The sequence below is a fragment of the Streptomyces sp. NPDC048825 genome (assembly GCF_043198355.1).
GTDB lineage: Bacteria > Actinomycetota > Actinomycetes > Streptomycetales > Streptomycetaceae > Streptomyces > Streptomyces xiangluensis.
Genome location: NZ_JBICUR010000013.1, coordinates 1 through 55,486 on the forward strand (window position 1 = coordinate 1; position 55,486 = coordinate 55,486).

General features: G+C 69.4%; 53 protein-coding genes and 1 rRNA gene (1 of these 54 cut by a window edge). 29 read left to right on the plus strand and 25 right to left on the minus strand.

The window, feature by feature from the left end:
• Nucleotides 1-85: ribosomal RNA gene (gene rrf / locus ACGFNK_RS28575) — 5S ribosomal RNA — on the plus strand; the annotation flags it as partial.
• 65 nt (nucleotides 86-150) lie between these two features.
• Here rrf and ACGFNK_RS28580 read toward each other — a convergent pair.
• Genes ACGFNK_RS28580 through ACGFNK_RS28595 form a run of 4 tightly spaced genes read right to left on the minus strand, consistent with a single transcriptional unit; the run spans nucleotide 151 to nucleotide 3,878 of the window.
• Nucleotides 151-816, minus strand: coding sequence for a response regulator (locus ACGFNK_RS28580; protein ID WP_393420427.1), 666 nt, complete (start codon nucleotides 814-816; stop codon nucleotides 151-153).
• A complete protein-coding gene (locus ACGFNK_RS28585; protein WP_393420429.1) occupies nucleotides 813-2,120 on the minus strand; it encodes a sensor histidine kinase in 1,308 nt (435 codons plus the stop codon). Before ACGFNK_RS28585 ends, ACGFNK_RS28580 begins: the two co-directional genes overlap by 4 nt.
• Nucleotides 2,121-2,130: 10 nt before the next feature.
• Nucleotides 2,131-2,904: an ABC transporter permease gene (locus tag ACGFNK_RS28590; protein ID WP_393420431.1), complete on the minus strand. Its 774-nt coding sequence runs from the start codon at nucleotides 2,902-2,904 to the stop codon at nucleotides 2,131-2,133.
• Complete coding sequence (locus ACGFNK_RS28595; RefSeq protein ID WP_393420433.1) at nucleotides 2,901-3,878, minus strand: ATP-binding cassette domain-containing protein; 978 nt, start codon at nucleotides 3,876-3,878, stop codon at nucleotides 2,901-2,903. The genes ACGFNK_RS28590 and ACGFNK_RS28595 overlap by 4 nt, the downstream gene beginning before the upstream one ends.
• A 94-nt stretch (nucleotides 3,879-3,972) precedes the next feature.
• On the opposite strand from ACGFNK_RS28595, the gene ACGFNK_RS28600 reads away from it, so the two are divergent.
• Nucleotides 3,973-4,521 carry a GNAT family N-acetyltransferase gene (locus ACGFNK_RS28600; RefSeq protein ID WP_393420435.1) on the plus strand — a complete coding sequence of 183 codons (549 nt, stop codon included), beginning with the start codon at nucleotides 3,973-3,975 and terminating at the stop codon, nucleotides 4,519-4,521.
• Nucleotides 4,522-4,534: 13 nt separating this feature from the next.
• Here the strand turns inward: ACGFNK_RS28600 and ACGFNK_RS28605 are convergent, their stop codons facing one another.
• The 7 genes from ACGFNK_RS28605 to ACGFNK_RS28635 form a co-directional block, all read right to left on the minus strand.
• On the minus strand, nucleotides 4,535-6,355 hold the full coding sequence (locus ACGFNK_RS28605) for a TraM recognition domain-containing protein (RefSeq protein ID WP_393420437.1): 1,821 nt from the start codon (nucleotides 6,353-6,355) through the stop codon (nucleotides 4,535-4,537).
• Between the two features lie 16 nt (nucleotides 6,356-6,371).
• Entirely contained in the window at nucleotides 6,372-7,796 is a 1,425-nt protein-coding gene (locus ACGFNK_RS28610) for an ATP-binding protein (RefSeq protein WP_386353927.1), read from the minus strand.
• A 6-nt stretch (nucleotides 7,797-7,802) separates the two neighbouring features.
• Complete coding sequence (locus ACGFNK_RS28615; protein WP_393420439.1) at nucleotides 7,803-9,362, minus strand: SCO6880 family protein; 1,560 nt, start codon at nucleotides 9,360-9,362, stop codon at nucleotides 7,803-7,805.
• Nucleotides 9,359-10,708, minus strand: a complete 1,350-nt coding sequence (locus ACGFNK_RS28620; protein ID WP_393420441.1) for a hypothetical protein — start codon at nucleotides 10,706-10,708, stop codon at nucleotides 9,359-9,361. The genes ACGFNK_RS28615 and ACGFNK_RS28620 overlap by 4 nt, the downstream gene beginning before the upstream one ends.
• On the minus strand, nucleotides 10,698-11,537 hold the full coding sequence (locus ACGFNK_RS28625; RefSeq protein WP_393420443.1) for a hypothetical protein: 840 nt from the start codon (nucleotides 11,535-11,537) through the stop codon (nucleotides 10,698-10,700). The genes ACGFNK_RS28620 and ACGFNK_RS28625 overlap by 11 nt, the downstream gene beginning before the upstream one ends.
• Before the next feature lie 195 nt (nucleotides 11,538-11,732).
• On the minus strand, nucleotides 11,733-12,041 hold the full coding sequence (locus ACGFNK_RS28630; RefSeq protein WP_033328619.1) for a hypothetical protein: 309 nt from the start codon (nucleotides 12,039-12,041) through the stop codon (nucleotides 11,733-11,735).
• 448 nt (nucleotides 12,042-12,489) lie between these two features.
• On the minus strand, nucleotides 12,490-13,284 hold the full coding sequence (locus ACGFNK_RS28635) for an SGNH/GDSL hydrolase family protein (protein WP_393420445.1): 795 nt from the start codon (nucleotides 13,282-13,284) through the stop codon (nucleotides 12,490-12,492).
• 263 nt (nucleotides 13,285-13,547) lie between these two features.
• Between ACGFNK_RS28635 and ACGFNK_RS28640 the strand changes: the two genes are divergently transcribed.
• From ACGFNK_RS28640 to ACGFNK_RS28660, 5 genes are all read left to right on the plus strand, one after another.
• Nucleotides 13,548-13,949, plus strand: coding sequence for an ArsR/SmtB family transcription factor (locus ACGFNK_RS28640; RefSeq protein ID WP_393420447.1), 402 nt, complete (start codon nucleotides 13,548-13,550; stop codon nucleotides 13,947-13,949).
• Entirely contained in the window at nucleotides 13,946-14,596 is a 651-nt protein-coding gene (locus ACGFNK_RS28645; protein ID WP_393420449.1) for an SRPBCC family protein, read from the plus strand. The genes ACGFNK_RS28640 and ACGFNK_RS28645 overlap by 4 nt, the downstream gene beginning before the upstream one ends.
• A gap of 241 nt (nucleotides 14,597-14,837) precedes the next feature.
• A complete protein-coding gene (locus tag ACGFNK_RS28650; RefSeq protein WP_393420451.1) occupies nucleotides 14,838-16,085 on the plus strand; it encodes a PQQ-binding-like beta-propeller repeat protein in 1,248 nt (415 codons plus the stop codon).
• 118 nt (nucleotides 16,086-16,203) lie between these two features.
• Nucleotides 16,204-17,409, plus strand: coding sequence for an NAD(P)/FAD-dependent oxidoreductase (locus ACGFNK_RS28655; RefSeq protein WP_393420453.1), 1,206 nt, complete (start codon nucleotides 16,204-16,206; stop codon nucleotides 17,407-17,409).
• Complete coding sequence (locus tag ACGFNK_RS28660; protein ID WP_393420455.1) at nucleotides 17,406-18,341, plus strand: RNA polymerase sigma-70 factor; 936 nt, start codon at nucleotides 17,406-17,408, stop codon at nucleotides 18,339-18,341. Before ACGFNK_RS28655 ends, ACGFNK_RS28660 begins: the two co-directional genes overlap by 4 nt.
• Before the next feature lie 141 nt (nucleotides 18,342-18,482).
• On the opposite strand, the gene ACGFNK_RS28665 is transcribed toward ACGFNK_RS28660, so the two are convergent.
• The 3 genes from ACGFNK_RS28665 to ACGFNK_RS28675 are packed head-to-tail and all read right to left on the minus strand — an operon-like array spanning nucleotide 18,483 to nucleotide 19,805.
• Nucleotides 18,483-18,764, minus strand: coding sequence for a DUF397 domain-containing protein (locus ACGFNK_RS28665; RefSeq protein WP_393420457.1), 282 nt, complete (start codon nucleotides 18,762-18,764; stop codon nucleotides 18,483-18,485).
• On the minus strand, nucleotides 18,757-18,951 hold the full coding sequence (locus tag ACGFNK_RS28670; RefSeq protein ID WP_393420459.1) for a DUF397 domain-containing protein: 195 nt from the start codon (nucleotides 18,949-18,951) through the stop codon (nucleotides 18,757-18,759). The genes ACGFNK_RS28665 and ACGFNK_RS28670 overlap by 8 nt, the downstream gene beginning before the upstream one ends.
• An 8-nt stretch (nucleotides 18,952-18,959) precedes the next feature.
• Nucleotides 18,960-19,805, minus strand: coding sequence for a helix-turn-helix domain-containing protein (locus ACGFNK_RS28675; RefSeq protein WP_393420461.1), 846 nt, complete (start codon nucleotides 19,803-19,805; stop codon nucleotides 18,960-18,962).
• A 215-nt stretch (nucleotides 19,806-20,020) separates the two neighbouring features.
• On the opposite strand from ACGFNK_RS28675, the gene ACGFNK_RS28680 reads away from it, so the two are divergent.
• From ACGFNK_RS28680 to ACGFNK_RS28700, 5 genes are all read left to right on the plus strand, one after another.
• The gene (locus tag ACGFNK_RS28680; RefSeq protein WP_393420463.1) at nucleotides 20,021-20,464 is read left to right on the plus strand and encodes an ATP-binding protein; all 444 of its coding nucleotides are present in this window, start codon (nucleotides 20,021-20,023) and stop codon (nucleotides 20,462-20,464) included.
• Nucleotides 20,465-20,671: 207 nt separating this feature from the next.
• On the plus strand, nucleotides 20,672-21,289 hold the full coding sequence (locus tag ACGFNK_RS28685; RefSeq protein WP_393420465.1) for a Uma2 family endonuclease: 618 nt from the start codon (nucleotides 20,672-20,674) through the stop codon (nucleotides 21,287-21,289).
• A gap of 184 nt (nucleotides 21,290-21,473) precedes the next feature.
• Nucleotides 21,474-23,180, plus strand: coding sequence for a serine/threonine-protein kinase (locus ACGFNK_RS28690; RefSeq protein ID WP_393420467.1), 1,707 nt, complete (start codon nucleotides 21,474-21,476; stop codon nucleotides 23,178-23,180).
• A gap of 113 nt (nucleotides 23,181-23,293) precedes the next feature.
• Entirely contained in the window at nucleotides 23,294-24,238 is a 945-nt protein-coding gene (locus ACGFNK_RS28695; protein ID WP_393420849.1) for an NlpC/P60 family protein, read from the plus strand.
• Nucleotides 24,239-24,502: 264 nt separating this feature from the next.
• Nucleotides 24,503-25,225 (plus strand): phosphatase PAP2 family protein, encoded by a 723-nt coding sequence (locus ACGFNK_RS28700; protein ID WP_393420469.1) that lies wholly within the window; start codon nucleotides 24,503-24,505, stop codon nucleotides 25,223-25,225.
• A 15-nt stretch (nucleotides 25,226-25,240) separates the two neighbouring features.
• Here ACGFNK_RS28700 and ACGFNK_RS28705 read toward each other — a convergent pair whose 3' ends face one another.
• The gene (locus ACGFNK_RS28705) at nucleotides 25,241-26,794 is read right to left on the minus strand and encodes an FAD-binding oxidoreductase (protein ID WP_393420471.1); all 1,554 of its coding nucleotides are present in this window, start codon (nucleotides 26,792-26,794) and stop codon (nucleotides 25,241-25,243) included.
• A 462-nt stretch (nucleotides 26,795-27,256) separates the two neighbouring features.
• Here ACGFNK_RS28705 and pstS point away from each other — a divergent pair, with 462 nt between their 5' ends.
• From pstS to ACGFNK_RS28735, 6 genes are all read left to right on the plus strand, one after another.
• Nucleotides 27,257-28,387, plus strand: a complete 1,131-nt coding sequence (gene pstS / locus ACGFNK_RS28710) for a phosphate ABC transporter substrate-binding protein PstS (RefSeq protein ID WP_393420473.1) — start codon at nucleotides 27,257-27,259, stop codon at nucleotides 28,385-28,387.
• Nucleotides 28,388-28,492: 105 nt separating this feature from the next.
• Nucleotides 28,493-29,497, plus strand: coding sequence for a phosphate ABC transporter permease subunit PstC (gene pstC / locus ACGFNK_RS28715; RefSeq protein WP_386353894.1), 1,005 nt, complete (start codon nucleotides 28,493-28,495; stop codon nucleotides 29,495-29,497).
• The gene (gene pstA / locus ACGFNK_RS28720) at nucleotides 29,494-30,549 is read left to right on the plus strand and encodes a phosphate ABC transporter permease PstA (protein WP_393420476.1); all 1,056 of its coding nucleotides are present in this window, start codon (nucleotides 29,494-29,496) and stop codon (nucleotides 30,547-30,549) included. The genes pstC and pstA overlap by 4 nt, the downstream gene beginning before the upstream one ends.
• A gap of 47 nt (nucleotides 30,550-30,596) precedes the next feature.
• On the plus strand, nucleotides 30,597-31,373 hold the full coding sequence (gene pstB, locus ACGFNK_RS28725; RefSeq protein ID WP_386353890.1) for a phosphate ABC transporter ATP-binding protein PstB: 777 nt from the start codon (nucleotides 30,597-30,599) through the stop codon (nucleotides 31,371-31,373).
• A 692-nt stretch (nucleotides 31,374-32,065) separates the two neighbouring features.
• The gene (locus ACGFNK_RS28730; RefSeq protein WP_393420478.1) at nucleotides 32,066-32,905 is read left to right on the plus strand and encodes a hypothetical protein; all 840 of its coding nucleotides are present in this window, start codon (nucleotides 32,066-32,068) and stop codon (nucleotides 32,903-32,905) included.
• Nucleotides 32,906-33,028: 123 nt separating this feature from the next.
• Nucleotides 33,029-33,223, plus strand: coding sequence for a hypothetical protein (locus ACGFNK_RS28735; RefSeq protein WP_393420480.1), 195 nt, complete (start codon nucleotides 33,029-33,031; stop codon nucleotides 33,221-33,223).
• A 95-nt stretch (nucleotides 33,224-33,318) separates the two neighbouring features.
• Here the strand turns inward: ACGFNK_RS28735 and ACGFNK_RS28740 are convergent, their stop codons facing one another.
• Nucleotides 33,319-33,675, minus strand: coding sequence for a metal-sensitive transcriptional regulator (locus tag ACGFNK_RS28740; RefSeq protein WP_388687347.1), 357 nt, complete (start codon nucleotides 33,673-33,675; stop codon nucleotides 33,319-33,321).
• Nucleotides 33,676-33,931: 256 nt separating this feature from the next.
• Here ACGFNK_RS28740 and ACGFNK_RS28745 point away from each other — a divergent pair, with 256 nt between their 5' ends.
• Nucleotides 33,932-34,552 (plus strand): DUF47 domain-containing protein, encoded by a 621-nt coding sequence (locus tag ACGFNK_RS28745; protein ID WP_386353884.1) that lies wholly within the window; start codon nucleotides 33,932-33,934, stop codon nucleotides 34,550-34,552.
• Between the two features lie 7 nt (nucleotides 34,553-34,559).
• The gene (locus ACGFNK_RS28750) at nucleotides 34,560-35,558 is read left to right on the plus strand and encodes an anion permease (RefSeq protein ID WP_386353882.1); all 999 of its coding nucleotides are present in this window, start codon (nucleotides 34,560-34,562) and stop codon (nucleotides 35,556-35,558) included.
• Nucleotides 35,559-36,012: 454 nt separating this feature from the next.
• Here ACGFNK_RS28750 and ACGFNK_RS28755 read toward each other — a convergent pair whose 3' ends face one another.
• The 6 genes from ACGFNK_RS28755 to ACGFNK_RS28780 form a co-directional block, all read right to left on the minus strand.
• Complete coding sequence (locus ACGFNK_RS28755) at nucleotides 36,013-36,435, minus strand: NUDIX hydrolase (protein ID WP_393420482.1); 423 nt, start codon at nucleotides 36,433-36,435, stop codon at nucleotides 36,013-36,015.
• A gap of 14 nt (nucleotides 36,436-36,449) precedes the next feature.
• Nucleotides 36,450-37,481: a CHAD domain-containing protein gene (locus ACGFNK_RS28760; protein WP_393420483.1), complete on the minus strand. Its 1,032-nt coding sequence runs from the start codon at nucleotides 37,479-37,481 to the stop codon at nucleotides 36,450-36,452.
• Complete coding sequence (locus ACGFNK_RS28765; protein WP_393420485.1) at nucleotides 37,462-39,840, minus strand: RNA degradosome polyphosphate kinase; 2,379 nt, start codon at nucleotides 39,838-39,840, stop codon at nucleotides 37,462-37,464. The genes ACGFNK_RS28760 and ACGFNK_RS28765 overlap by 20 nt, the downstream gene beginning before the upstream one ends.
• Nucleotides 39,841-40,002: 162 nt before the next feature.
• Nucleotides 40,003-40,995 (minus strand): hypothetical protein, encoded by a 993-nt coding sequence (locus ACGFNK_RS28770; protein ID WP_393420487.1) that lies wholly within the window; start codon nucleotides 40,993-40,995, stop codon nucleotides 40,003-40,005.
• A complete protein-coding gene (locus ACGFNK_RS28775) occupies nucleotides 40,992-41,903 on the minus strand; it encodes an ABC transporter ATP-binding protein (protein WP_393420489.1) in 912 nt (303 codons plus the stop codon). The genes ACGFNK_RS28770 and ACGFNK_RS28775 overlap by 4 nt, the downstream gene beginning before the upstream one ends.
• Nucleotides 41,900-42,304 carry a GntR family transcriptional regulator gene (locus tag ACGFNK_RS28780; RefSeq protein WP_393420491.1) on the minus strand — a complete coding sequence of 135 codons (405 nt, stop codon included), beginning with the start codon at nucleotides 42,302-42,304 and terminating at the stop codon, nucleotides 41,900-41,902. The genes ACGFNK_RS28775 and ACGFNK_RS28780 overlap by 4 nt, the downstream gene beginning before the upstream one ends.
• Nucleotides 42,305-42,447: 143 nt before the next feature.
• Here ACGFNK_RS28780 and ACGFNK_RS28785 point away from each other — a divergent pair, with 143 nt between their 5' ends.
• From ACGFNK_RS28785 to ACGFNK_RS28810, 6 genes are all read left to right on the plus strand, one after another.
• Nucleotides 42,448-42,990 (plus strand): RNA polymerase sigma factor, encoded by a 543-nt coding sequence (locus ACGFNK_RS28785; protein ID WP_393420493.1) that lies wholly within the window; start codon nucleotides 42,448-42,450, stop codon nucleotides 42,988-42,990.
• 44 nt (nucleotides 42,991-43,034) lie between these two features.
• Entirely contained in the window at nucleotides 43,035-43,892 is an 858-nt protein-coding gene (locus tag ACGFNK_RS28790; RefSeq protein WP_393420851.1) for a zf-HC2 domain-containing protein, read from the plus strand.
• Nucleotides 43,892-44,062 carry a hypothetical protein gene (locus tag ACGFNK_RS28795; protein WP_393420495.1) on the plus strand — a complete coding sequence of 57 codons (171 nt, stop codon included), beginning with the start codon at nucleotides 43,892-43,894 and terminating at the stop codon, nucleotides 44,060-44,062. The genes ACGFNK_RS28790 and ACGFNK_RS28795 overlap by 1 nt, the downstream gene beginning before the upstream one ends.
• A gap of 97 nt (nucleotides 44,063-44,159) precedes the next feature.
• Nucleotides 44,160-45,038 carry an ABC transporter ATP-binding protein gene (locus ACGFNK_RS28800; protein ID WP_393420853.1) on the plus strand — a complete coding sequence of 293 codons (879 nt, stop codon included), beginning with the start codon at nucleotides 44,160-44,162 and terminating at the stop codon, nucleotides 45,036-45,038.
• Nucleotides 45,035-46,576, plus strand: a complete 1,542-nt coding sequence (locus tag ACGFNK_RS28805) for an ABC transporter permease (RefSeq protein ID WP_393420497.1) — start codon at nucleotides 45,035-45,037, stop codon at nucleotides 46,574-46,576. The genes ACGFNK_RS28800 and ACGFNK_RS28805 overlap by 4 nt, the downstream gene beginning before the upstream one ends.
• Entirely contained in the window at nucleotides 46,564-47,343 is a 780-nt protein-coding gene (locus ACGFNK_RS28810) for an ABC transporter (protein WP_393420499.1), read from the plus strand. Before ACGFNK_RS28805 ends, ACGFNK_RS28810 begins: the two co-directional genes overlap by 13 nt.
• 37 nt (nucleotides 47,344-47,380) lie before the next feature.
• Here the strand turns inward: ACGFNK_RS28810 and mshD are convergent, their stop codons facing one another.
• Complete coding sequence (gene mshD, locus ACGFNK_RS28815) at nucleotides 47,381-48,307, minus strand: mycothiol synthase (RefSeq protein ID WP_393420501.1); 927 nt, start codon at nucleotides 48,305-48,307, stop codon at nucleotides 47,381-47,383.
• A gap of 379 nt (nucleotides 48,308-48,686) precedes the next feature.
• Between mshD and ACGFNK_RS28820 the strand changes: the two genes are divergently transcribed.
• Both ACGFNK_RS28820 and ACGFNK_RS28825 read left to right on the plus strand, forming a co-directional pair.
• On the plus strand, nucleotides 48,687-50,501 hold the full coding sequence (locus tag ACGFNK_RS28820) for a bifunctional metallophosphatase/5'-nucleotidase (protein WP_393420503.1): 1,815 nt from the start codon (nucleotides 48,687-48,689) through the stop codon (nucleotides 50,499-50,501).
• Nucleotides 50,502-50,573: 72 nt separating this feature from the next.
• Complete coding sequence (locus ACGFNK_RS28825; RefSeq protein ID WP_393420505.1) at nucleotides 50,574-51,818, plus strand: DUF2993 domain-containing protein; 1,245 nt, start codon at nucleotides 50,574-50,576, stop codon at nucleotides 51,816-51,818.
• 81 nt (nucleotides 51,819-51,899) lie between these two features.
• Here ACGFNK_RS28825 and ACGFNK_RS28830 read toward each other — a convergent pair whose 3' ends face one another.
• Entirely contained in the window at nucleotides 51,900-52,787 is an 888-nt protein-coding gene (locus tag ACGFNK_RS28830; RefSeq protein ID WP_393420507.1) for a hypothetical protein, read from the minus strand.
• Nucleotides 52,788-53,176: 389 nt separating this feature from the next.
• On the opposite strand from ACGFNK_RS28830, the gene ACGFNK_RS28835 reads away from it, so the two are divergent.
• On the plus strand, nucleotides 53,177-55,153 hold the full coding sequence (locus tag ACGFNK_RS28835; RefSeq protein WP_393420509.1) for a helix-turn-helix domain-containing protein: 1,977 nt from the start codon (nucleotides 53,177-53,179) through the stop codon (nucleotides 55,151-55,153).
• A gap of 261 nt (nucleotides 55,154-55,414) precedes the next feature.
• Here the strand turns inward: ACGFNK_RS28835 and ACGFNK_RS28840 are convergent, their stop codons facing one another.
• Nucleotides 55,415-55,486, minus strand: the end of a protein-coding gene (locus ACGFNK_RS28840) for a hypothetical protein (protein WP_393420511.1). 168 nt of this gene lie beyond the right edge of the window; the window shows 72 of its 240 coding nt (coding positions 169-240); its start codon lies beyond the right edge, outside the window; the stop codon is at nucleotides 55,415-55,417.

Below are 55,486 nucleotides of genomic sequence, written 5' to 3' on the forward strand. Positions count from 1 at the left end.
TTACATTCCGAACCCGGAAGCTAAGCCTTACAGCGCCGATGGTACTGCAGGGGGGACCCTGTGGGAGAGTAGGACACCGCCGAACTAAATGTAAAGAAAGCCCCACACCTTTTGGTGTGGGGCTTTCTGCATTTCAGGCCCTCGTGCGTTTCAGGCCGGCCGCACCAGCCTTGTGTCGTATGCCAGGATCACTGCCTGAACCCGGTCCCTCGCCCCCGTCTTGGCGAGAATTCGGCTGACGTGCGTCTTTACCGTCGACTCTGCGAGATGTAAGCGGGAGGAGATCTCGGCGTTCGTCCAGCCCTGGCCGATGACCGTGAGGATTTCTCGTTCGCGTTCCGTCAGTACAGCCAGTCGGGGGTCCAGTGAGGAGTCGTCCGGTGCCGAGGACGGCAAGTGCTGGGCGTATGCATCGAGGAGCCGCCGCGTCAGGCTTGGGGCTACCACCGCGTCCCCTGTCGCTACGGCCCTGATTCCCGCGAGCAGCTCTTCCGGGAGTGCGTCCTTGATGAGGAAGCCGCTGGCGCCTGCGCGCAGGCCGGCGTACGCGTACTCGTCGAGGTCGAAGGTGGTGAGGATGAGGATGCGGGTGCGGTTGCCGGAGGAGACGATGCGGCGCGTGGCCTCGATGCCGTCGAGGCCTGGCATGCGGATGTCCATGAGGACGACGTCGGGATGGAGTTCGGCCGTCATGCGGACCGCCTCCGTGCCGTTGCCCGCCTCTCCCAGCACCGTCATGTCGTCCTGGCTCTCCAGGAGCATGCGGAAGCCTAGGCGCTGGAGGGGTTGGTCGTCGGTGATGAGGACGGTCGTCACGGAGTGGCTTCCTTCGGTTCAGGGAGGGCCGGGACGGCCGGGAGACGGAGGTGGACCTGCCAGCCACCGGTCGGTAGCGGGCCTGCCTCAAGTGTTCCTTCGTACAGGGCAGTTCGCTCGCGCATTCCTGTGAGGCCGCGGCCCGAGCCGCCGTCCGGGGCGGTGCCTCCGCGGCCGGTGTCGGTGACTGTCACCGTGACGGCGCCCTCGTCCTCGTACGAGATGGAGACCTGTGAAGTGGCGTCCGGGCCTGCGTGTTTGAGGGTATTCGTGAGGGCCTCCTGGATGACGCGGTAAACCGTGAGCTGGGTGCCGGCGGGGATGCGGGCCGCGCGGCCCTGGGTCTTCACGCGTACGGGGAGGCCGGCCGAGCGTACGCCGTCGATGAGGTGGTCGAGGTCGGTGAGGGACGGCTGGGGGGCCAGTTCGGCGGTGGGGGCCTGCTCGCGGAGGACGTCGAGGAGACGGCGGAGTTCCGCGAGGGCCTGGCGACTGGTGGTGCCGATGGCCGTCAGGGCTTGGGCGGCTCGCTCCGGGGACTTGGCTGCCGCGTAGGAGCCGCCGTCGGCCAGGCCCGTGATGACGGAGAGGTTGTGGCCGATGATGTCGTGCATCTCGCGGGCGATGCGGGTGCGTTCCGCGGCAGCGGCGAGCTGGGCCTGTTGGTCGCGTTCGACCTCTAGCTGCTGGGCGCGCTCCATGAGCGAGGAGGTGTAGTCGCGGCGGGTGCGGACGGCGATGCCGAGGAGGGCGACGAGGGCGATGGACCAGAAGGCAGGGACGAGGTCACGGTCCCAGGCGCCGTCCGGGTAGCGGATGGAGCCCGCAGCGAAGGGCAGGAGCACCAGCGCCGAGGCCCACCACAGTGTCTTGAGGGGTTTGTGCAGGGCGACGTTGAACAGCACGAACAGCATGAGCAGCGCAGCCTGCAGCATCGCGCCGGTCAGGCAGTTGACCAAGGCGACCGCCGACATGAAGGAGAGAACGGCCATGGGGGCCCGGCGCCGCCACAGCAGTGGCAGGGACAGGCCGAGGGTCATGCTCAGCATCAAGGCGGCCGGCACTTTCGAGTTCTTCGCGATCGTGGTCCAGCCTCCCGACCCGTAGTCGATGAGTGCCGCGATGACGAAGAAGGCCGTGAAGAGCAGGTCCCACACCAGCGGGTGCCGTCGGTCGAAGTCCCTGATCCGTTGCAGGATGCGCTGGATGTGCTGGGTGAGCGGCGGGGCGCCCGCGGACCACTCCTGAGCGGAGTGGTCCGGGGCGTTCGTGCTCGTGCTGCCTGGTTGTGGTTCGGTCGTCACCTGTACATCCTCATGCGTCGCGACGCTTGAGGAGCAGCGAGGCCCCGCCCAGGGCCGCCCCGGCCCACAGTGCCAGCGCCAGGAGCGCGGCCCAGGCGGACGGGTAGGCGTCCGGTGTCGGGTGGAGCATGGTCAGGGACTCCAGGGCCTTGCCCGGAAAGTACTTCAGGACGTCCTGCATCGTGTCGTACGGCAGCATGTCCAGGATCACCGGCACGATCAGCACGAGCCCGAAGAAGGCGCCGATGCCGCCCGGTACCGAGCGCACGACTGCGCCCAGGCCGAGGGCGATCAGGCCGAGCAGGGCGAGCCCCGCGGAGGCGCAGACCAGGGTGGTCAGGACGCCCGGAGCGGTGAGGGCCAGCTCCTTGTCCGTGCCGGAGAGCAGCGCCTGGGCGGCTGGGAAGGTCACCAGGACCGAGATCAGGGTGATGCCGAACGAGACCGTGCCGAAGACCGCGGCCTTTCCCCACAGGACCGGAAGCCTGCGCGGTACGGCGGTGAGCGTGGAGCGGATCATGCCCGTCGAGTACTCGCCCGCGGTGAACAGGACGCCGAGCACCGCGATCATGATCTGGGCGATCTGGAAGCCGAAGAGGAGCATCAGGACGGTGTCCACATCTCCGTCGCCGCCACCGGTCTCGTACGTGGCGCCCATGGTCAGGCCGACACCGAGGATCGCGACGGACACGGCGAGCAGCGTGATCCAGGTGGAGCGGACGGTCCACAGCTTGTGCCATTCGGAGCGCAGGACGCGGCTCGGGGTGACGGCGAAGGTGGTCATGCGGACTCCAGGTGAGTGGTTTCCAAAGTGGCGTTGAACTCGACCGAGTCGCGGGTCAGGTCCATGAAGGCCTGCTCCAGCGAGGCCGCCTGCGGGGTGAGTTCGAAGAGCGGGATGCTGTGGGCGGCGGCCGTGCGGCCGATGTGTTCGGCGTCCGTGCCGCGGACTTCCAGGGTTCCGGGGGCCGAGCTGGTGACATCGACGTCCGGGGCGGCGAGCAGCTCGGTGAGCAGGCCCGCTTCGGGGGTGACGACCTTGACGGTTCCGGCTCCTGATGCGCGTACGAAGGCGTCGACGGTCGTGTCGGCCAGCAGCCGGCCCTTGCCGATGATGATCAGGTGCTCGGCCGTGAGGGCCATTTCGCTCATCAGGTGCGAGGAGATGAAGACCGTACGGCCTTCCGCGGCGAGGGACTTGAGGAGGTTGCGGATCCACAGGACGCCCTCGGGGTCGAGGCCGTTGACCGGTTCGTCGAGGATGACGGTGGCCGGGTCGCCGAGGAGGGCGGCCGCGATGCCGAGGCGTTGGCCCATGCCGAGGGAGAAACCCTTGACGCGGCGGTGGGCCACGTCGGTGAGTCCGGTGATGTCCAGGACGTGCTCGACGCGGCCTTTGGCGATGCCGTGAGTGAGGGCCAGGGCCGTCAGGTGGTGGTACGCCGTGCGGCCCGGGTGGACCGAACGGGCCTCCAGGAGGGCGCCGACCTCGTTGAGGGGTGCGCGGTGGGCGGCGTACGGGCGGCCGCCGATCGTTGCGTGGCCGTGGGTCGGGGTGTCCAGGCCGAGGATCATTCGCATGGTGGTGGACTTGCCGGCGCCGTTGGGGCCGAGGAAGCCGGTGACGGTGCCTGGCCGGACGGCGAAGGTCAGGTCGGATACGACGGTCTTGTCGCCGTAGCGTTTGGTCAGGCCGTGGGCGGTGATTCCCTGTGCGCTCGTTCCGCCGGTTCCGGTCGTTCCGTGTGTGCTCGTCATGCCTCTGATGCTCGGGCGGGCAGGGCGCGGGGGCGTCGGACGGCGGCGGGATATCGGGTGAGGGGCGTAGTACCCCGGTATTACGGTGACCCTCATGAAGCCCCTCATCCGTTCGATACGTGCCGACGAGTGGCCCGCGGTGAAGGAGCTTCGGCTGGCCGGGCTGCAGGACCCGGTGGCGCATCTCGCCTTTCTCGAGACGTATGAGGAGGCCGTGGCGAAGCCCGACAGTTTCTGGCGGGAGCGGGCGGCGGGGGCTGCAGAGGGGGTGCTCGAGCGGCAGCAGTTCGTGGCCGTGGAGAGCGACGGGCGGTGGGTCGGGTCGGTGGTTGTGCTCGTCGAGGAGGCGGGGGCGGAAGGGGCGCTCGGGGGTGTGAGCGAGGTGCGGCAGGGGCATCTCGTGGGGGTTTTCGTACGGCCCGAGTGGCGGGGGCGGGGGCTGACCGAGCGGCTTTTCGCGTACGCGCTGGAGTGGGCGTGGGAGGCGGCCGCGGTCGAGCGGGTGCGGTTGTTCGTGCATGAGCGGAACGCGCGGGCCGAGGGCTTCTACCGGAAGATCGGGTTCGTGCCGTCGGGGGCGAGCGTTCCGGTGCCGGGGGATCCTGGGGCACGGGAGCTGGAGTTTGTGATGAAGCGGCCCTGAGGGAAGGCCCGTCTCAGGCGGGGAGTTCCTGGTTGGGCCAGCGGGTGCGGGCCTGTTCTCGGGAGCGGAGGAGGGCCAGGGTGGGCATGCCTCGGTCGGCTCCGGTGCTGAGCAGGTCCGGGAGTTGGGGGAGAGGGGCTACCGCGGCCACGTCGTCCAGGACGAGGGTGAGTGGTGGGTCGAGGCGACCGGAGGATGACCGTTCGGCCATGCGCCGGCCGCGCTCGACCACGCTTGAGGCGAGGGCCGTCAGAAGTGGCATCGCGCCCGGGTTCGCCTTGGGGTCTTCGATGGGTTCACCCACCACATAAAGCGTGCCCCCTTCGTTGACGAAGGAATCCAAGGTGAGGGCGTCAGTTCGGTTGGGGGTGCAGGCCTCGCGGACGTTCACTGTGAAGAGGGAGGAGAGGGCGCGAGCCGTCAACTCCTGGGCGATGTCGCGGCGTTCGGGGTACGAGGTGAGGGCGGCCTCGAGTTCGCCTGCGGAGCCGGCGGCGGCCTTGGGGTTCGTACGGAGGATGCGTACGGCTTCTTGTACGCCTGTGCCCTGGGCCCAGCGGTGGAGGTGGCGGATGGCGCGGCCGTCTGTTGCGGCGGCGTGGAGGTAGCTGCGGAGGAGGGTTTCCGCGACGTCTGCGACTGCCTGGTCCATTTTGGCGGTGGGGCGGACCGGGGCGAGCAGGGCTGCCGCCCTGGCCCTCGCGGTGTCCTTGTCCTGGCAGCCGGTTGAGGGGGACCAGTGGAGGCGGGCCGGGGTGTCGCAAAGGTGGGAGGGGTCGTAGAGGAGGACGGGGCCGAGTTTTGCTCGGGCATCCTTGGTGTCCGACCAGAGGGCGGGGCTGGAGGTGATGACGAGGGCGGGGCCCTCGGCGTCTCGTACGGCCTCTGTGGCCAGGGGATGGCGGGTTTGTGGGGGGCCGAGGACGAGGGGGGTGCGGGGGGCTGGGACGGGGGGCTTTTCCCCGGCACCCGCCCGTTTACCGTCGGCTGCATAGGGAGCCGTCCCGGACGGCGGCTCCGCCGCCGGGCCCGCCGCGGAGAGGGAAGCTGTGGGGGGAGTGGGCGCGTAGGCGCCCGAGGGTCGAAGGTCTGCGTCGGAGCCTGCCGCGTGCGACAGCCCAGAGCCTGCCGAGCCTTCGGCGGGAAAACCCGAGCCGGAGTCGGCCGAAGACGGATGGCCGGAGCCAGCGGCGCCCGCAGACGGAACTTCCATACCGGCGGTAGGCGGGAACCCTGGAGTGGTCGCGCCCCCGGCTGGGAAGCCGGTGCCGGTGCCGACGCCCGGCGCTCCTCCCGAACCGACCCCATGCCGACCACCCGAACCAGCCCCGCCCTCAGGCAGAACCCCCGAGCCGTACTCCCCGCCCGCCGGGAGCCCCGAATCCCCAGGTACGGCGCCCGAACCAGCTGCACCCCCAGCCAGACCTCCCGCACCGTACGCGGCGGCCTTGCGTCGGCGAGCCCTTCCCGCCCGCCACCTGGCCACCGTGCCCATCACGAACACCGTCAGCACCACCAGCACCATCAGCTGGCCGATCAACAGCCCCCAGAACAGCCCGTACCCCGACAGCTGGCTCTCCGGAGTCTCCGGCCAGGCGCCCGTGATGTCGTGTGGGTGCTGGATCAGGTGGCGCATTGCCAGGGGCGTACGGGCGAAGGTGACTTTGGAGGGCCAGGAGCCGTGGTCGAACAGGCCTGCCAGGCCTGTTGCCGACCACACCAGCAGGGCCATGCCGAGCAGGAACGCGAGTACCCCGATCAACAGGCCGTCTGGGATGCCTCCCTCCGCCCGTTCGCCCCGTTCGTGGTCCCGGTGTCGGTCGTACGGTCTCATCTCGCCCCTGCCGCTCTTACGCCACCGTGGACTCGGACGAGTCGTCGAGATCGCTCAGGTGTTGCTCCATGAACGCCGCTGCTCGCTCCTCCGCCTCCAGTTCGGCGGCGCGTAGCGCGTCGTCCGAGAGGTCGGGGGCGGACGACTCGGTCATGGCGCGGTCGGTGAAGACCAGGGGGCGTTCGGTCTCGGTGATGAGGTGTTTGACGACCTGGACGTTGCCGTTGACGTCCCAGACCGCGATACCGGGGGTCAGGGACGGGATGATCTCCACCGCCCAGCGTGGGAGGCCCAGGACGCGGCCCGTCGCTCTCGCCTCGTCCGCCTTCTGGGCGTAGATCGTCCGTGTCGACGCCATCTTCAGGATGGCCGCCGCCTCCTTCGCCGCGGCTCCGTCCACCACGTCGGACAGATGGTGGACGACCGCCACGAAGGACAGGCCGAGCCGCCGCCCGAACTTCAGCAGCCGCTGGAACAGCTGGGCCACGAACGGGCTGTTGATGATATGCCAGGCCTCCTCGACGAGGAAGATGCGCTTCTTCCGGTCGGGGCGGATCCAGGTGTGCTCCAGCCAGACGCCGACGATGGCCATCAGGATCGGCATGGCGATGGAGTTGCGGTCGATGTGGGACAGGTCGAAGACGATGAGCGGGGCGTCGAGATCGATGCCGACCGTTGTCGGGCCGTCGAACATGCCGCGCAGGTCACCGTCGACCAGGCGGTCCAGGACCAGGGCCACGTCCAGACCCCAGGCCCGTACGTCGTCCAGGGCGACGTTCATCGCTTCGGCCGACTCCGGCTCGGGGTGGCGCAGCTGCTCGACGATGTCGGTCAGGACCGGCTGGCGGGTGGTGATCGCCTCGTTCACATACGCGTGCGCGACCTTCAGCGCGAAGCCCGAGCGCTCGTCGAGGCCGTGGCCCATCGCGACCTCGATGATCGTGCGGAGCAGGGCCAGCTGGCCCGTCGTGGTGATCGCGGGGTCGAGCGGGTTGAGGCGGATTCCCATGTCCAGGGCCGCCGTCGGGTCGAGCCGGATGGGAGTTATACCCAGCTCCTGGGCGATGAGGTTCCATTCGCCCACCCCGTCCTCGCCCTGTGCGTCGAGTACGACGACCTGGCGGTCGCGGAACCTCAACTGCCGTAGTACGTACGTCTTCTCCAGGGCCGACTTGCCGTTGCCGGACTCGCCGAGCACCAGCCAGTGCGGGGCCGGGAGCTGCTGCCCGTACAGCTGGAAGGGGTCGTAGATGTAGCCCTTCCCGGAGTACACCTCGCGGCCGATGATGACGCCGGAGTCGCCGAGGCCGGGCGCGGCGGTCGGGAGGTAGACCGCCTGGGCCTGGCCCGTCGAGGTGCGCACCGGCAGCCGGGTCGTCTCGACCTTGCCGAACAGGAAGGACGTGAAGGTTTCCGTGAGGGCGGACAGCGGGTCCCGCATAGAGTCCTACCTCCGGATGCCGGTCGCGAACGGGAGTGTGTTGACGAAGGCGCGGTGGTGCTCGCGGTCGCACCACTCGATTTTCAGATACGACTTGCCGGCCGAGGCGCGGATCGTCCGTTTGTCGCGGGCGAGTGCCTCGGGGTTACGGGACGAGACGGTGATGTAGCCGACGAGGTTGACGCCGGCCGCGCCGCTCGCGAGGTCCTCGCCGCGCTGGTCGAGGCGGTTGTGCGAGGCGATGTCGCGAGGGTCGACGGTCCGGTTCATCTTGGCCTGGCGGCTGGCCTCCGCCTCGTCGTTCGTCTTCTCGGTCAGCATCCGCTCGATGGCGATCTCGGTGGGTTCGAGGTCCATTGTGACGGCCACGGTCCGGATGACGTCCGGGGTGTGGACGAGCAGCGGGGCAAGGAAGTTGACGCCCACCGGGGTCATCGGCCACTCCTTCACCCAGGCCGTGGCGTGGCACCAGGGCGCACGGGTGGAGGACTCGCGGGTCTTCGCCTGGAGGTACGTCGGCTCCATGGCGTCGAGCTCGGCCGGCCAGGCGTTGCGCTTCGTCATCGCCTGGATGTGGTCGATGGGGTGGTCGGGGTCGTACATGGAGTGGACGAGGGAGGCCAAGCGCCCCTGCCCGAGCGGTTGCCGCACCCGGATGTCGGCCTCCTGCAGCCGCGAGCAGATGTCCGTCAGCTCACGCGCCATCACAACCGCGAGCCCCGCGTCCTTGTCCAGCTTCTTGCCACCCTGGCCGCGTGCCGCGCGGGCCATCGCGTGTGCCTCGGCGGCGAGTTCGCGCGAGTAGTGCATGCAGGCGACCAGGTAGGCGCGGTGCTGCTCGCTGCTGGTGGACACCATGGACTGGAGCTGGTCGTACGACCGCTGCAGCCAGCCGGGGGCGCGCTCGTCTCCTCGTACGGCGACGTCCTTGGCGTGGGCGTCCGGGTCGGCGGGGAGGGTGCGGGCGAGCATCTGGAGGCGGGTGACGAAGCCGTCGCCGTTCGCTACGTGCTTGAGCAGCACTCCGAAGCGGTCGACGAGGGCCTCCTGGTCCTCGGAGTCACGCAGGCCGACGCCCGGGCCCTCGATCTCGATCGCGGCCGTGACGGTCTTCCGGTCGGCGTGCAGGAGGACGGCGATCTCGTCCGGGCCGAAGGGTGCCGCCAGCCACGTAATGCGTCCGATGCCCGGTGGCGGGCCGACCTCGATCTCACGGCCGTCGATGCGCGTTCCGGCTTCCATGACGTTGCTGCGGTACGTCGTGCCCCTGCGGAGCGTCCGCTTGTAACTGCGGTTGATCTCGAACCACTTGTAGAACGTACGGCGCTTGTACGGCACGTACACCGCGGCCAGCGCCACCATCGGGAAGCCCACGAGCAGGACGATGCGCAGGGAGAGGACGGGGACGAGCAGGCCGCACATCATGCCGAGGAACGCGCCCACGATGATCAGCGCGATCTCGCCGGTTTCCCGGTTCTTGCCGACGATCGCGTTCGGCCGGGCGCGGCCGATCAGATATGTACGGCGGGGCGTGACCGGATGGGCCACATGGGACTCGGTCGTCAACGCCCTTCACCTCCCGAGCGGTTGGTAGTGCTGCTGTTGCGGGTGTTGCTGGCGTGGGGGGTGTTCGTCGGGCTGTTGCGCGGCGGGGGTGCGGCGGCCGGGACCGATCCGCCGCCTCCGTTGGAGGACGGGCGGGTGCTGTGGGCGGCTACGCCGGCGGAGGCCGCGTTGGCGGGGCGGGCACTGCCGCCGCTGTTGCCTCCGCCACCGCCGCCGTTGTTGTCTGCGCGGGTGCTGTGCGTCTTGATGCCCTGGGCGACGAGGGTCGCCGGGGAGCTGATGACGGCCGCGGCCTTGCCTTCGGCGCCCTGCATGATGCGGTTGTTGCGGGAGTTGGCGATCTCGTCGCCGAAGCCCGGTACGAAGCGGTAGATCATCGCGCTCGCGAAGATGGCCAGCAGGATGATGGCGAGGCCGGAGACGACGGCGGAGAAGGCGTCCGGTCCGTCCTCGGCGGACAGTGCGCCCGCAAGGCCGAGCACTATCACGATCACCGGCTTGACCAGGATCACCGCGATCATGATGCCCGCCCAGCGGCGGACGTGGCCCCACAGGTTCTTGTCGACCAGGCCCGCGTACACGACGGTCCCGAGCAGCGCACCCACGTACAGCAGGGCGGCTCGGATGACCAGCTCCAGCCACAGGACGCCCGCGGCGAGGATGGACACGAGGGAGACGACGATCAGCATGATCGGGCCGCCGCCGATGTCCTCGCCCTTCTCCAGGGCGCCGGAGAAGTTGCCGAAGAAGGTGTCCGTCTGGTTGCCGGTGCTCTGGGCGAGGACTTCTGATACGCCGTCGGTTGCCGAGACGACCGTGTAGAGGATCAGCGGCGTGAAGGCCGAGGCCAGGACGGTCAGCCAGAGGAAGCCGATTGCCTCGGAGAGGGCCGTGGTGAGGGGCACGCCTCGGACGGCCCGCTTGGCGACCGCGAGCAGCCAGAGGAGGAGGGTGAGGATCGTGGAGGCCGCGAAGACGACTGCGTACTGCTGGAGGAACTTGGGGTTCGTGAAGTCGACGTTCGCTGTTTCTTTGACGGCCTCGCTGAGCTTGTCGATGGTCCAGGAGGCGGCGTCGGCGCAGCCCTTGGCCAGGGAGGAGAGGGGGTCGAGGGTGGAGGTGGGGTCGGTTAGGGAGCCGCCGCCTCCTCCGCCTCCTCCTCCGGAGCCGCCCTCTTCTTCGCAGTACTCCCTGGCGGGCCCGGCGATGAGCTCGCAGGGGTCGTCGGACGGTGTTGGCGTCGGGGTTGGCGCGGCGTAGGCGTGCGAGGCCAGCAGCACGGCTGCGGTTTGTACGGCAGCTACGACGCCGGTGAGCTTTAGTACGCGGTGCGGGCTACCTGGCATACGTGAACCCTCCGAACTCCTCGACTGCCTTGCCGATCTCGCCGGCCCCGGAGATGGGGTTGTCGCCGTTGACAGGAGTCGGACCGGTCTTCTGACTGGTCTCCAGGACCTTCCAGTCGTCGCCGCTCCAGTTCAGCTTCATGGTCACGGTGAACCAGCTGCTGCTCACCGGGTTGGTGGTGGTCTCCCCGGTGAGCCCGAACAAGCCGTTGCACCAGACCTCGACGGTGGCCGAGTCGGCACTGGAGGACGTGACCTTGGTGCCCGCGGGAAGCGTGCGGTTGACGAAGGTGCTTCCGGAGGGCGCGTTGCCGTCCTCGTTCAGGCCGATCCTCTTGAGGAGGGCCGCTGAGTAGTCGGCGTCGAATCCGGACTGGAGCTGATCCAGGGCGCTGGGATCTGCGATGGTCTTCACGATCTCGCGCCGCTTGGAGGCGTTGAACATGCCGTCGGAGCCCAGCGCGGCCGCATAGTTCGCCGCAGCACTCTGTGCTCCCTGCTCGTCATGCGCGTAACCGGTGGGAATCCCCCCGGCCTTCGTCTCAACGGGCTGCTCGCCGGACGCGGCCGTAGGGGCCGCATCGGCTCTCTCCTCGCCCCCGTCCGACGATCCGGAATCACCGCCACCACGGTTCGCGAAGGCGATGGCCGCGATCAGGAGTACCACCACGCCCACGACCGTGATGAGGCTGCGGGAGGACGAACGGCCGCCGCGGCGTGCGCCGCCGTAGACGTCGCCGGCGCTGTCGGGGTACCGGGTGCGGGTCTGGCCGGAGCCTCCGTACCCGCCGTCGTCGCCGCGCGAACCGTGCTCGTCGCCGAGACTCATGCCGCGTACGCCCCCTCAACCTCGTGCTGGACCGCGTAGTCGTAGTACGACGGTAGCCGCGCTGCTTCCTTCGCGGGCGCGGTGTGGTGACTCGACATCAGGGAAACGCAACCTCAGCCGGTGGGCACGTCGGACGGGTGGGTTAGAGGGAACCGGGCGTGCCCGGCCGGGTCTGGAGGGCGGGCCGGCGCCGGCCTACACGGCCATTCCGTACACGATGGTGAACAGCGTGCCCAGGGAGCCGATGATGAAGACCCCGGTGAGGCCCGCGATGATGAGGCCCTTGCCCTGTTCGGCGCTGAAGGTGTCGCGGAGGGCCGTTGCGCCGATACGCTGCTTCGCCGCGCCCCAGATCGCGATGCCGAGGCAGAGCAGGATGGCGACCGCCATCACAACTTCGATCATCACCCGTGCTTCGTTGCCCAAGTCGCCGAAGGGGCCCCAGTCCGGGGCGATTCCGCCGATGATCGTGGTGATGTCGCCTTCTTCGGCTGCAAAGAACATGTAAGTCACCGCCCCTTGTCGGTAGTTCCGCATCCCCTGCCGCTCTGCGCAGAGGTCAGGCCTCATTGTCGCCGACAAAGACGCTGTCGTATGTCGACTTGGCGTCATTGATTGGCGGGTTTCGTACGTACCGCTTGCCGTCGGCCCTCGGGAACCCCTGCGGGGCGTGGGGCAGTATGCAAGTAGACGTACAGTCACTCTGTGTATCACGGCAGGTCACGCCGGGCAATGAAGTAGTACCGGAACCTGTGGTGTGGTTCCGTCGTTGACCCCTTCTACGCGACGGCCGCCCACTCCGCCCCGCCACCGTGAGCCCGCTCACGTCCCATGTGCGCCGGTCCGTCGAGGCGATGCCCTCCGGGTCGTTCCGTCTCCTGGTGTGTAGACGCCGCCCGTTCGGCCTTCGCGAAGGCTATCTCGGGGTGGAGGCGGGGGAGCTGTCGGGGTGTCAGGGGCGGGGGTTCGTGGCCTGGTCCGTCCATGGGGTCAGTTCGGGGCGTTTGGCCGTACGTCCGTCTCCCGAGGAGCGGCCCCTCAGTCGCCGCCAGAGCCACGGGCCGAGGAAGCCCATCGCCCAGACGGCGTCTGCGCTCAGGGTGCGCAGCGTGGGGACGGGGGCGAGTGGAGGCAGCGGGGCGGACCAGTTCTCGTGACCCGGCAGGCCGAGGGTGTGGGCCATGCCCGAGGCGATCCGGGCGTGGCCCAGCGGTCCGGCGTGGATGCGGTCCTGGCTCCAGAGGCGTGGGTCGGTCGTGACCGGGTGCGGGAACACGTCCAGTACGGCGACGCCATGGCGTTCCGCGGCGGCGCGCAGGCGGGTGTTGAGGTCGACGATGCGGGGGAGTGCGCGGCGTGCGAGTGGCGAGAGCTTGCCCAGGTCGGGGTAGGTGACGGTGGCTACCTGGGCGCCCGACTCGGTGAGGCGCGCGAACATCTCCTCGATGTCTGTCATGACGCGGTCGGCGTCGAAGCCGGGGCGGAGCAGGTCGTTCATGCCTGCCACGACCGTCACCAGGTCCGGCTTCAGGGCGAGGGCCGGGGCGAGCTGCTCCGCCTTGATCTGGGCGGTCACCTTGCCGCGTACGGCGAGATTGGCGTACGTGAGGTCTGGTTGACCTTCCGTCAGGAGCTCCGCGAGGCGGTCTGCCCAGCCTCGGTACCCGCGTGCCTCGTCGCCGTCGCCGATGCCCTCGGTTTGGCTGTCGCCTATGGCTACGTAGCGGGTGTAGGGGTGCGGGGTCATGGGGTTGAGCCTGGGGCTCGGGCGAGTCTGGCGTCAATGTGACGTTCTCTGTGCGGTCTGCTGGTGGGGGGTCTCTTTCCCTGACCCCGCCCCTTCCCGAAACGGGGGCTGCCGCCTCCGGGCTCCGCTAGGGGGTGGGGGTGACATGCGTGTCGCGGCTGCGGGTTCGTTGTGGCTTGTCGCGCGGTTCCCCGCGCCCCTGGAGGGGCGCCCTCTTCTGTCAGCCCGCGCTTATATAAGTGGATGGTGATACATTGCTGCGTATGCATGCGTTCGATGTGCTCGGAGATCCCGTGCGGCGGCGGATTCTCGAGCTTCTCGCCGATGGGGAGATGAGCTCGGGGGAAGTCAGCGAGGTCATCCGGCGGGAGTTCGGGATATCGCAGCCCGGTGTCTCGCAGCATCTCAAGGTGTTGCGGGAGAACGGGTTCGCCACCGTGCGGCCGGAAGGCACCCGGCGGCTCTACGCGGTGGACTCGGAGCCGCTTCGCGACATCGACGCGTGGCTGGACCGTTTCCGGCGGTTCTGGACTCCGCCGCTCGAGGCCCTGGCCACCGAACTCGCCCGGGGCAAGCGCGAGCGGCGTCTCCGCCTGGACGCCGGCGGATCCAGCGATACCGACGATTCCAGTGAACACGTACCCCCTCCCAGGAGCGAGCCATGATCGACGTCACCCAGCAGATCAATGCCGTACGGCGCCAGGTCGGCAAGCGCATCTTCAAGGCCGGCGAGGCACGCGTCGTGACCATCAGTCAGACGTACGACTCGGACATCGAGGACGTCTGGGACGCGTGTACCAACGCCGAGCGCATCCCGCGCTGGCTCATGCCCGTCTCCGGTGACCTGACCCTGGGCGGCCAGTACCAGCTGCACGGCAACGCGCACGGCACGATCGAGCGCTGTGACCCGCCCAAGGGTTTCGCCGCCACGTGGGAGTGGGAGCAGAGCGTCAGCTGGATCGAGCTGCGGCTCACGCCGGAGACGGACGGCCGGACGCGCTTCGAGGTCGACCACATCGCGCACGTCGACGACGACACGAAGTGGCCGGAGTACGGGCCCGGCGCGGTCGGCGTCGGCTGGGACCTGATGGTCATGGGCCTGTATCTGCATCTGTCCTCTGGTCGGCCTGTGGATCACGAGGAGGCTGAAGCCTGGGTCATGTCCGATGAGGGCAAGCGCTTCGTCGAGCTGAGCAGCGAGGGCTGGTACGAGGCGAATGTGGCCTCCGGCGAGGACCCGGCTACGGCTCGGGCGGCGGCTGACGCGACGACTGCCGCGTACACCGGGGCGGAGATGCCGCCGGAGGCCTGAAGCGGGGCGGGCCGGTAGATGAGAGCAACCTCGTCCAAGCCGCGGTGACGATTCGTCAATGCCGGGCAGCGCTTACGCGAGTGCCATGAGTCGCTGATCTTGTGTGACAGGAGTTTCACGGACGCGTCCCGGTTGCGTACCGCCCGACGACTGGCCGAAAAGTGACGGCTAGCCTGACCGGGCTCGAGACGTCCGAGGGGGCGTCAGCAACATCCGGGCACAACGGGGACGGGGAACCGACATGGGTATACGTGACGAGCACGCGGTGTCGCGCAGGCAGGCGCTCAGGCTGGCCGGGACGGGGCTAGGGCTGGCCGTGCTGGGGGCAGGCGCATGGGGGTGCACCCCCGAGGAGGACACGAGCGCGTCGGGCGGCGGCACAACTCCTGGCGGAGACAAGGGCGGTGCCACCGACAAGGGCGGTGACACCTTCACCACCCCGCCCCCGGGCACCGCGCCCAAGCCGCTGTGGCAGCAGAAGACAACCAACGAGAACCTGGCCGGGATCCACGCGCTCGCGGTGTTCGGCGACACAGTCGTGGTGTCGGGTGACCCGCTGGTGGGGCGCGATGTCGTCAGCGGCAAGGAGAAGTGGTCACGGCCGGGCGTCGCCATTCCCGGCGCCAAGCTGATCACCGGCGGCGGGACGCTCTATCTCGCCAGCGCCGAGTACGACGGCGACGTCGTGGGCCTCGATCCGGCCACGGGCAAGGAGACCTGGCGCAGCCGCCTGGGCAAGGAGTACGAGCAGCCGCGCCCCATCGCGGCCGACGACCGACACGTCTACGTCCTCGCCGGGATCCTGGAGGAGGACCTCACGTCGCCGACCAACGTGATCGCCGCGATCGACACCACCTCCGGCAAGATCGCCTGGCGTGAAAAGCGGGACACGGGGACCGAGGAGTTCGGCATCACCGCCACGGTCGTCGGCAGGCGCCTCGCGTACACGGATTTCCGGAAGAACGTGACCGTCCGCGACACGACGACGGGCCGGCAGCTCTGGACGAAGAAGATCGGCAGGTCCAACTACTACCGTTTCGCCGTGCACGAGGACCTGTTGATCGTGCCGGACGGGCAGCGGCTGCGGGCGTTCGCGCTGGCCACGGGCACGGAACGCTGGTCGCTGGCCAATGAGAAGGCCACCTGGTTCAACGATCCGCAGGTCCTGGACGGGGTGCTCTACGCCTCCGACAGCGCGTTCGGCATGTGGGCGGTGAACCCCGGTACGGGCAAGCAGATCTGGCACAACAAGGACCTGGTGGGCAAGGCTGCGGAGGCGTGGCAGTTCGCCAAGGCGGGCGGCACGCTGTACGGCGCGACCGAGCACGACAAGAACGGCGGCGTGCACGCCTTCGACGCGACGACCGGGAAGTTGCGCTGGACGTACAACGACAACACCGGTGAGAGCCAGAAGTGGTACGTGGTCCCGGCGGGCAAGCGGCTGGCTGCGATGCACGCCAAGCGGCTGTACGCGCTGCCGGCCGTCTGAAACAGGGAGGCGGGACCGCCACCGAGCAGACTGTGTCGCGCATCACATCGACCTCATGTCACGGACGGGCCGACTGCTTGCATCCAGTGGTCGTCAGTGAGCGGAGAAGGGCGGAACGATGAGCGCACAGAAGGAAGCCGGCAGGACGACCACACACCGTGTTCTGATCCTGGGGGCGGGTTACGCGGGCATGTCCGCGGCCATCCAGCTCGCGGCTCGGGTCGAGCGGTGCGAGGACGTGCAGGTGACCCTGGTGAATGCCCAGGATCGGTTCACCGAGCGGCTGCGGCTGCACATGACGGCGACTGGGCAGCAGCTCGCCGAGTTGAACATCCCGGAGTTGCTTCAGGGCACGGGTGCGCAGTTCGTGCGGGGCTGGGTGACGGCGGTGGACGCGGACGCGAAGACGGTGCGGGTCGACGACGACCGGGTCCTGCACTACGACACGCTCGTGTACGGATTGGGCAGCGTGGCCGACACGGCGGCGGTGCCGGGCGCCGAGGACCACGCGTACACCCTCGGCAGTGCGCAGGACGCCGACGTGCTGGCCGACCGGCTGGCCCGGCTCGGCAGCGGCACGGCGGTGATCGCCGGCAGCGGACTGACCGGCGTCGAGGCGGCCGCGGAGATCGCCGAGCGGCACCCGGAGCTGAACGTCGTACTGCTGGGCCGGGCCGAGCCCGGTTCGGCCCTGACCTCGAAGGCGAAGGCGTACCTGCAGTCCGCCCTCGACCGGCTGGGCGTGGCGGTGCGCAGCGGGGTCGAGGTGGTGAAGGTGCTGCCCGGTTCGGTCGAGCTGGCGGGCGGGGAGAGCGTCGCCGCCGACGCCGTCCTGTGGACGAGTGGTACGAGGGTGTCACCGCTGGCGGCCGCCGCCGGTCTGGCCGTCGACGAGCGCGGCCGCATCATCACCGACACCGCGCTGCGGTCGGTGTCACACCCCGATGTGTACGCCGTCGGTGACGCGGCCGCGATCCGCCAGGGCTACGGCGTCATGCACGGCACCTGCCAGGGCGGGATGCCGACCGGTGTGCACGCCGCGGTGTCGATCGTCCGCACGCTGAAGGGCAAGCAGCCCAAGCCGTTCCGCTTCGGCTACTACCACACGCCGGTGAGCCTGGGCCGGCATGACGCGGTCGTGCAGTTCACCCGCCCCGACGACAGTCCCCGGAAAATTCATCTGACGGGCCGTAAGGCTGCCTGGTACAAGGAGACGGTGAGTGCCGCGCCCTGGCCGACCTTCGGCCGTATGAAGAAGATGCCCGCCTCGGGCGCGTTCTGGCCGCGTGGCGGCCGCTTCACCCGGATCCGGAGCGCCCGGTGACCCATCCCTACCGCGACTCCGACCCCGACCAGCAGGTGTTCCACGAGCACCGCAACCTGCTGTTCTCGGTGGCCTACCGCGTCCTCGGCACCGCGGCCGATGCCGAGGACGTGGTCCAGGACGCCTGGATCAAGTGGTCGGCCGCCGAGCGCTCGCAGGTGGCCGACCCCAAGGCATACCTGACGCGGATCGTGTCGAACCTGGCCCTGGCACGGCTGCGCTCCACCCGGCACAAGCGCGAGACCTACGTGGGCCCCTGGCTTCCGGAGCCCATCCTCACCAGCGGCGACACCGCCGACACCGTCATGGACGCCGAGTCGGTGTCGATGGCGATGCTGGTGGTGCTGGAGACGCTGAGCCCGCTCGAGCGCGCGGTGTTCGTGCTGAAGGAGGTCTTCGGCTTCAGCCATGCCGAAATCGCCGAGGCGGTGGAGCGTTCCGAGCCCGCGGTGCGGCAGGCGGCACACCGCGCTCGTGAGCACGTACGGGCCCGGCGGCCGCGTTTCACCGCGGACCGCTCACGGCAGCGCGAGGTCACCGAACGGTTCTTCGCCGCCGCGACCGGCGGTGACGTCAACGCCCTGATGGAGCTGCTGTCCCCGGACGTCACCCTGTGGACCGACGGCGGCGGCAAGGTCCGCCAGGCCCTGCGTCCGGTTGTGGGCGCCCAGACGGTGGCTGCCTGGTTCGCGGCCATCGGCACCGTCACCTACCAGGGCATCGAGCCCGCCGACATGAACGCCGAACTGGTCGAGATCAACGGCGGCCCGGGCATGGTGTTCAGCGGGCCGGGCCGACCGGGCCGCGTGATCGCCACAGTCACCTTCGACTTCGACGCCGACGGCCGTATCACCACCATCCACAACGTCGCCAATCCCGACAAACTCCAGGCCATCGCCGACGGCACCACTCACGGCGTCGGCACGCACTGAGCCCCGGAAGCGGGATCCGCCCTCGGCCTGGCAGCCGAAGGCCGGCCCGCAAGGGTGTCCGCGGTCCATCGCGAACCGACGCTCCCGAGCCGAGCAGTCGGCTGGCTTGCCCTCCCAGTCGCAATCGCTGAGGTTGATCCGTCACTGCTGTGACGGAGCCCCAGGCGGCGATGTGATGTCCTCCGCGTCTTGGATGCCCTCCACGAAGTGGTCGAACTCGCCTGCCTGTACGCCCAGTACGAAGGCGTCCCACTTGCGGCGGTTGGTTGTGACGACGTTGTCCGGGTCGTTCGTTTCGCGGATGTAGACGGGGGCTTCGCCGTCGTCTCCCTCGCCGAAGGCGATCTCGATCCAGGGGCCGGGGCCCTCGGCGTCCTCGGGTGCGGCGCGGACCCAGTCGAGGTTCGAGGGGATGTCAGCCACGGTGGGTTTCTTCCTTGTGCTTGAGGCTGTGGAGGAGGGCGGAGAAGGCGGTTGGGGTAGTTCCGAGTATCGCTTCGGTGGGGTCGCTGCTTTCGGTGAGATGGACCGTTCCTGCCCGTGCGGCGACGTGGACGCAGGAGTCGCCCTCGGAGCAGTAGGTCGACTTCTGCCAGGCGTACGCACTCATGGGAGCTCCTATAGGTCATGGATGACGGCGAGGATCAGGTCTCGGGTCTTGTCGGGTGCGAGAGCGACGGCATGGAGTCGCTCGAAGAGGGTCCGGTACTTGCGCAGTTGGGACTCGGCATCCAGGAACTTGAGGCCGTGGGACTGGTCCAGGTGGACTGTGTCGAGTTCTGGTACTGGGCCGTGTGCGTAGAAGATGGACTGGCCTGACCCGGGGTAGGCGCCGGCGTCGAACGTGATGGCACGCAAGGTGATGTGCTCCCGCTCGCTTGCGTCGAGCAGATGCTTGAGCTGCTGTCGGGAAACCGACGAACCGCCGACCTTCATCCTCAGGGCTGCCTCGTGGATGATCGCCTCGTACGGGGTGGGGTCATCCCTGTACAGCACGGCCTGGCGCTTGACGCGGAACGAGATGCGGTGCTCGATGTCCGGCGGGGAGAGCTCCGTGACACCTTGGCGGAAGATCTCGCGGGCGTGGTCGACGGTCTGGAGCAGGCCGGGGATGCGTGCCGTGACAGTGGTGCGCAACGACTGGGCGTGGTGCTCCAGTTCGGCGAGGTCGAGTAGCGGGCTCGGCAGGATTTCACGGTACTGCTCCCACCATCCGCGCTTGCGGTCGCTGATCATCCCGACGATGGCTTCGATCAGTGCCTTGTCCGAGCATTCGTACTGGCAGGCCATGGTGCGTACCCGCTCAGGGCTCACGCCCGCGCGTCCGGCCTCCATGTTGCTGATCTGGTTTTGCTTGACGCCGAGCAGTTGACCGGCCTCGGTGGCATTCAGCCCCGCGCGCTCTCGAAGCTTGCGCAGCTCCACGCCCAAGCGGAGTTGACGACCCGTCGGATTGCTTCTCACGGGCTTGTCCGCCTCCTCGTTGCGGGTCACCCACACGGGTGGTGTCTCATGGATTTAAGAGGAATCGTGTAATGCGTTACATGGATGCCGCTAGCTTATAACTCGGCGCCTCCACCCAGAAGCACCCCGCTCGACGGAGCGGCCGCGGTCACTGGGCAACGTAACGAACCCTCACCCCAAACCACCCAACTTCCCTCCGAACCAGGAGACTTCCGATGGCAACCGTATCCTCGCCCTGGTCCTACACCCTCCAACTCCCGCACGATCCACGCGCACCGGGTGTCGCCCGCGCAACTCTCCGTACGGTCCTCGCCGCGCACGACCTCACCGAACTCACCTCCACCGCCGAGCTGCTGGCCTCCGAACTCCTCACCAACGCCCACCTTCACACCAAGGGCCCGTACGCCCTCCGTATCCGCTCCTCCGAACCCGACCGGCTCTACGTAGCCGTATGGGACTCCGACCCGAGACTCCCACCCGGCTTCGGCGACACAACCGACGCACCTACGCAAGCCGCCGCAGACGCGGAGAACGGCCGCGGCCTGCAACTGGTACGGGCCTGCGCCGACGCGTGGGGAGCCTCCGCGCCACCCGAATTGGGCGGCACCGAGGGCGGCAAGCTGCTGTGGGCCGAGTGTCAGTGCGATGCCCTACGGTGATGGCGTGTACTCGGAGAGTGAAAGGAAGGTGGCGTGACACAGCTTGGGGATCGGCTCAGGAGGGCCGCGTGCACGCGTGTGGGCGGTGAAGCCGAGGCGGTGGAAGGGGCCGCACAGTACGGTGGATTCGACGCCGAGCGGGACGTCGGACCTCCCATCGACCCCGCTCGCGCAGCCGCAGACGTGGAGAGACGGAGGCAGCGAGCCATGTCGGTATCGCCGGGCGCCTGGATGTACCCGCGCCCCCGCCCGGGGAATCTGCGTGAGATCGCCGAGAAGATCGAGGGCGCTACGGGTCTGCGTGTGCAGATTGTGGGAGGAAAGCTCGTGATGTCCCCTACTCCGCGTGGGAAGCACGCGGGTGTTGTGTGGCAGCTGCGTCAGCAGCTCGACGGGGTTCTTCCCGAGGGGCTCGGAGCGTTCGAGATGTCCTCGATCGCCCTACCGGAAGACCCGGACGACTACGTCACGCCAGACCTGATCGTCCTGCCTCTGGACTGGATGGACGACGACGACTGGCTGGCCGTCCCCGAGGACGCGGCGCTCGCTGTCGAGGTCATCTCCAGTTCCGAGAAGTCCCGCGAGATCAGGGACAAGGCCGACTGGTACGCGGTCTCGCGCGTGCCTGTTCTCCTCGTCATCGACCCCCGCAAGGGCACCTGGGCTCTGCACACTCGCCCGGACAACGGCGCCTATCAGGACGTGCGGCCGGGTAAGTTCGGGGAACCGGTGCCGCTTCCCGCGCCCCTCGGATTCGAGGTCGCCACGGATCATTTCCCTGTGTATGGCACTTCGCCGCGGTCCGGGCGGGCCTCCGACGCGTAGCGCCGCGGTTCACAGGTGTTCGTCAGACCGGGCCATGAATCCTCGCACCTGGCTGGTCCAGACTGACCTCCCCCGTTCGGCAGCGAAGCCCTCGTGCGCTACCGCGAGACTGCGGACCCGTGGACCCGGTAAATCGTTGGGTGGAGGGCGACGGTGAACTGACCCTTATGGCAAGGTCAGTTCGGTGGATGCACTCAAAGATCGGGATCCTGCGCACATAGGCGCGTACACGTTGCTCGCCCGGCTCGGCGCAGGCGGCATGGGGCAGGTGTATCTCGGCAGGTCGCCGGGTGGGCGGCTCGTGGCGTTGAAGGTGATCCGTGAAGAGATCACCGATCACCCGGAGGCGCTGGCCCGGTTCCGGCGTGAGGTGGAGACCGCGCGGGCGGTGCGGAGTGCGTACACGGCGAATCTCATCGACGCGTCGCTGGATGCCGCGCCCTACTGGCTCGCCACCGAGTACGTGTCGGGCCCGACGCTCAGCGGAGCCGTCGCCGCGCGCGGGCCGCTGCCGCCGGAGACATGCCGAGGGCTGTTCGCCGCGCTCGCGGAAGGTCTCGCGGCGGTGCACGAACACGGCGTCACGCACCGGGACCTCAAGCCGCAGAACGTCATCCTCGCGGCCCAGGGGCCGCAGCTCATCGACTTCGGAATCGCGCGGGGTGCCGGGCAGACGGCGCTCACCGAGGCGGGGTCCGCGCCCGGCACGCCCGGTTTCACCGCTCCCGAGGTGTTGATACGCAACGACGTCGGGTCGGCGGCCGACGTGTTCGCGCTCGGCGCGACACTCGCGTACGCGGCGACCGGGCGGCCACCGTTCGGCATGGGGGAGCCCGCCGGGGTGAGCTATCGAGCCGTCCACGAACCCATCGATCTCGTGGGCGTGGAACCGCAGTTGGCGCAGCTCGTCGAGGCCTGCGTCGCCAAGGACCCGGCGGCGCGGCCCCCTCTCGCCGAGGTCATCGCGCGGTGCGGAGTGCGGGCGGCGCTGGTCGAGGACCCTTTCTACGGGAGGATCGCGGAGCTCGGGGAAGCGGTGCCGCAGACGCCGCCTCAGGGCGTTCCGCCGGCTCCGGCTGTCCCGCCCCTGGGATCGCACGAGTTGCCGACGGCCTCAGCCCCGAGTGCCTACGGATACACGCCCACCCAGCTCTCCCAGCCGGCGCGTCGCCGTACCCGGCCCTGGATGATCGCTGTGGCGGTGGGCCTCGTGGTGGGGGTCGGGGCGGCCTTCCTGATCCCGCGGGGGAATGACAAGGGCGGCGACAGTGGCGACAGCAGCGCAAGCGCCGACAAGTCGCCTACGTCTACGGCCAGTTCGCCGTCGTCCGGATCGGGGAAGGGCGGCGCGCCCGCTTACGCGGAGGACAAGCCTGACCGCAACCTCTGGGACTCGGCGAAGGGGCAGTGCAACCTGCCGTACGAAGAGCGGCCGAGTGAGAAGTTCCTGCACTCCGTCGCCGATCCTGACGACCCGGGGCCCAAGGACCCGGCTACCGTCACGTTCAAGGACAAGGTGCAGATCGGGTTCGCCGACATGGCGCTGTCCGCCGAGGCCGGCAAAGAGCCGTTCTACGTCGCCATCAGCGTCAAGCCGCCCCACGACATCGATCCGAGCACCGGAAAACCCGTCGAGGGGCTACTCAGCGCCAACCCGAACGTGGGCTACACCAGTAAGCCGGTCGACCTCTACGGGGGCGGCGGTCCGACCAAGTGGAAGTACGTCACGTACCCCGACGACTTCCGCACCTGGCTGGTCGGCGGCCGCGAGTTGAGACCCGCCATCCCCCTTGCCAACGACCCCGGCGACTGGACCGTGCAGTTCCACCACGTCCGGGCCCCCGATGACTACTCGAGCATCCTGTGCGCCGGTTTCACAGCGGCGAATTGACGCCATACTCGCTGGAAATGTCCTTGAACTGCTCCGACATGGGGGAGGGTTGAGCCGTGCGAAAAGTGTGGGTGGCCAGTGGCATCGCGGTCGGGCTCGGGCTGAGCCTCGTGATGCTGCTCGTCGTCGGGGTGTACATCGTGGCTGGAAACCTTGCCAACGGTGTGGGCAAGGGGAGTGTCGGGCTCGCCAAGGGGGCCGTGCCGGGGGCGTACCAGGCATTGGTTCAGAAGTGGGGAAACCTGTGCCCCGCCATCAACCCCGCGCTGCTCGCCGCTCAGCTCTACCAGGAGAGCGGCTGGGATCCTGACGTCACCAGCCAAGCCGACGCGCGCGGCATCGCCCAGTTCATCCCCGGCACCTGGGCCACCCACGGCATCGACGGTGACGGAGACGGGGACCGTGACATCTGGGACCCGAATGACGCGATTCCGTCGGCCGCTTCGTACGACTGCAAACTCGCCTCGTACGTGAAGGACGCGCCCGGCGACCCGACGAAGAACATGCTCGCCGCGTACAACGCGGGGGCGTACGCCGTCATCAAGTACGGGGGTGTTCCGCCGTACAAAGAGACGCAGAACTACGTCAAGACGATCACCACGCTGCAGGACAGCTTCGCCGCGCCCGTCGGCCGGGTGCAGCCCTCGCAGCAGGCGGCCGGGGCGATCGGCTACGCGCAGAAGAAGCTCGGGACGCTGTATCTGTGGGGCGGGAACGGTACCGCTGACCAGGGCGGACGCTTCGACTGTTCGGGGCTGACGAAGGCCGCGTACGAGAGTGTGGGGATCGAGCTGCCTCGGGTCGCCAACGATCAGTACAACGCCGGGCCGCACCCGAAGCGGGAGGAACTGCTGCCGGGTGACCTGGTGTTCTTCTCCGACGACCTCACCAATTCCCGGGCCATCCGGCATGTGGGCATTTACGTGGGCGGCGGATACATGATCAACGCGCCGCGACCCGGCGCCGTGATCCGGTTCGACCCGATCGATACGCCCGACTACTTCGGAGCGACCCGGGTCACCGAGGATGGCGCGAAAGCGTTGCCCACGTCGGTGTGATCTGGCCGGATCCTTCCGTTACTGCCTGTTACAGTCGCTCTCTCATCAGCCTCTGAGCTGCGAGAATGTGTCTCGCTTCGATAACGTCTGCGTGATCATTCGGTGGACTGTGGAACGTAGAGAAGGGGACCATGCGTTCCATGGACGTACGACTGACGCACGAGTGACGTACGACGTAGCCGACCACGGGGGTTGATGGCGCAGCTCATCGAGGAGCTGCGCTCGAATGCACGACGAAGATCATGACGAAGGGGCCGCTGCACCATGGCTGGACTCGCCGAATCCGGGTCGAACCCCGACGTCGACTTGCTCTACGACATCAACGGACTTGCCAAGGACGCCCCCGGCTGGTTCGACGGGATCATGAAATTCGTGGGTGAGTGGGGGATCCTGCTCGCCATGGTGCTGCTGGTGCTGGGCTGCTGGTGGACCGTACGGCGGCGGGGTGGCGAGGACGCCGCCTCCTCCGTGGCCGCGCTGATGTGGGCGCCGCTCGCGGCCGGTATCGCGGTGCTGGTGAACGTGCCGATACGGGGCTTTGTGGAGCGGCCCCGGCCCTTCCGTGAGCACGAGGGACTCGAGGTCCTCATCGGCGGCAAGACCGACTACTCGTTCGTGAGCGATCATGCGGCGCTCACCATGGCGATGGCTGTCGGGTTGTTCATCGCGAACCGGAAGTTCGGGCTGCTGGGGCTCGGGCTGGCGCTGGTCGAGGGCTTCCTCCGGGTCTACATGGGTGTGCACTACCCGACCGACGTCATCGGTGGCTTTGCCCTGGGGACGGCGGTCGTGCTGCTGCTCTCGCCGCTCGCCATGGCGCTGCTGACGCCGGTGACGCGGGCTGCTGAGCAGTCGGCTCGGGCGGGGTGGGTGATCCGGGCTCGCGGGACCTCCCCTGATGACCCTGATGAGGGGGACGAGCACGTGATATCCGGGACCAGGCCCGAAGCCGAGGCCGATGCGGAGGAGCGGGACCTCGCGGCGTAGTTCGGCATAGGGGCCCTACAGCGCCTGCGGGTAAGCGAAGAAGCCGTCCGGGTCGTATCGCCTCTTGAGCTTCGCCAGCCGGTTCGCCGTCGGCCCGTAGTACGCCGTACGCCAGTCCTTGAGCGTCGAGTCCGTGTAGTTCTGGTACGCCGCCCCCGAAGCGTGGCGCCTCATCGCGGCGTGGGCTTCGCCCAGCCAGGACTGGGCCGCCGAACCGGAGGTCCCCGCGCGCCAGGACGCGATGTACTGGGCCAGCAGGCGGGAGCGGCGGTGCACGAAGGCCGTCGCCGTGGGGGCCACGCGGTTGATCTCGCCGCCGAGCGCCGTCAGCTGGATGGTGCCGGCGCCGCCTCGTACCGACTCGATCTGGTTCAGCATCGTCTGGATGCCCGTCGTCGAGATCGCGCGGTCGAAGAAGTCCGAGCGGGCGGCGTACGTCTCGCGGCCCAGCGCGCCCTCGGGGGAGCGGCCGGGGGTCGTGCCGGGCAGATGGCACTGGGCGTCGGACGAGAAGGACGAGCAGCCCGCGTACACCTCCATCGACTCCTCGTACGAGCGGCGCCGGAGCGAGGCGTTGCCGGGCTGGGCGCCGATCCGGTCGACCAGGCGGTCCACCGCGTTCTGCAGCTCGGCGTGGGTGCCGAGGGAGAAGGCGGAGATGGAGACGGTGGGGGCGGCGCCGGCCGTGTTCGCGAGGTGGAGCGAGGACCAGATCTCGTCGGGCTGGTCCGGGCCCCACTCCTGCCAGGCCGCGAGCACGGCGGCGGCCCGGGACCAGGGCCAGGTCAGATTCGCGGTGACCGCCTGCGGGGCCGGGTGGGTGCGGAAACGCAGCTCGGTGACCACGCCGAAGTTGCCGTTGCCCGCGCCGCGCAGCGCCCAGAAGAGGTCCTTGTTCTCGTCCGCGTCGGCCGTCAGCTCCTTCCCGTCGGCGCTGATCAGCATGGCCCCGGTGAGGCTGTCGCAGGTCAGGCCGTACGCGCGCGAGACCACGCCGTGGCCGCCGCCGAGCGTGAGGCCCGAGACGCCGACGCTCGGGCATGAGCCGGCCGGGATCGTGACGCCCTTCGCGGCGAGCGCGCGGTAGACGTCGATCAGCTTGGCGCCCGCGCCGATGACCGCCTCATTGCCCGAGGCCCGGACTTTGGCGATCTTCGATACGTCGACGATGAGGCGACCATTGCCCGAGGACCAGCCGGCGTAGGAATGGCCGCCGTTGCGGATGGCGACGGGGACCTTGTGGGCACGGGCGTACGCCAGCGTCGTACGGACGTCGTTCGCGTGGGCGACGTAGGCGACGGCCGTCGGCTTCAGCGAGTCGAAGCGCGTGTTGTAGAGCTGGCGGGCGGCTGCCCAGGCCTCGTCGCCCGGCCGGACCAGGTTGCCGTCCAGATCCTCGGCGAGGCCCGCCAGGCCGGCCGCGACGGCCCCGCTCTTTGTCCCGATCGGCGTACTTGACGTGCGCGCCCCCTCGGTGGTCTGCGGCTCGGAGCCGCTGCCGCTGCACCCGGCGGTGACCGCGGCGGCGAGGGCCGCGGTGCCTCCGCCTACGAACGTACGCCGTCGCATGAGTGCCTCCCGTGGTTTCACGTGGAACGAGACGGGCTTGCGGAGTTGAGGGTTCCATCTCCTGCCGGTGATCGGGAGGTGAGCGAGACTTGGGGAGAGGGGCGGCGAGACGCGAGCGGCTTACCCGTACGTTGACCAGGATGCGGGGAGGTGCGGAAACCCTCACGTGTTCCCCCCGTGAGCATTCCGTGACCTCACCGCACTGACGGCAGGGGTTCACCTTCCGTTCACTCACGGCCATCGGCCGCTTCACCTCTTCTGCCTAATTTCGGCCTTACGCGGTGCGTGGTGCGAACGGAAGTGAGCTCACGTATCACTCGAATTCGGCGGTACGTACGCAATATCGGTACGTACTGGCAAGTATGACGTTGGCAAGTACGACGGCAGTCTCCTACGGACGAGGGGCTGCACCACGACTTCGCACGCCGCCTTTGGGGCGGCTCCTGGAAGGAACTCCCGAAAGTGAAGCTTCAGCGCAAGAACCGGCTTCGCGCCCTTTCCCTCGGTGCTGTCGCCGTCTCCGGCGCCCTGGCCCTGACGGCGTGCGGCTCCGACGACACGGGTGGCGGCAGTGGCGGCGGCGACGCGGGCAGTGCCCCGGCCAGCAACATCAAGTGTGACGACGCCAAGGGGCAGCTGCTCGCCGATGGTTCGTCCGCGCAGAAGAACGCGATGGACGCCTGGGTCAAGCAGTTCTCGGCCGCCTGCGGGGTGCAGATCAACTACAAGGCCGGCGGCTCCGGCGCCGGCGTCACCGCGTTCACGCAGGGGCAGGTCGCCTTCGCGGGTTCCGACTCCGCGCTGAAGCCCGAAGAGGTCGCGGCCTCCAAGCAGCAGTGCGAGGGCGGCCAGGGCATCAACCTCCCGATGGTCGGCGGCCCGATCGCCGTCGGCTACAAGCTCTCCGGGGTCGACAACCTGGTCCTGAACGCCGACACGCTGGCCAAGATCTTCGACAGCCAGATCACCAAGTGGAACGACCCGGCGATCGCGAAGCTGAACCCCGACGCCAAGCTGCCGGGCACCAAGATCCAGGCCTTCCACCGCTCGGACGAGTCCGGCACCACGGACAACTTCACCAAGTACCTGAAGGCAGCGGCCCCCGACGTCTGGGGCAAGTACGAGGGCGGTAAGGCCTGGGAGGCCAAGGGCGGCCAGTCCGCTCCGCAGTCGTCCGGTGTCTCCGCTCAGGTGAAGCAGACCGAGGGCGCCATCGGCTACATGGAGCTGTCGTACGCCAAGGAGGGCATGAACACGGTCGACCTCGACACGGGCGCGCCCGCGCCGGTCGAGGCCACCGTCGACAACGCCACCAAGGCCATCGCCGACGCCAAGGTCGTCGGCACGGGCAAGGACCTCGCGCTCGAGCTGAACTACGAGACCAAGGCCGAGGGCGCCTACCCGATGGTCCTCGTCACGTACGAGATCGTCTGCGACAAGGGCAACAAGGCCGACACCCTGCCCGCCACCAAGGCGTTCCTGCGCTACATGGCGAGCGAGGACGGCCAGAAGATCCTCGCCGAGAACGACTACGCGCCGATCCCCCCGGAGATCATCGCCAAGGTCCGTACGACCGTCGATGGTCTGAGCTGACCTGAGTGCGGCCCGGCCCCGTTCTGACCGGGCCGGGCCGCACCTTCCGGTGCACCGCCGCCAGGGGCCGCTCAGCATGGGTGGCTCCGCAGACCGGAGAACCCGATGGGTATACCTACACAGAACACAGCACCTCCCCCCACCCCCAAGCCATCCGCGACCGAACAGAAGCGAGCCGCCCGCGGCGCCACCCGGCCCGGAGACCGGATCTTCCTCGGTCTCACCCGTGGGTCGGGCATCCTCCTGCTGGTGATCATGGCCGCCATCGCGGCCTTCCTCACCTATCGCGCCTGGCTCGCGATCAGCAAGGACGAGGGCAACTTCCTCACCACCTTCGACTGGAACACCTCCGCCGACCCGCCGGTGTTCGGCATCGCCGTCCTGGCTTTCGGCACGGTGGTCTCCTCGATCATCGCCATGATCATCGCGGTTCCGATCGCGGTCGCCATCGCGCTCTTCCTCACGCACTACGCCCCGCGCCGCCTCAGCGGCCCCATCGCGTACGTGATCGACCTGCTCGCCGCGGTGCCGTCCATCGTGTACGGCCTGTGGGGCGCCCTCATCCTCGTACCGCATCTGATCGGCCTCTACAGCTGGCTGGACGAATACCTCGGCTGGACCGGCATCTTCGAGTGGCAGGAGGGCGCCCCCCGCTCGATGCTCACCGTCGGCATCCTGCTCGCGATCATGATCCTGCCGATCGTCACGAACGTGAGCCGTGAGGTCTTCCGCCAGGCTCCGCAGATGATCGAGGAGGCGGCTCTCGCCCTCGGTGCCACCCGCTGGGAGGTCATCCGCATGGCCGTGCTGCCCTTCGGCCGCTCCGGCGTGATCTCCGCCTCGATGCTCGGTCTCGGCCGTGCGCTCGGCGAGACGATGGCCGTGGCCACCGTGCTGTCGCCGGACTTCCTGATCCACACCAGCCTGCTCGACCCGGGCGGCGGCACCTTCGCCCAGAACATCGCCAGCAAGTTCAGCGAGGCGACGGAGTTCGGCCGTGACGCGCTCATCGCCTCCGGTCTGGTCCTGTTCGTCATCACCCTGCTGGTCAACGGTGCGGCCCGCGCGATCATCGCCCGCCGCAAGGAGTACTCGGGGGCCAACGCATGAGCCACGCAGTCGTCACCGACAAGCGCCCCAGCACCCTGCGCGGCGCCCACCTCCCCAAGTGGTTCGCATGGGCGACCGCAGCGGGCTCCCTCGCTCTCGCCGTCGGCATCGGCCAGGCGGCCGGCCTGCACAGCAAGGTCCAGTGGGGTCTGATCGCTTCGATCCTCTTCGTCCTCGGTACGTTCGTCATCTCCGCGAAGGTCGAGGGCAAGCGGCAGGCCAAGGACCGCGTCGCGACCTCCGTGGTCTGGGTGGCCTTCCTGCTCGCCGTCGTCCCGCTGGTCTCCCTGGTCTGGACGACCGTCTCGCGCGGTGTGAAGGTCCTCGACGGATACTTCCTGACCCACTCGATGGGCGTGGTCGCGGACGACGAGGTGGGCGGCGGTATCTACCACGCCATCCTCGGCACCGCGCAGCAGGTCGGCATCGCCACCCTGATCGGTGCGCCGATCGGTGTGCTCACCGCGATCTACCTGGTGGAGTACGGGCGCGGCAAGCTCGCCAAGTCCGTCACCTTCTTCGTCGACGTCATGACGGGTATCCCGTCGATCGTCGCAGGTCTGTTCATCCTCAGCCTCATGCTGATGTTCGACATGCAGCCCTTCGGCTTCGCCGGATCGCTCGCGCTGGCCATCCTGATGATGCCGGTCGTGGTCCGCTCCACCGAGGAGATGCTCAAGCTCGTGCCGAACGAGCTGCGCGAGGCCTCCCTCGCGCTGGGCGTCCCCAAGTGGCGCACCATTATCAAGGTGGTCGTGCCGACCTCTATCGGCGGCATCACCACCGGCATCATGCTGGCGGTAGCCCGTATCGCCGGTGAGACCGCGCCCATTCTGCTGCTGGTGTTCGGCAACCCCTTCATCAACTCGAACCCGTTCGAGGGCCCGCAGCAGGCGCTGCCGCTCTACATCTTCCAGCAGTACGGGGCAGGCTCAACCGCGGGGTACGACCGTGCCTGGGCGGCCTCGCTCGTGCTGATCGCCATCGTGATGATCCTCAACCTCGCGGCCCGCGGCATCGCCCGCTGGAAGGCCCCGAAGGCTGGTCGCTGACGCGGCCATACAGCGACCAGACTGAACCCGAAAGAAGCAGTGATCCCATGGCCAAGCGAATCGACGTAAGCGGTCTGACCGCCTACTACAGCGCCCACAAGGCAATCGAAGACATCTCCATGACCGTCGAGCCCCGCTCCGTGACGGCCTTCATCGGCCCGTCCGGCTGCGGCAAGTCGACGTTCCTGCGCACGCTGAACCGTATGCACGAGGTCACCCCCGGTGGCCGCGTCGAGGGCAAGGTGCTGCTCGACGACGAGGACCTGTACGGGTCCGGGGTCGACCCGGTCGCCGTACGCAGCACGATCGGCATGGTCTTCCAGCGGCCCAACCCCTTCCCCACGATGTCGATCTTCGACAACGTCGCGGCGGGGCTTCGGCTCAACGGTTCGTACAAGAAGGCGGAGCTGGCGGACGTCGTCGAGAAGTCCCTCAAGGGCGCGAACCTCTGGAACGAGGTCAAGGACCGCCTGAACAAGCCCGGTTCGGGACTGTCCGGGGGTCAGCAGCAGCGTCTGTGCATCGCCCGCGCGATCGCTGTGGAACCCCAGGTGCTGCTGATGGACGAGCCCTGCTCAGCCCTCGACCCGATCTCGACGCTTGCGATCGAGGACCTGATCGGGCAGCTGAAGGAGCGCTTCACGATCGTCATCGTGACGCACAACATGCAGCAGGCCGCTCGTGTCTCCGACCGCACCGCCTTCTTCAACCTCTCGGCGGTCGGCCAGCCCGGCAAGCTCATCGAGATCGACGAGACGGAACGGATCTTCTCCAACCCGTCCGTCCAGGCGACCGAGGACTACATCTCCGGCCGCTTCGGCTGACGCCAGACTCCTCGCGGTGCTGCATGGCGGTGCCACCGCGAGGCCGATAGGGCCCGCCCCTGGCTCCCGGGGGCGGGCCCGTCACTTGGGGCTTGCGCCCCGGATTCCCCCAGGGCTGCGCCCTTGATTCCCCCGGGGATTCCCCCAGGGCTGCGCCCTTGATTCCCCCGGGTTGCGGCCCGGGCCCGCAGCAGGGCTGCGTCATCAAGACCCACCAGGGGTTTCGCCCCCGCCGCCCCTACCCGTCCCATCGCCGGGGCTCCGCCCCGGACCCCCTGGGGCTCCGCCCCCGATCCCCCCAGAAGTTGTATGTCGGCTGCGGGTTCGTTGGGGCTGGTCGCGCAGTTCCCCGCGCCCCTGAAGGGGCGCTGCCGCACGTTGATACAGCCCCGCGCCCCTAAAGGGGCGCTGTCGCGTGCCCCTTCGCATCCTGTCTCGCCAGACTCCGCGCCCGCCGCGCCGGCCCCCGCCAGCCGCAACTGCACCGCGCCACGCAGAAGGGGCCCTGTTCGGCTGTTGTCGTGCGGTGTTCCGGAGGGTCGTCCTCGGCTTGTTCTGCCACGTCACCACCGTACAGAGGCTGAGTAAACGCTTGCCCCAGTAGCACCACGGCGTGACGACGCCCCTGACCCGTCGTTAAGGGCAACGACAGGAGGCGCGCGAAGGACGGCCCGGCTGGGGGTAGGCAGGCGATGGTGGAGCGGCAGCACAGGGGCGGGAGCGGGGCGGTCGCCCTGGCCGCCACGGTGGCGGGGCTGATGGTGTGCGCCACCGGATGCACGGGCAGCGGAGCCGCAGCCGAGAACCCGCGCACCGCTACCGCCCCGGTCGAAGTGCTGCGGCAGGCCTCCACGAACCTTGTGCAGGCCGGCAGTTCCAAGGCGCACACCTCGATGGAGATGGCCACCGGCGGTACCCGCGTGACCATCCGCGGCAAGGGCGTCTACGACTACCGGCGGCAGGTCGGCCGCCTGAAGGTGCGCCTCCCCCAGGACCCGGCCGGCGCCGACGGGCACCGCCCGATCACCGAACTGCTCGCGCCGGGCGCCCTCTACATGAAGAACCGCGGAGCCGGAGTGCCCGCCGACAAATGGGTCCGCGTCGACACGGCCACCCTCTCCGACGGCAATCTCGTCACCGGCGGCGCCACCGACCCCTTCGCCGCCGCCGAACTGCTGCGGGGCACGCGCAAGGCGACATACGTGGGGAGGACGAGCGTCGCGGGCACGCCCGTACGGCACTACCGCGGGACCGCCGACCTCGGCGAGGCGGCGAAGCGGGCCTCGGACGGCAACCGCGGACCCCTGAGGGCGGCGGCGAAGGGGTTCGCCTCCGCCGACGTCCCCTTCGACGCCTACCTCGACGAACAAGGACGCATCCGGAAGCTCCGGCACCGCTTCAGCTTTGTGAACGGGCAGCAGGAGAGTACGGTCGCGGTCGCCTCTACGTTGCTGCTGTACGACTTCGGGGCCCCCGTAGACGTACGGCTGCCGGCGGCCGGGGACATCTACGCGGGAAAGATCGCCGAGTAGCCGGAGCCCCACCGGAGCGCTTGCCCGGCCGGAATGTGCGGGGCCGGAAATGGTCCGTTGGTGCCATGCGCCGTGTGTAGGCCGCTCCCTACTCTAGGAAGCCGGTGACGGCAGGAAGAGGTGATGCACGTGGCTCCGGCGCGCGGTACGGCAGTTCAGGACCACGTGGCCCTCGCCGAGATCGAGCTGTGCGGCGACCTGATCATCGCGGCCTCGGCCGCCGGTGAGGAGCGGCTCAGCCCTGACCGCATCGACGAGGTGCTCAAGCTGGCCGAGGAGCGCTTCCTCGAGGAATACGGCGAGGGCGCCGAGAAGTAGACGTGGCGCGGTTCCGCCGCGCCACGTTGCTTCGTACGCCACCGATGTGGCAGGTGCGTACGTCCGAGAATGTCAGGTACGTACGTCCGAGAATGTCACGTACGCAACAGCCGCCCGATCGCCTTCGTCGCCTCCTCCACCTTGGCGTCGATCTCCGCGCCGCCCTTGACGGCCGCGTCCGCGACGCAGTGGCGGAGGTGCTCCTCGAGGAGCTGGAGGGCGAAGGACTGGAGGGCCTTCGTGGAGGCGGAGACCTGGGTGAGTATGTCGATGCAGTAGACGTCCTCGTCGACCATCCGCTGCAGTCCGCGGATCTGGCCCTCGATCCGGCGCAGACGCTTGAGGTGCTCGTCCTTCTCCTTGTGGTAGCCGTGGACCCCGCGGTCGTGATCGGTCACCACGTCCGGCGCGCCTGCGGAGGGCGCGGTCTCTCCGGTCTCGGTCGTCGTCATCGCGTCCTCCTGCTGCTCGTTCCGGCGAACGTGCCTGGTTCGTCTCTTACGTATACCGGGGATGGGTATATGGTAACGAATTTTGCTGGGTATACGGCCCTTGGCCGATACGCCGATACCCCCGGTCGACCGCCCAATGGACCCTGTGCGGAGCACTTTGCCTGATGGGTGACACTGGAGGACGGCCCGTTTCCCGTGGCTGGACGATGCACCTAGCATCAGCCTGACCGAAACCAGAGCAATCCGAGGAACCCACGTGCGATTTCGTCTGACCCCCAGGGAGACGAGCTTCTACGACATGTTCGCCGCCTCCGCGGACAACATCGTCACGGGCTCCAAGCTCCTCATGGAACTGCTCGGGGCCGACGCCTCCGGCCGGACCGAGATCGCCGAGCGTATGCGGGCCGCGGAACATGCCGGTGACGATGCCACACACGCGATCTTCCATCAGTTGAACTCCTCGTTCATCACGCCGTTCGACCGCGAGGACATCTACAAACTCGCATCGAACCTCGACGACATCATGGACTTCATGGAGGAGGCCGTCGACCTGGTCGTCCTCTATAACGTCGAGGAGCTTCCGAAGGGCGTGGAGCAGCAGATCGAGGTACTGGCGCGGGCGGCCGAGCTGACGGCCGAGGCCATGCCGAACCTTCGCACGATGGACAACCTCACCGAGTACTGGATCGAGGTCAACCGCCTGGAGAACCAGGCCGACCAGATCCACAGAAAGCTTCTTGCGCACCTGTTCAACGGCAAGTACGACGCCATCGAGGTGCTCAAGCTCAAGCAGATCGTGGATGTGCTGGAGGAAGCGGCGGACGCGTTCGAGCACGTGGCGAACACGGTGGAGACCATCGCCGTCAAGGAGTCCTGACCTCTCCATGGACACCTTCGCTCTGGTCGTGACCATCGGGGTCGCGCTCTTCTTCACGTACACCAACGGCTTTCACGATTCGGCGAACGCGATCGCGACATCCGTGTCGACACGGGCGCTGACGCCGCGGGCGGCGCTCGCGATGGCCGCGGTGATGAACCTCGTGGGTGCCTTTCTGGGCAGCGGGGTCGCCAAGACGGTCAGCGAGGGGCTGATATCCACGCCTCAGGGCTCGAAGGGGATGGGCATTCTCTTCGCGGCGCTCGTCGGCGCGATCACCTGGAACCTGATCACCTGGTACTTCGGCCTGCCGTCCTCCTCTTCTCACGCGCTGTTCGGTGGCATGGTCGGGGCGGCTCTGGCCGGCGGTACGACCGTCTACTGGTCCGGTGTGCTGGAGAAGATCATCATCCCGATGTTCGTCTCGCCGCTGGTCGGCCTGGGCGTGGGCTATCTGGTGATGACCGCGATCATGTGGATCTTCCGCCACTCGAATCCGCACAAGGCGAAGCGTGGTTTCCGTATAGCGCAGACGGTGTCGGCGGCGGGAATGGCGCTCGGTCACGGTCTTCAGGACGCGCAGAAGACGATGGGCATCGTGGTGATGGCGCTGGTCATCGCGGATGTCGAGGACTACGGCGATCCGATTCCGGTGTGGGTGAAGGTGGCCTGCGCGGTGATGCTGTCGCTGGGGACGTATGCGGGGGGCTGGCGCATCATGCGGACGCTCGGCCGCAAGATCATCGAGCTCGATCCGCCTCAGGGCTTTGCCGCGGAGACGACCGGGGCGTCGATCATGTTCGTCACGGCCTTCCTCTTCAAGGCGCCCATCTCCACGACCCATATCATCACGTCGGCGATCATGGGTGTGGGTGCGACGAAGCGGGTGAATGCCGTGCGCTGGGGGGTCGCCAAGAACATCGTTCTCGGCTGGTTCATCACGATGCCGGCGGCTGCGCTGGTCGCGGCGCTGAGCTTCTGGGTCGTGAACCTGGCGTTTCTGTAGGCGGGGTTTTCGCCCCCGCCGCCCCTACCCGTCCCATCCCGGGGCCAGCCCCGGACCCCGCTGGGGGCTCCGCCCCCGGACCCCCTTTGGGGCTGCGCCCGCAGACACGCTTTTGGGGCTCCGCCCCAGGATCCCGCTGGGGGCTGCGCCCGCAGACCCGCTTCGGGTCTCTGCCCCAGACCCGCTTCGGGGCTCCGCCCCAGGACCTCGCTGGGGGCTGCGCCCGCAGACACCCTTTGGGGCTCCGCCCCAGGACCTCGCCGGGGCTGCGCCCGCAGACCCGCTTCGGGTCTCTGCCCCAGACCTGCTTCGGGGCTCCGCCCCCGGACCCCCGTCGGGGCTCCGCCCGCAGACACCCTTTGGAGCTCTGCCCCAGGACCTCGCCGGGGCTGCGCTCCCAGACCCGCTTCGGGGCTCCGCCCCGGTCCCCTTGAGGACGGCCGGTAGCGGAGCGCTACGCGTGGCGCAGGACGGTCAGCAACTCGTCCACCAACACTTGATCGCGAGGCTGCGTCAGCCGCTCCTTGGCGGCAACCGGAGGAAGCCACCGGAGGCGGTCCACTTCGTCGTTGGGTGTGAAGTGGCCCTCGGTCGCCTCTGCCGCCCAGTAACTGACTTCCTTGGGGCGGCCGTTGGCCAAGTAGCACACCGTGGGCAGCCGGGGGCCTGGTACGCAGTCGAAGCCGGTCTCCTCCTCGACCTCCCTTACCGCGCCCGTGAGCGGATCTTCGCCGCGCTTCAGCTTGCCCTTGGGGTGCGACCAGTCGTCGTACTTCGGCCTGTGGACCAGGCAGATCTCCAGTTCACTGTCGACGGGCGAGCGGCGCCACAGGACGCATCCCGCCGCGAGAACGGGGTTTCCGTTGGTCGTCTGCACAGTCCCTCCCTGGGTCACGAAGTACCGACTGTCTCCTTTAACCAGGCTTGCCGGAACGCGAACCTGGCCGCTTCCACCTCGTGCCGCTGATCCGCGTGCAGCACCCCGAGCGCGTACGCCGTCGCCGGGGCGATCCGTGGGGTGCGGGCCGCCGATGCCGCCGCCGTGGCCGCTTCCGCCGCGTCACGGTGCCGGTCCAGGGCCTGGCCGGCGTTCAACAGGCGTACGTCTACGGGGGATTCCGTGCCGTACATGACCTCGCGGGCGTAGCGGTGCAGGCGCAGCAGGAGGCGGACCTGGTGCCAGGGGGCGTCCTGGGGATGCGGGGCCGGGTCCGCGGAGAGGCCGTGGACGAGGGCTTCCGCGTTGTACGGGTTGCCCGCGCTGACCAGGGGAAGTCCGGTGATGGCGTCGGTGAGGCGGCCCTCCGCGGCTGCCGCGAGCGGCTTGAGGTCGGCGCTGGTCGCGGAGGGGCTCAGCGGGACCTCGCTGGCGAGCACGGCGACGCTGTCGGCGACGGCGTGGAAGCGGCTGGAGCCGAGCGCCTGCAGGGCCGCCGAGTGGGCGCGCGTACGGGCCAGGGTCATCTGGCGTTCCAGGAGGGCGCCCGCCTTTGCCGCGCCCACGGTGAGGGTGCTCTTCTCCTGACGCGGTTCTGACGCCGCCTGTGCTGGAATCGGGGAGCAGCCGGACAGCCGGTTCAGTGCCCCCAACAGCCGCTCAAGGCGAGCCGCGTACGCATGCTCGCGCGCCAAAGTGCCCGACAACCACGCCAGTTCGGGGCGCATGCCCTCCGACCAGTCCGTGTCCAGGAGCGGGCGGAACGTGTGGAGCGTGCCGCTGATGCGGCGGGCCGAGCGGCGCAGGGCGCGGGCCGCGTCGACGGTCTCCTCCGTGCCGTTGCCGCCGCCGTTGGACGACGTGCCGCCGGTTTCGCGGTGCTGGCGCAGCGCGCGGAGGAACTCCGTGGCCTGGGCCTGAAGGTAGGCCTCCAGGGTCTCCCCGGCCACGGGACCGGCCGCAGGGTCAAGGTGTTGCTTTGCCACGCCGGCGCCTCCGGGCGTCTATGAGCATCTCCTGGACGTTGCGCAGCTGCTGTCCGTCGCCGTCGGCCGCATGGCGAGTCCACTCGCCGTCGGGGCCGAGGTGCCAGGAGGAGGTCTTGTCGGACATGCCGGTCTCGAGGAGCCGGCTGAGCGAGGCCCGGTGGGCCGGGTCCTTGACCCGGACCAGGGCCTCGATCCGGCGGTCGAGGTTGCGGTGCATCATGTCGGCGCTGCCGAACCACACTTCCGGCTCGCCGCCGTTGCCGAAGGTGAAGATGCGGGAGTGTTCGAGGAAGCGGCCGAGGACGGAACGTACTCGTATGTTCTCGGACAGATCGGGCACGCCGGGGCGCACCGCACAGATGCCCCGCACCCACACGTCCACCGGGACGCCCGCCTGGGAGGCGCGGTAGAGGGCGTCGATGATCGCCTCGTCCACCATCGAGTTGACCTTGATACGCACGTACGCGGGACGTCCGGCGCGATGGTGCTGCGCCTCCTTGTTGATCCGTGCGATCAGGCCGTCGCGCAGGGACTTGGGGGCGACGAGGAGGCGGCGGTAGGTCTCACGGCGGGAGTAGCCGGAGAGCCGGTTGAAGAGGTCGGAGAGGTCCGCGCCGACCTGGGCGTCGGCGGTCAGCAGGCCGATGTCCTCGTACAGGCGGGCCGTCTTCGGGTGGTAGTTGCCCGTGCCCACATGGGAGTAGCGGGCCAGCGTCTCGCCCTCCTGGCGGACCACCAGCGACAGCTTGCAGTGCGTCTTCAGGCCGACGAGCCCGTACACGACATGGCAGCCCGCCTCCTCCAGCTTGCGGGCCCACTTGATGTTGGCCTGCTCGTCGAAGCGCGCCTTGATCTCGACCAGGACGAGGACCTGCTTGCCGGACTCGGCCGCGTCTATGAGGGCGTCCACGATCGGTGAGTCGCCGGAGGTGCGGTACAGCGTCTGCTTGATCGCCAGCACGTCCGGGTCCGTCGCGGCCTGCTCCAGGAAGGCCTGCACGGAGGTGGAGAAGGAGTCGTACGGGTGGTGCAGCAGGACGTCGTGCTCCCGCAGGGCGGCGAAGATGTCCGGCGCGGACGCCGACTCGACCTCGGCGAGATCGCGATGGGTGCCCGCGACGAACTTCGGGTACTTCAGCTCGGGCCGGTCGAGACGGCTGATGCCGAAGAGGCCGGTGAGGTCCAGGGGGCCGGGCAGCGGGTACACCTCGGCCTCGGAGACCTTCAGCTCGCGCCTGAGGAGGTTGAGGACGTACGGGTCGATGGACTCCTCGACCTCCAGGCGCACCGGCGGCCCGAAGCGGCGCCGCATGAGCTCCTTCTCCAGGGCCTGGAGCAGGTTCTCGGCGTCGTCCTCCTCTACCTCCAGGTCCTCGTTGCGGGTGACCCGGAACATGTGGTGCTCCAGGACCTCCATCCCCGGGAACAGCTCCTCCAGGTGGGCCGGCGCGGAAATCACGTCCTCCAGGGGGACGTAACGGCCGGGCGAGGCCTCCAGGAAGCGGGACAGCAGCGGCGGGACCTTGACGCGGGCGAAGTGGCGGTGGCCGGAGATCGGGTTGCGCACCACGACCGCGAGGTTCAGGGACAGGCCCGAGATGTACGGGAAGGGGTGCGCCGGGTCGACCGCGAGGGGGGTGAGGACCGGGAAGATCTGGTTGCGGAACAGCGTGAAGAGGCGGGCCTGCTCCTTCTCCGTCAGCTCGCCCCAGCGGACCAGGTGGATGCCCTCCTCCGCGAGCGCGGGGGCGACGTCCTCCTGGTAGCAGGCGGCGTGCCGGGCCATGAGCTCGCGGGAGCGGGCCCAGATCATCTCCAGCACTTCACGCGGCTGCAGACCGGAGGCCGAGCGGGTCGCGACGCCGGTCGCGATACGCCGCTTCAGGCCTGCCACGCGGACCATGAAGAACTCGTCGAGGTTGCTGGCGAAGATCGCGAGGAAGTTCGCCCGCTCCAGGAGGGGCGTGTCCGGATCCTCGGCGAGTTCCAGGACGCGCTCGTTGAACGCGAGCCAGCTGCGCTCCCGGTCCAGGAACCGGTTCTGCGGGAGCTGGGCGCCGGCGCCGTCGGCCTCCTCGTACGCGTCGAGGTCGGCGTCGAGGTCGGGCTCCAGGTCGGAGACCACTGCCGACACGGTGTGCGGGCGGTGCGCGGCGATGGAGCCGACGGAGGGCTGAGCGTGCTGAACCTGGACTTCGTGCTGGGTCATGAACCCATTGTTCCGTGCCGGAACCGGAACGGGCGCGTCAGAAGAAGCGGGCGGGAGCGCGGCGACGGACTGAAGGCTCCTGCTCTCCTGCACAGGCGAGGGCTCGTTCTCCGGGGGAGGCGAAGGCTCGGGGACGGAGGGGTTCATTCGCCGAGCGTCGCAAGTCCGTCTGAATCAATGGTTACGGCGACATGACGTGCGGGATAGCGGGGGGCGGCCCCCGGACGTCTACACGTCCGGGGGCCGGGTACGTCCCCCACCCCCGTAAGGGGCGTACGGATCAGGAACGGACAGGAGTGGCGGGTGGGATCAGGGGGTTCGGCGGCGGAGGATCCAGAAGGCGGCGGCGGTGGCCAGGGCGGCGACGGCGAGCGCGATGCCGGCGTGGACGAACTGGAGGGGCCAGAAGTGGGACTGGGGGTGGTAGGTGGAGTAGTACCCGGCGAAGTCGGCGTTCGCAACGCAGCCGGGGCCGGGCGGGGAGTCGCCGCAGGGGGCGTCCTGGGTCCGCCCCCCGGAGGTGAGCAGTACCCAGTTCTCCACCTGGAAGGCGGAGCGCGGCAGCTCGTAGTGGGGTTCGCCCGTCCTGGTCACGGTGGGCCACAGGTCTTCGCGGTAGCGCTCCAGGACGTTGTAGAGGACGAGCGTGGCGGCGAAACCGAGGCCGGCGGCGGGCAGGGCCCTGCGGGTGAGCAGTGCGGCGAGGGCGCCGAGGGCCAGGCCCGCGAGGACGTAGGCGACGGCTGTCGGGCCGGTGGAGACGAAGACGTCGGGGTGGTACCAGTCGTCGACCAGGTTGGGATTGTCGTCCCGCCGGGCCCAGACGTTCAGCAGCACCGCCGCCGTGGTGCCGGCGGTCAGCAGCAGCGCCGGGACGGCGAGCTTGGCGGCGAGCCAGCGCAGCGGGGTGACGGACTGCGTCCAGGCCAGCCGGGCGGTGCCGTTCTCCAGCTCCCGGCCGATCAGCGCGCCGCCCGCCCAGGCGGCGACCGGGAACATCAGGTACGACAGGGCGGTGCTGACGAAGCCGATGACATCGCCGTAGGTATCGTCGGTGGTCCACGTGTGCGCCTCGTCGCAGGACGGCAGCCCCGCTTCCGGCGATGTCGAGCAGCCGCCCGCGCTGATGCTGGCGTCGTCCCCGATGGCGTACGCCCAGACCAGGGCCACCGTCGCGGCGAGCAGTCCGGCGCCCCAGGTGATCAGCGCCGTCCGGTGCAGGCGCAGGACGGTCCACGGGAGACCCTTGACGGGGCCTTCGCCGATGCTTTTGGTGGTGCTTTTGGCGGTCAGGGTGCTCATACGGCCGCCTCCTGACGGTCGGCGCCCGCGGCGGTGGCGGCCGGGGTCAGCAACGCCGGCGCCTCGGGGCTGCGCAGGTGGGCGAGGATCAGTTCCTCCAGGGTGGGCTGTTCGCGCTGCCAGGCCGGATCGGTCGAGCCCTCGGGGCGTACCAGCGCGGTGTGGCCGCGTCCGGTGGCGCGTCGTTCGATCACGGTGTGCGGGGCGAAGTCGGCGGCCGTGCCCGTGAGCAGGGCGTGCGCGGCGAGCAGGTCCTCGCTCTCGCCGCCGAGGCGTACGTGGCCGTCCTGGAGCAGCAGCAGGTAGTCGCAGGAGCCCTCCAGCTCGGCGACCACGTGGGACGACATCACGATGGTGGTGCCGTTCTCCAGCGCCTCCGCCATCAGGGCGCCGGTCAGCTGGTGCCGGGCGAGCGGGTCGAGGTCGGCCATCGGCTCGTCCAGGAGCAGCAGTTCGGGCCGCTTGCCGAAGGCGAGGGCGAGGGCCACGCGGGTGCGCTGGCCGCCGGAGAGCGAGCGGACCCTGGCCTTCGGCTCCAGGCCGCCGCTGCCGTACGCGATCCGCTCGGCGGCCTCTTGGTCCCAGCGTCCGCCGCGGTTGAGCTCGGCGCCGAGCCGGAGTGTGGCGGCGATGGTGAGGTGCGGGTGCAGGGGCCTGTTCTGGGCGACGTAGGCGATGCGGGAGCGGGCGGCGGCGGGCGTCTCGCCCAGGACCGCGACCGTGCCCGCGGTGGGCCGGAGCAGTCCCGTGGCGATGTCGAGCAGCGTGGACTTGCCGGCGCCGTTCGGGCCGACGAGTGCGCAGATCCGGCCCTGCGGGACCCGGAAGGAGCAGTCCGCGAGGACGTTCCCCTTTCTGCGCCCGTACCGCATGCCGAGCCCGGCCGCCTCGATGGCGGTGTCGGTCATTCCTGGTCCCCCTTGAGGTGTTCGTCGAGCGTGAAGTGCTCGTCGAGTACTGAGGTGAAGAGCGCGGCCACGTCCTCCCGGCCGAGGCCCGCCGCGCGGGCATGGGATGCCCACTCGGCCAGCTCGGCCCGGAGGGGGGAGTCGGCCGGAGTGGTGCTCAGGGAGCGCTGCACGAAGGTGCCGAGGCCGCGTCTGGCCTCGACCAGGCCCTCCCGCTCCAGCTCGCGGTAGGCCTTCAGGACGGTGTTCGGATTGATCGCGGTGGCTTCCACGACCTCGCGGGCCGTGGGGAGTTTGTCGCCCGGTTCCAGCAGGCCCAGACGCAGGGCCTGCTTGGTCTGCTGGACGATCTGGACGTACGTGGCGACACCGCTGCGCCGGTCGATGCGGTACTCGACCACTCGACAACACCCTTTCACTAATTGAGTAGTGAAAGGGTGGTGCAAGGTGCGGGTGCATGTCAAGCGAAAGGTGGGCTGGGGCGAGTGCCAAAGTTTCTCGGAATCCCGTGAACCGATCGGCGGGCCTCGTCCGATGAAGGGGCGTGAGGGAAACGAGAAGCGACGGAGAGCTGCTGCGGGCCATCGCGGCGGACGGGGACCGGCGCGCCTTCGAAGAGCTGTACCGGCGGTATGCGCCATGGCTCGCCGCACGGCTGCGTGGCCGGTGTTCGGACGCCGGGCTGGTCGACGACGTCGTACAGGAAACCTTTCTCGCGGTATGGCGTGGCAACGCCCGGTATCGCGAGGAAGGCGACGTGGCCGGCTGGCTGTGGCGGATCGGGTCGCGGCGGCTGATCGACGCCCTGCGGGGCGACGGTGCGCGGGGCCGGCTGCGGCAGGCGCTCGCGCGGCTGCGGCACCGGGACGAGGCGTCCGCGGAGGAGCGCGTGCTCGCAGGGGTTGAGCACGGGGACCTCGCGGGCGCCCTCGTCCGGCTGTCGCCGGAGCTCAGGGCGGTCCTCCAGGCCACCGTCATCGACGGGCTGACCACCCGGGAGGCGGCCGTCCTGCTCGGCATTCCGCCGGGGACGGTCAAGACACGAGCCCTGCGGGCCCGGAAGCAGTTGCGGGAGGCGCTGGCATGAGCGACATCAACGACGTGAACGGCGACATGAGCGGCACGAGCGGCATGACCTGGCATGTGGCGGGGGACGACCTCCGCGCCTATGTACGGGGCGAGTTGGCGCCGCCTGTGCTCTGGGCGGCCGACACGCATCTCGTCGCCTGCGCGCCCTGCCGGGCGGCGCTCGCCGAGGTGAGCGACCCGGTTTCCCTGGACGAGGGCTGGGAGCTGCTGGACGCCGAACTGGACGCGCCGCGGCCCGGGTTCGTCGAGTCGCTGCTCGTACGGATCGGGGTCGCCGACCACACGGCGCGGCTGCTCGCCGCCACGCCCGTGCTGCGGCTGTCCTGGCTGGGCGCGGTCGCCGCCGTGCTGGTCATGACGGTGGTGGCCGCCAACTCCGTACAGGCGTCGGAGACACCGACGCTCTTCCTCGCCCTCGCCCCACTGCTGCCCCTCGCCGGCGTCGCGTTGTCCTACGGGCCCGCGCTGGACCCGACGTACGAGATGACCGTCGTCGCTCCGGTGCACGGCTTCCGCCTGCTGATGATCCGCACCCTCGCCGTGCTGGCCGTCGGGCTGGGCCTCAACGGCCTTGCGACCCTCGCGCTCCCTTCGTACGGACTGCGGGCTCTGGCCTGGCTACTGCCCGCGCTCGCCCTCACCGCGACCGGGCTCGCTCTGACCCCCCGGCTGGGGCCGGTCCTCGCTCCTGGGCTGGTCGCCGGGGTGTGGGTCGCGGTGCTGGTGATCGCGGAGGCGAGGACCGAGGGGACCCTCGCGCCGTACACGGTGGCCGGGCAGGGTGTGGCGGCTGTGGTCTCCGCGTTCGCCGTCGGGCTCCTCTATCTCAGCCGCGACCGTTTCGACTCGACTTCCGCGCGCACACCGTTCGCGGGCTTTCAGGATGGAGGTGCGGCGTGATGTCCAACGCCACCCGCAGGAGGCTCAAGCTGCTCAAGGCCGCCGCGCTGATGGTCGCCTCGGGCGTCCTCCGACTGCTGCACGTCGTCGCCGTCGTTCTCGCGCAGACATCCCGCCGCCAGGGATCCTCCTCGTCCTCGTCCTCCTCCGACAGCGGAGGCGACGGATGAGAGTCGCCGCTGCCGCTCTCCGGCGCCGCGTGCCGGCCGCCGACGTCCCCACGCTTCCGCTCTCTTCCACAGGAGTCCACGCATGACCGACCTGCCCATGCCGCCCACGGTGTCCGCCGCCGGGCTGACCCTCCACTACGGCAGCACGGCCGCCCTCGACGATGTGTCGCTGAGGCTCGGCGCGGGCGTCACCGGGCTCCTCGGGCCCAACGGAGCAGGGAAGACCACCCTGCTGCGGGTGCTGGCCACCGCCGTGCCCGCCGACCGGGGTGCCTTCACGGTGCTCGGGCACGACCCGAGCACGACGGCCGGGCGGCAGAACGTGCGGCGCGCGCTGGGCTATCTCCCGCAGACGCCCGGCTTCCACCCGGACTTCACAGCCTTCGCGTTCGTCGACTACGTGGCGATCCTGAAGGAGATGACCGACCGGACGGCCCGGCACCGGGAGGTGCGGCGCGTGCTCGACGAGGTCGACCTCGGGGACGTACGCGGCAAGCGCATCCGCAGGCTGTCCGGCGGTATGCGGCAGCGGGTCGCGCTGGCGGCCGCGCTCGTCGGAGACCCCGGCTTCCTCGTGCTGGACGAGCCGACGGTCGGGCTCGACCCCGAACAGCGCATGCGGTTCAGGGAATTGATCGCGTCGGCGGGCGAGGGACGTACGGTCCTGCTCTCCACGCACCAGACCGAGGACGTGGCCATGCTCTGCCACCGCGTGATCGTCATGGCCGGCGGCCGCATCCGCTTCGAGGGGACACCGGCCGAGCTGACCGCGCGGGCGGACGGGCGGGTGTGGAGCAGTACGGAACGGGACCCGGGCGCGAGAGCCGGCTGGCGTACGGGCACGGGGTCCTTCCGCAATGTCGGGCATCCGCCGGAGGGCGCCACGCTGGTCGAACCCACCCTGGAGGACGGCTACTTGCTCACCCTCGACGCCTCGGACGCCGCCTCGGCCTCATCCTCGGAGGTGACCGCGTGAGCACGCTGACCGAAGTCCGGCCCACGCCCGTCGTCGCCTCGCCCGAACCCCGGCGCTGGGCGGCCGTGTTCGCCCTCGCCCGCTTCGAGGCACGCGAACTGCTGCTGCAGATACCGGTGTTGTTCTTCTCCCTCCTGTACGTCGGCTACCTGGGCTGGCAGGTGTGGTCGTCCGACCGCGAGGGCATGAACGACTTCCCCGTGCTCCAGGACGCCGACCGCGCCACCCAGATGCCCCCGATGCTCGTCGCGGTCGCCCTGCTCATCAGCGCCAACCGGGCCGTGCTGCGCTCCCGCCGGCGCGGCACCGACCGGCACTTCGACGTACTGGTCATGGAGCCGTGGCGGCGCACGGTGGCGCACGCCCTGTCGGTCGTGCCGTTCGCCGCCGCCGTCGCGCTGGCCGTGGCCGGACAGTTCACCTGGCAGGCCCTGAAGCCGGGCGCGGTCGGGCACGGTTCGTACGCCGAACTGGCCGTGGCCCCGCTGTCGGTGCTCCTCCTGGGAGTCCTCGGCGTCCTCCTCGCCCGGCTGATCCCGTCCTCCTTCGCCGTGCCGCTCCTGGCGCTCGGCGGCTTTGTCGGCACCACGCTGCTGACCGCGGGCCTGGACGACCCGCGCTGGATGCGCTGGCTGTGGCCGGTCGCCTCCGAGTACCAGTCCGAGCCGGTGCCCTCCGACCTGATGGGCCGTCCCGCCGCCTGGCACGTGCTGTATCTGGTGGGGCTGACCGTGCTGCTGCTCTGCATCGCGATCCTGGTCGGCGGGGGCAGGGCGCGGCTGGTCAAGGCGGTCGCCGTCGGCTCGGCGGCGCTGACCCTGACGGGTGCGGTGGCCCAGTCCGCGGGTGACTCGACCGCGCTGACCGCGGCCCGGGTGCGGGCCTCGGTGACCCCCGAGAAGGACCAGACGTGCGTACGGCACGACCGGTCGACATACTGCGCGTTCCCCGAGTGGACCGGGCGCACCGAGGACTGGGCCGGCACCGTCCGGCGCGTGCACTCCCTCGCGGGCGGCGCCGCCGGGGGGACCCCGCTCACGGTCCGCCAGCGCGTCGAGGCCCGCTACTACGGCCTCGGCCAGGACTCGACGTTCGACCCCTCCCGTACGCCGGGGGAGGTCACCGTAGGCACGCGCTGGGGCGGCAACCGGATCCCCGAGTTCGCCGTCGGTGTCGCCTCCGTGCTGGTCGCGGGCGACGAGGAGGCGGCCGGGCAGTTGTGCGACGCCCGGACGGTCGTGGTGATGTGGCTGGCCCTCGGCTCCGAGCCCGACCCGATGACGTCGTTGAGGAACGTCCGCCTGGACGACGGCGTCTCCGGTTCCGCGGTCGTCCTCGCTCCGACGCATCCGCTCTCCATGTCCGCCCAACAGACCGACGTCGTACGGGAGATGCTCGAACGCCCGCGCTACAGCATCACGGCGAAAGTGAAGGCCCACTGGACGGAGCTGACGTCACCGAAGACGTCCACGGCCCGGGCGGCCGAGCTGCTGGACGTGCCGGTGCCGCAGGGGAAGGAAGACGAGTGCTGGGCGTGACGGCGGGCGCCGCCGGCGGGCGGGACGACCGTCGTGGCCGGGTTGCCCGGGGGCACGAGAGCGGCTGGCCGACGCCGGGCCGCGAGCCCCGCCCGCGGCCCACTCCCTCCACGGCCGGCATCATCCGCGCGCTGGTTCTGCCCGTGGCCCGCACCCTCCCCTGGCTGCCGCTCGCCGCGGGCGGCACCGTGGGGCTGCTGCTCGTCGGCGTGCCGCGGCTGGTGTCGGGGGAAACCGTGGAGGTGGTCGCCCTCCTGCTGTTGCGGGGCGCCGCGCTCGCCTTCGGGCTCGGCCTTGCGTTCCTGATGGACGATCCAGCGCGGCACACCACCGCGGGGGTGCCGGTCCGGCGGGCGGTGCGGGCGGGGCTGCGGGTGGCTCTCGTCGCGCCGGTCGCCGTCGCCTGGTGGACGGCCGCGCTGCTCCTCGTACCGGAAGAGGTGCGGCCACCCGTGGGGGACATCACCCTGGAGGCCGCCGCCACCGCCGTCCTCGCGCTCGTCACGGGCGCCGCCGCGGTGCGGCTGTGGGACGAGCCCGAGCCGGGGCCGGCCGCGGCGGCCGCGCTCCTGCTCACGGGACTGGCCGCACCCCTGCTGATGCCCGACCGCTGGACCCTCTTCGTCCAGCCGCACGTCGACCGCTGGGACGAGGCCCACCGGTCGTGGGCGTGGCTACTGGCCGGCGCCGCGTTCATCTGGGCCGCCTGCCTGCTGGAACCGGTACGCCGACGCCGGGTCCGGGCGGTCTTCACGGCCCGTTCCTGACGCTCGCCCCCCGAAAGTCAGCCTCGAGAGGCCGCGCTCACGACTCCGTGCGGTACATCAGATCCGCCTCGTACGTCACGAACCCCAGTCGCTCGTACACCGTCACCGCCGCCGTGTTGTCCGCGTCGACGTACAGCATCGCCGTCGGCAGGGCCTGCGCGGCCAGGTGACGGAGACCGATCGTGGTCAGTGCCTTGCCCAGGCCCCCGCCCTGGGCGCCGGGCCGCACCCCCAGGACGTACACCTCGCCGAGCCCCTCCTCCGCGTGGACCTTCGTCCAGTGGAAGCCGATCAACTCGTCGCCGCGGAAGGCGAGGAAGAAGCCGGAGGGGTCGAACCAGGGCTGGGCCTTGCGGTCGTCGAGGTCGCGTTGGGTGAGGGAGCCCTGTTCGGGATGGTGGGCGAAGGCTTCGGCGTTCACGGTGAGCCAGGCCGTGTCGTCCGCGCCGGGGACGAAGGGGCGTACCGTCACGCCCTCGGGGAGCTTCGGCTCGGGCAGGTCGAAGTCGGTCAACGGGCGCCGCATCTGGCGCAGTTCGCGGAACAGGGTGAGGCCGAGGACCTGGGCGAGGTGGCGTGCGGCGGAGTGACCGCCGTGGGCCCAGACCCGCAGCCGCTTGCCGGACTCCCCGAGCAGTGCGCTGCCCAGCGCGCGTCCGTGCCCGCGCCCGCGATGCGCCGGATGGACGACCAGCTCGGCGGCCGGGGCCTCGACGGGATCGGTGTCCTCGAGCTGGGCGTAGCCGACGAGCTGCCCCTGCACGGTGAGCAGCAGATGCCGTACGCCCACCCGCGGGCCTCCGGTCAACTGCAGCCGCCCCTGTTCCGAAACCGCCTGCTGACCGTCGGTCCGGGCGGCCTCCGCGAGGAGCGCGAGCACGGCCTCGGTCTGCTCGGGGGTCAGCTCGGAGAGGGTGTCGAGGGTGCGAATAGGGACGGCCGGTGCCGTGTCGTCGCTGGTCATGAGTACGAGAGTAAAGGGCTCGCGCCTCCACTGGATATGCGGTGCGAAGCGAAGCGCTCCGCTGGAGGTGCGGGTTCGAATCTGCGGGTCCGTTGTGCTGGTCGCTCCCCACTCTCCGCTTGGCTCAAGCGGGGGACCCCCCATCGCGGCGGAGCCGCATATGTCACAGCCCCGCGCCCCTTTCGGGCCCGCGCCCCTTTCAAGGCCCGCGCCCCTTTCGGGCCCGCGCCCCTCAAACGGGGCGCCGGGCGCGGCAGCCTGTCCCCTTCATGTCGAAATGATCCCGACGGCAACCAGTCCGTAACCATGAACCCCTGTTCGTGCTACGCGCGTTGACTCTAGGCTGCGCCCAGAACTCAGCCGACCCACAGGGGGGCACATGTCAGCCAAACCCCAGCCGCACCAAGGCAGACGCCGGACCAGGCGTCTGATCGCGGCTGCCGCCGGAGTCGCCACCGTCGGCGCACTGTTCGCCGCCCTGCCGGCGGCAGCGGGCGAGACCAAGAGCAAGAAGCCCGGCGGCTATCAGAAGCCGAGCCGCTACCAGGACGTACAGCTGCTGTCCTTCAACGACCTGCACGGCAACCTGGAGCCGCCGGCCGGTTCCTCCGGCCGGGTCACCGAGGTGCAGGAGGACGGGACGACGAAGACGATCGACGCCGGTGGTGTCGAGTACCTGGCGACGCATCTGCGCCAGGCCCGTAAGGGCAACAATTACTCCATCACCGCGGCCGGCGGCGACATGGTCGGCGCCTCCCCGCTGATCTCCGGGCTCTTCCACGACGAGCCCACCATCGAGGCGCTGAACCAGCTCGACCTGGACGTGACGAGCGTCGGCAACCACGAGTTCGACGAGGGCGCCAAGGAACTGGCCCGCCTCCAGAACGGCGGCTGCCACCCCAAGGACGGCTGCTACAACGACGGCGAGACTTTCGAGGGCGCGAACTTCCCCTACCTCGCGGCGAACGTCCTGGGCGAGAAGACCGGCAAGCCGATCCTCAAGCCCTACTGGGTGTGGAAGCAGAACGGCGTCAAGGTCGGCTTCATCGGCGTGACCCTGGAGGACACCCCGGGCATCGTCTCCGCGGAGGGCGTCAAGGGCCTGAAGTTCAAGGACGAGGTCGAGACGATCAACAAGTACGCCAAGCTGCTGGAGAAGCAGGGCGTCAAGTCGGTCGTCGCGCTGATCCACGAGGGCGGCTTCCCGGCGTCCACGGCGTACAACTACGACTGTGACTCCCCGGGCGCCGGCGCCGGCATCTCCGGCCCGATCGTGGACATCGCGAAGAACATCACGCCGAAGGTCGACGCCCTGGTCACCGGCCACACGCACACCGCGTACGCCTGCACGATCAACGACCCGTCGGGCAAGCCGCGTACGGTCACCTCGGCCGCGTCCTTCGGCCGGCTCTACACCGACACGACGCTGACGTACGACCGCTGGACCGGCGACATCGCGCGTACGGCCGTCGACTCGGCGAACCACGTGGTCACCCGGGATGTCGCGAAGGCCGCCGACATGACCGAGCTGATCAAGAAGTGGAACACCCTCGCGGCGCCGATCGGCAACCGCGCCATCGGCCACATCTCCGCCGACATCCCCAGCACCGGCACCGAGTCCCCGCTCGGCGACCTGATCGCGGACGCGCAGCTCGCGCACGGCAAGGAGCTCGACCCCGAGACGGATCTCGCGCTGATGAATCCGGGCGGCATCCGTACGGGTCTGACGTACGCGGCGAAGGGCGCCGAGGGCGACGGGGTCGTCACGTACGCAGAGGGCTTCGCGGTGCAGCCGTTCGCAAACACGGTGAACCTGCAGGACTTCACGGGCGCCCAGCTCATCAAGGTGCTCCAGGAGCAGGTGACCGGCGTCAACACGGCCGCGCCGAAGGTCCTCCAGGTCTCCTCGGGCCTGACGTACACCCTGGACCTGACGAAGACCGGCGCGGAGCGCGTCGTCGCCGACTCGGTCAAGCTGAACGGCGCCGCCATCGACCCGGCCGCCACCTACCGTGTCGCGACCAACAGCTTCCTCGCGGGCGGCGGCGACGGCTTCACCACGCTGGGCCAGGGCACGAACGACCTGGTCGGCTCCGACGACCTGACGGCCCTGGAGAAGTACCTCACGGCCAACTCCTCGGCCACGAACCCGATTTCGCCCCCTGCGGCGAACCGGATCACGGTCGTGCAGTGACGACCGTGAGGAATCTCCCTTACTAGCAGTACAGCTTGCGGGTGGGGTCGGTACGCATGGTCAGATGAGCTGATGCGTACCCCCCACCCCATAGAGACGCATCCCGCAGAGACGCCTCCCTACACGAACCCGTACGACGAGCTCGGCGCCCTGGACGACGGGCCACTGGAGGAGTTTCTGCATGAGGAGCACGACGACCACGACGACTATGAGGATCGTGAGGACTCCGATGAGACCGGCGAGGACTGGGCCCCGCCCAACCACCGCCGGGGCGCCCGCACCCGTCGCCGCCGAAACCGCTTCGCGGGCCTGCCCCTTGCCTTGAAGGCCGTGATCGGGCTCGTCGTCCTCGCGGCGTTCCTGACCCTCGCCGACCGCTGGGCCCTTCTCTACGCCGAGCATGCGGCGGCCGACAAGCTCAAGGACCAGCTCGACCTGAGCGCCGCGCCCGAGGTCGAGATCGGCGGCTTCCCCTTCCTCACCCAGCTCGCCGGCAGCCGGGTCGACACGGTGAAGGTGACCGTGCCGGACGTGGCGGCGGACCGGGTCTCCCTGGCCAAGGTGTCGGCCACGGCCACGGGCATACGGATCGAGGGCGGCCCCACCTCCATACGCGGCGCCACCATCCCCCAGTTGCAGGGCGAGGTGCTGCTCTCCTTCGCGGACCTGAACCGTGAACTCGGCGCATCCCAGGTCACGTTCACCGGTCACGGCACCGACGAGGTGCGGGCGCGCGGCACGCTGCCCGTCGCCGGGCAGAATCTGCGGCTGCGCGCCGACGCGCGGATCCAGCGGGACGGGGAGCGCGGGATCTCCACCGAGATCGACGGAATGCGCCTGGACATCGGCAACTTGGCGACCTACCGCCCGGGCTCCCGCCCCTCCGAGGGCCTGCATCTGACGCCCACGTCGGCCGAACGCCTGGCCAAGGAGACCAAGAAGGCCAAGGCCCTGCTCTCGGTCCCCGCGATCGTCCAACGCCTCGGCGTACCGCAGTCGGCGGTCCAGGAGGCACTCCGCGACGACACCAAGCTCGCCGAACTCACCGGTTCCGCGGACTTCGCCCGCGAGGCGATGAACCTCAATCTCATCGACGCCGCGGTGGACAACCCGGCTTTGTTGAAGCGCCTCGGCTTCGACCCGGCGCTCCTCGACGGCCTCACCCAGCTCACCCGCCCGGTCCTGGTCGACCGCCTCTCCCTCGGCTTCCGCCTCCCGAAGCCGGCGGACGGGGACGTACGACTGCAGGACGTACGCGTACAGAAGGACGGGATCCGGGTGCGGGTCACGGGGGAGGGGCTGTCGGTCGGAGGATGACCCCCCGTATCAACTGAGCGTGCCTCCGCCCGAGTTCAGGTTCGGGCGGAGGCACGCTGCTGTGGAGGGCGGCAGGCTAGGTCACTTGGCGCAAGTCGCCGGGTCCAGGTTCTCCTGGATCTTGTCCTCGCGGCCGTCGGGGGTGCCGTCGGGGAGGAGCTTGTCGGAGACGCCGTCGATGTAGTAGCCGTGCGAGTAGATCTTCTGCCAGGAGGCGTCACGGCCGCGCCAGGTGGTGGTGGTCTCCCAGCTGTCTTCGTCGTTCGGGTCGCCGGCCTTGTACCAGCTGTAGTTGGTGACGTTGAAGACCGGGTTCACGCGCACCACGCGCTGGTACGGCGTCCACGTCGTGGCGACCTGGGCACACGCCGGGATGGACTTCTCGCTGCGGCGCTCGAAGGACGAGCTCTTCTCCCAGCCCCACTCGTAGTTGAAGCTGCTTTCCGCGCCACCGCCGAAGAGTCCCTTGGCGAAGGAGAGACTGATCTTGGCGCCCACGCTCTTCTTGGCGCTCGTCTTCGTGGTGTAGTTCCGGACGAAGATTTCCTTGTCGTCCGTGGTGCCGCGGTTGCCGATCCAGTTGGAGGTCCGGATCGTCTCGCCCTTGATGGACCAGGTGGAGGCCTGCGGGTAGGTGCAGTACCCGCTGAAGTACTCCCAGGGAGCGGTGGGGGAGTGACCGAGGCGCTCGAACTCGGCGTACATCTCATCATACGTCCGGAACTGCCCGGTCTCGACGTTGAGGGAGCCGTGGACCCGGCCGTCGTCGTCGGCCTCCTGGCTGCAGAGCCGCTCGATCATGAGGTCCGTGTCGCCGGGATCCACACCCCGGATGTTGGACGAGCCGCCCGGGCCGCCAGGGGCCGCGTTGGCGGGTCCGGCGGTGGCCGCGAGGCCGGTGACGGCCAGGGCGGTGGACACCGTGACCAGGACGCCCCTCTTCAGCACGGACTTGAGTGCGGATTTCACGTATGTACGCTCCTGCTTGCTCACCGGCACCGGATGACGCCGGTCTTGCCTTACGTGGGGGAAAAGCAGAGCCCGGCGGCGTGGAAGAGGCGGAAACGCCGAGAGAGGTGCGGGGGCCGCCGGTCAAGTACCAGTGAACCGGACGTACTTCACGGCGCCATCACGGTTTCATCAGAGAAGTCTCAGAAAACCGGGGCCGACTGCGAGTCCGTACGCCTGCGGCTACGCCTGTGTACGTCTGCCCACGTCTGTGTAGGCGTCCCGATCCCGTGTGGCTTCCTGAAGTCGACTCGGCGACAATGACCCTTCGCACAACTTCACGAAGCCCAAGGGACTTCGCGAACCGTAAGGCCGCCGGAGGCCACCGGGCATCCCGGAGGGAGGACGTCATGCTCACGTTGGGCGACATGTGTGCGGAGCCTGACTTCTCGCTGCGTATCGTCGACGGCAGCCCGCCGGCCGCCGACCGGGTCGTCGATGCCGTACGGGTGCTGCCGGGGACTTCATGGCACCGGGATCCGCTCGGAGATGCCGGCGACGAACTGGTGGTGATCCGCCCGTTCGGGGACGGGCCCGCCGACCGGCAGTCGGGCAAGGACCAGGCCAAGCAGGCGGCCGAGCGGCTGCTGCGGGAGCTGGCACGGCAGCGGGCCACGGCCCTGGTCGTGGCCGTCGACCGGCACGGGGCCGCGTCCGTGCCGGCGGCGATCCGCATCTCGGCGGCCCGGCTGAACCTGCCGCTGCTGACCACGACGAAGTCGCTCCAGCAGTGGAGCGAACTGGCCCCGCGGCTGCGCGAGTACCGCCGTCGGCACGCGGAGTGGCAGGCCGAACAGCTCGCCGCCCTGCTGAACCGGCTGCCCGACCGGCTCGACGACGCGGACGTGGCGGTGATGCAGCGGGTCGCCGACTGGCTGGCGGCGGCGCTGGAGGGGGAGGTGCTGGTCAGCGATCCGCAGCGGGGTGTGCTGGCCGCGTCGCCGGCGACGGCGCCGGGGACGTTTGCGCCGCTGCTGATGGCCCGGAGCGTGGAGCCGTCCGGTGCCCCGTCGCCGAACACGAGGTTCGTGCCGCTCGCCGGCGCGGGTTCGGGCACGGTGCTTGCGGTGACCGCGCGCCGCCCGTTCGACGATGCCGGGACCGATCTGACGCGGCACGCGGCGAAGGTGCTGGGCCTGATCGACCAGGCGGGCCGACGCCACCACCAAGTGGCTGACGCCGAGCGGGAGTTGAAGCTGAGCGCCTTCCAGCTGCTCATGATCGGCGAGGAGGCCGCCGCCCAGCGGGTGATGGCGCCGCTCGCGCCGGGACTGCTCGACATGGAGTTCGTACGGGTGTACGTGATCGACTGTGCGGACGAGGACCGGGAGATCACCGCCCGGCTCGGTGAACGCGCGGTCGCCGACCACGCGTTGCTGGTGCGCTGCCCGGCCTTCAACCACCTGATCGTGATCGACCCGGCGCGCGACGGCGCCCCCGGGAACACGTACGACACTTCGGCCATGCCTTCAGGTATGACTTCGGGGACGCCTTCGGAGACGGCCGAAGCACTGCGACGGATCGTCACCTCGCTGCCCAGCCACCGTATGGGCGGCAGCCGGGTGCGCGAGCTGGGCGGCGTCGCGGACGCCTACGAGGAGGCCCGCAACGCCCTCGCGCAGGCGAGCCGGCTGCCCGACCGGGTCGCGCTCGCCGAAGACCGGATGCATCTCGTCGACGTACTGCCCCCGAAGACGGCACGCCGCTGGGCCGGAACGCTGCTGCACCCCCTGCTGACCCTGCCCATGAGCCGCCGCGATCAGCTGCTGCGCACCCTGGACCTGGGCCTGGAGGTCCGGCACAAGGCGGCCGGCCGGCTGCTGGGCATCCACCGCAACACGGTGACGCACCGCATGAACAGCTGCTTCGACCTGCTGGGCCTCGACCGTGACAGCGTCCTGAACCAGATCGTGGTGTCGGCGGCCCTCAAGATCGTCATCGCGCACGGCCACGACGACCTCTCGACCGACCCGGAGGCCGACTTCGTGGCGATGGTGTCCGTACCCGAGGTGCGGGCCTGGGCGGAGTCGTTCCTGCACCCGCTGAAGGACGACCCCCGCGACCTCCCACGCACCCTGCGCGCCTGGCTGGAGAACGACACCCACGTGGAGTCGACGGCCACGGCTCTGGACATCTCCCCCGCGACGGTACGCGCTCACCTCCGCACCGCCGCCCCCCTCATCCAACGCGAACTCACCTTGGACCTGGACGGCGACAGCCTCCCGGACGACGACGAACACGTACTGAGCGGAGTACGCCCGTTGGCCTTCGCCCTCCACGCCACGACGGGCCGCCCCCTCCTGCCGTCCCGCCCTGTGCACGGCTGACGAATTCGCCCCTCCGGTTGTGCGTGAGGGGCGCCGCCCGTGCACCGGGTGGGCGCGACCCCCGGTAACCGTGCACACGTGACGTGGCACGGATCGTCGGCGATGCCTAGCGTGAGCGTCGTTCGTTCCTCTGCCGGGGGAGAACGGGGGACGGGACGGGGGAACGTATGTCCGGGGCGGGGTGATCTCACTCCCGCCCCGGACATACGGACGACTGGGCGGCCCGAGGGGGGTAGAGCCCGGGCGGCCGGTTCGCCTGCGTCAGAGGGCCACGAGATCGACGACGTTGATCACGACGTGGCGGTTCGATACGACGTACGTGATGAATCCGCC

Excerpts from the sequence above, each read along its gene's own strand:
- ACGFNK_RS28670 (WP_393420459.1), bottom strand. The coding sequence starts at position 18,951 with ATGAGTGCGTACGCCTGGCAGAAGTCGACCTACTGCTCCGAGGGCGAC.
- ACGFNK_RS28635 (WP_393420445.1), bottom strand. The coding sequence starts at position 13,284 with ATGACCCCGCACCCCTACACCCGCTACGTAGCCATAGGCGACAGCCAA.
- ACGFNK_RS28705 (WP_393420471.1), bottom strand. The coding sequence starts at position 26,794 with ATGCGACGGCGTACGTTCGTAGGCGGAGGCACCGCGGCCCTCGCCGCC.
- ACGFNK_RS28590 (WP_393420431.1), bottom strand. The coding sequence starts at position 2,904 with ATGACCACCTTCGCCGTCACCCCGAGCCGCGTCCTGCGCTCCGAATGG.
- ACGFNK_RS28800 (WP_393420853.1), top strand. The coding sequence starts at position 44,160 with ATGCCGCCCACGGTGTCCGCCGCCGGGCTGACCCTCCACTACGGCAGC.
- ACGFNK_RS28820 (WP_393420503.1), top strand. The coding sequence starts at position 48,687 with ATGTCAGCCAAACCCCAGCCGCACCAAGGCAGACGCCGGACCAGGCGT.
- pstC (WP_386353894.1), top strand. The coding sequence starts at position 28,493 with ATGGGTATACCTACACAGAACACAGCACCTCCCCCCACCCCCAAGCCA.
- ACGFNK_RS28730 (WP_393420478.1), top strand. The coding sequence starts at position 32,066 with ATGGTGGAGCGGCAGCACAGGGGCGGGAGCGGGGCGGTCGCCCTGGCC.
- ACGFNK_RS28680 (WP_393420463.1), top strand. The coding sequence starts at position 20,021 with ATGGCAACCGTATCCTCGCCCTGGTCCTACACCCTCCAACTCCCGCAC.
- ACGFNK_RS28595 (WP_393420433.1), bottom strand. The coding sequence starts at position 3,878 with ATGACGAGCACACACGGAACGACCGGAACCGGCGGAACGAGCGCACAG.
- ACGFNK_RS28835 (WP_393420509.1), top strand. The coding sequence starts at position 53,177 with ATGCTCACGTTGGGCGACATGTGTGCGGAGCCTGACTTCTCGCTGCGT.
- ACGFNK_RS28775 (WP_393420489.1), bottom strand. The coding sequence starts at position 41,903 with ATGACCGACACCGCCATCGAGGCGGCCGGGCTCGGCATGCGGTACGGG.
- ACGFNK_RS28630 (WP_033328619.1), bottom strand. The coding sequence starts at position 12,041 with ATGTTCTTTGCAGCCGAAGAAGGCGACATCACCACGATCATCGGCGGA.
- ACGFNK_RS28605 (WP_393420437.1), bottom strand. The coding sequence starts at position 6,355 with ATGAGACCGTACGACCGACACCGGGACCACGAACGGGGCGAACGGGCG.
- ACGFNK_RS28685 (WP_393420465.1), top strand. The coding sequence starts at position 20,672 with ATGTCGGTATCGCCGGGCGCCTGGATGTACCCGCGCCCCCGCCCGGGG.
- ACGFNK_RS28700 (WP_393420469.1), top strand. The coding sequence starts at position 24,503 with ATGGCTGGACTCGCCGAATCCGGGTCGAACCCCGACGTCGACTTGCTC.
- ACGFNK_RS28740 (WP_388687347.1), bottom strand. The coding sequence starts at position 33,675 with ATGACGACGACCGAGACCGGAGAGACCGCGCCCTCCGCAGGCGCGCCG.
- ACGFNK_RS28645 (WP_393420449.1), top strand. The coding sequence starts at position 13,946 with ATGATCGACGTCACCCAGCAGATCAATGCCGTACGGCGCCAGGTCGGC.
- mshD (WP_393420501.1), bottom strand. The coding sequence starts at position 48,307 with ATGACCAGCGACGACACGGCACCGGCCGTCCCTATTCGCACCCTCGAC.
- ACGFNK_RS28610 (WP_386353927.1), bottom strand. The coding sequence starts at position 7,796 with ATGCGGGACCCGCTGTCCGCCCTCACGGAAACCTTCACGTCCTTCCTG.
- pstB (WP_386353890.1), top strand. The coding sequence starts at position 30,597 with ATGGCCAAGCGAATCGACGTAAGCGGTCTGACCGCCTACTACAGCGCC.
- ACGFNK_RS28655 (WP_393420453.1), top strand. The coding sequence starts at position 16,204 with ATGAGCGCACAGAAGGAAGCCGGCAGGACGACCACACACCGTGTTCTG.
- ACGFNK_RS28765 (WP_393420485.1), bottom strand. The coding sequence starts at position 39,840 with ATGAACCCCTCCGTCCCCGAGCCTTCGCCTCCCCCGGAGAACGAGCCC.
- ACGFNK_RS28825 (WP_393420505.1), top strand. The coding sequence starts at position 50,574 with ATGCGTACCCCCCACCCCATAGAGACGCATCCCGCAGAGACGCCTCCC.
- ACGFNK_RS28795 (WP_393420495.1), top strand. The coding sequence starts at position 43,892 with ATGTCCAACGCCACCCGCAGGAGGCTCAAGCTGCTCAAGGCCGCCGCG.
- ACGFNK_RS28640 (WP_393420447.1), top strand. The coding sequence starts at position 13,548 with ATGCATGCGTTCGATGTGCTCGGAGATCCCGTGCGGCGGCGGATTCTC.
- ACGFNK_RS28735 (WP_393420480.1), top strand. The coding sequence starts at position 33,029 with ATGCACGTGGCTCCGGCGCGCGGTACGGCAGTTCAGGACCACGTGGCC.
- ACGFNK_RS28695 (WP_393420849.1), top strand. The coding sequence starts at position 23,294 with ATGCTGCTCGTCGTCGGGGTGTACATCGTGGCTGGAAACCTTGCCAAC.
- ACGFNK_RS28750 (WP_386353882.1), top strand. The coding sequence starts at position 34,560 with ATGGACACCTTCGCTCTGGTCGTGACCATCGGGGTCGCGCTCTTCTTC.
- ACGFNK_RS28790 (WP_393420851.1), top strand. The coding sequence starts at position 43,035 with ATGACCTGGCATGTGGCGGGGGACGACCTCCGCGCCTATGTACGGGGC.
- ACGFNK_RS28600 (WP_393420435.1), top strand. The coding sequence starts at position 3,973 with ATGAAGCCCCTCATCCGTTCGATACGTGCCGACGAGTGGCCCGCGGTG.
- ACGFNK_RS28625 (WP_393420443.1), bottom strand. The coding sequence starts at position 11,537 with ATGAGTCTCGGCGACGAGCACGGTTCGCGCGGCGACGACGGCGGGTAC.
- ACGFNK_RS28620 (WP_393420441.1), bottom strand. The coding sequence starts at position 10,708 with ATGCCAGGTAGCCCGCACCGCGTACTAAAGCTCACCGGCGTCGTAGCT.
- ACGFNK_RS28650 (WP_393420451.1), top strand. The coding sequence starts at position 14,838 with ATGGGTATACGTGACGAGCACGCGGTGTCGCGCAGGCAGGCGCTCAGG.
- ACGFNK_RS28770 (WP_393420487.1), bottom strand. The coding sequence starts at position 40,995 with ATGAGCACCCTGACCGCCAAAAGCACCACCAAAAGCATCGGCGAAGGC.
- pstA (WP_393420476.1), top strand. The coding sequence starts at position 29,494 with ATGAGCCACGCAGTCGTCACCGACAAGCGCCCCAGCACCCTGCGCGGC.